This is a genomic window from Hymenobacter properus (assembly GCF_015694735.1).
GTDB lineage: Bacteria > Bacteroidota > Bacteroidia > Cytophagales > Hymenobacteraceae > Hymenobacter > Hymenobacter properus.
In genome coordinates this window covers 56,846-114,516 of record NZ_JADQDP010000006.1, presented here as the reverse complement: position 1 = coordinate 114,516, position 57,671 = coordinate 56,846, and the positions used below count along the sequence as shown (strand labels likewise).

Sequence of the window (57,671 nt, the reverse complement as noted above, 5' to 3'; positions counted from 1 at the left end):
GGGCGTAGCGGACGGTGATAGTGCCCCGCTCGGCAAACAGGGCGTAGCCATACGTCCACGTGGCGCCGGCCGGGCACCACATTGCGGGGTTGGCTGATTGGGCCCGAAGCGCCAGTGGAAGCGCCAGAAGCAGCGAGAGTAGCAGGTGTTTCATGGGGCTCGATTGGTGCCTTGTTGCCAGCAAGTTATTAAAACTTACATACCTCGCAACAAAATGCAGAAGCCCCATTGGCGAGAACCAAAGGGGCTTCATTACCAATAATCTGGCAGTGTAACTACAGGTAGCCTACGCCTCGGCGGGCACCTCCGTCTCGCCGTTGATAACGCGGGCTTTGCCGGGCAGCGTTTTGTAACGCTCCTTGCCCAGCGCGGCGCTGGGCTCGGGTACCCAGTGGTGGCGCCCCCCGGCCTTTTCGTCCTCAAACTTGGTGGGAATGTCACCGGCTTCGGTGCGCTCCTTCCAGGTAAGGTGCTGGGTGCCGGAGTCGGTTTGTTCCATCGTGATGCACTGCTCCACGGGGCACACCAGCGAGCACAGGTTGCAGCCCACGCAATTTTCCTCAATGATTTCGGGCACGCGAGTGCCGGCGTTGAGCTTGATGGCCTGGTGGGCGCCGTCTTCGCAGGCCGTGTAGCAGAGCTGGCAGCCGATGCACTTGTCCTCGTTGATGTTGGCCGTCACCTTGTACTTCATGTTCAGGTCTTCCCAGTGCAGCACGTTGGGCAGGGCCTTGCCCACGAAGTCGTAAATGGTGTTGAAGCCTTTCTCCACCATGTACTGTTCCAGGCCCGCCGTCATCTCCCGGATGATGCCGAAGCCGAAGTGCATGGCCGCCGTGCACACTTGCACCGAGCTGGCTCCCAGCAGGATGTGCTCCACCGCGTCGCGCCAGTTTTCGATGCCCCCAATGCCCGAAATGGGCAATTGGATATCGGGATGCTGGGCGCAGTTTTTCACCATGTTCAGGGCAATGGGTTTCACGGCCGGGCCGCAATAGCCGCCGTTGGTGCCCTTGCCGTCTACAATTGGATACGGGGCGTACTTATCAAGGTCGACACCAACAATGCTTTGAATGGTGTTGATGAGCGAGATGGCATCGGCACCGCCGCGCCGGGCGGCCAAGGCCGGTTCAGTAATGTCGGAGATGTTGGGCGTGAGCTTCACAATGACCGGCTTCTGGGCCACTTCCATCACCCATTCCACTATCATTTGCAGCACCTTGGGCTCCTGCCCTACCGCCGAGCCCATGCCCCGCTCGCACATGCCGTGCGGGCAGCCAAAGTTCAGCTCGAAGCCGTCGGCGCCGGCGTCCTGCGAGGCGCGCACGATGTCGTGCCACTCCTGCCGGCTCTGCACCATGAGCGAGGCAATGACGGCGTGGTTGGGGAAGCGCTTCTTCACTTCCTCAATCTCGCGCAGGTTGTGCGAAAGCGGCCGGTCCGAAATCAGCTCGATGTTGTTGAATCCCACCAGTCGTTTGTCGCGGTAGTTAACGCCACCGTAGCGGCTCGACACGTTCACGACGGGCACGCCCAGGGTCTTCCACACCGCGCCGCCCCAGCCGGCGTCGAAGGCTTTCATTACCTGGTAGCCGGAATTGGTGGGCGGCGCCGAAGCCAGCCAGAACGGGTTCGGCGCTTTGATGCCGGCGAAATTTATTGAGAGGTCGGGCATGGGATTTTATATCTCAGAACGTCATGCTGAGCGCAGCCGAAGCATCTCGCTCGCATCGTTAAATGAATTATTTACTACCACACGCGAGATGCTTCGACTACGCTCAGCATGACGTGCTTTCTGTTCGCGAACGTGAATTACTTGGTTAGATAAGCGTGAATGCCGCGCGCTGTGAGCTTGGCCTCGGCCGCGGCATTCACCACTTCCGCCCCGCCGTTCCAAGCATCGCCGGAAGCGAAATATTTCGGGTTCGATGTTTGTCCGGTGTGAGCATCAGCAATGATGCGGCCCTTGCTATCCAGCTTCAGACCTGGAATCAAACTCAGAAATTCCATCTGCTTGGCTTGTCCCGTGGCTTTAATTACCATGTCGCAAGGTTCCACAAACTCAGAACCGGCAATTTCCTGCACGCGGCCGTCTTTTACTTCGGTGCGAATGAATTTCACGCCCGCCACGTAGCCGTTACCGGTGATTTCAATCGGCGCCACGTTGAACAAGCCCTTCACTCCTACCCCTTTGGCCAGGTCGTATTCGAACTCGTAAGCGCCCATTTCCTCCTTGGCACGGCGATAAGCAAGAATCACATGCTCAGCCCCGAGCCGCGACGATTCCGAAGCCGCATCCATGGCCGTGTTGCCGCCGCCAAGCACAATCACCTTACGGCCCACCGCAACTTTATGCTGATGTTCGCGCAGTTCAGCAATGAATTCTACCGCACCGGTGCAATTAATTTTATCCTCACCCGGCAATCCCAGTTCATTGGTTTTGCCAAGGCCAATTCCGAGGAAAATAGCGTCGTATTTATTTTCCAATTTTTCTAATTCCGCACGCGAAGAAATAGCGGAATTAAAATGCACATTGTAGCCGAATTGCGCTTGCAAATAGGCCATTTCAGCCAGCGTTTCTTCGTTGGTGATTTTGTACGGTGCAACGCCGTACACCGTCAGGCCCGATGGCTGGGCTTTGGCTTCAAAAACATCTACCGCATACCCCAGCGCCCGCAGCTCGCAAGCCGCCGAAATACCGGCTGGTCCGGCGCCAATTACGGCTATGTTCTTCCCGTTATCCTCACCAGGCCCGAATAGCTTTTTCCCGCTCTTGATGGCTTTGGTGGTGGCATAACTTTGAAGACGCCCTATTTCAATCGGCTTCACGTCCTGCAAGTTGTACACACAGGCGCCTTCGCATAGCACCTCCGTGGGGCACACTTTGCCGCAGGCATTGCCGAAATAATTAGCCTCGTAAATAGTGCGCGCCGCGCCGGTGTCGTTGCCCGAATTTATCTGGCGAATAAACTGCGGAATATCAATCCCCGACGGGCACGCTTTTATACACGGCGCATCGAAGCAGAAGAGGCAGCGGGAGCTCTCGTACAGCGCCTCGGTGCGGTTCATCACCGGCTTCAATTGCGCGAAGTTCTCCGCGAATTGTTGCTCGGTGGTGGGTGTAGAAAATTCGGCCATATTTTGGCAATGTTGAGTTTTGAGTTTTGAATGTTGAGTGAAGAATATTGAGTGCTGAATTGAAACCGGATTCTATCGGGCGCTCAATTCAACACTCAACATTCAGCACTCAAAACTTCTAGAGCTCCACCAGTTTCTCGTAGGTTTCGGGACGGCGGTCGCGGAAGAACTGCCAAGTGTTACGCACCTCGTCAATCATGTCGAGGTCGAATTCGGCCACCAGTAATTCATCCTTGTATTCGTCGGCTTCGGCGATGATTTGGCCACGCGGGTCCACGAAGTAGCTGGTGCCGTAGAAGCGGCCCAGGTTCCAGGGCTTCTCTTCGCCCACGCGGTTGATGCAGCCCATGAAGTAGCCGTTGGCTGCCGCGTGCGCGGGCTGCTCCAGCTTCCAGAGGTACTGCGAGAGGCCGGCCACGGTGGCCGAGGGGTTGTATACAATTTCAGCGCCGTTCAAACCCAGGATGCGGGCGCCGTCGGGGAAGTGGCGGTCGTAGCAAATGTAGACGCCCACCTTGGCGTACTTAGTCTGGAACACGGGGTAGCCCATGTTGCCGGGCTTGAAGAAGAACTTCTCCCAGAAGCCAGTGGTGTGGGGGATGTGGTTTTTACGGTACTTGCCGAGGTAGGTTCCGTCGGCGTCAATCACGGCGGCTGTGTTGTAGAGGAAGCCGGCCGACTCGCGCTCGTACACGGGCACAATCATCACCATGTTGTATTTCTTGGCGTACTCGGCCATGCGCTCGGTGGTGGGGCCAGGCACCGGCTCGGCCGAGGCGTACCAGGCTTTGTCTTGGCCGGGGCAGAAATACGGGGTGTTGAAGATTTCCTGCAAACAGAGAATTTGCACGCCTTGGCGGCCGGCTTCTTCAATGAGCGGAATGTGCTTTTGCACCATGGCTTCTTTGATTTCCTCGATGGAGCCTTCACCTTCGGTCATCGGCAAGCTCATCTGGATGAGGCCGGATTTGATAATTCTGGGCATTTTAATTTTTGGTGGGGTGAGCGTTTCTTTTTGTCATTGCGAGCATTCCGCGCATGAAGCGGCGACGAAACAATTCGTCCTGTACTCAGCGATGAATTTCGTTTTGTGATGAGTTTATTTCAGCATGACAAGCTCAATTAATTCAGCCTATCACATTATTAGGTTAGTCGCTTGTGAGAGGACGGATTGCCACGGGCTGCGCCCTCGCAATGACAGAATGAAAACAGACGGGGCTAAATATTCGTTTTGCCGCGCTTGATGAACTGTCCGTAGCCTTTCGAAACCCTCGTTTCTCCTGCTTCGACAGCTACTTTACCGCGCAGCAAAACCGTGTCGATTTTGCCGGTCAGTTCCCAGCCTTCGTAGGCCGAGTAGTCGCAGTTCATGTGGTGGGTGCTGGCCGAAATGGTGTGCTTTTTCTGTGGGTCAAATATCACCAAATCCGCGTCGGCGCCGATGCTGATGGTGCCTTTGCGGGGGAACATGCCAAAGATTTTGGCGGGGTTAGTCGAGGTCACTTCCACGAATTTCTGTGGCGTGATTTTGCCGGTGCTCACCCCTTCCGAAAACAGCAATTCCATGCGGTGCTCGATGGCGGGATGGCCGTTCGGAATCTTGGAGAAGTCGTCCTTGCCCATCAGCTTCTGCTCCCACATGAAGGGGCAGTGGTCGGTGCCCACCACGTTCACGAGGCCCTGGTTGATGCCGGCCCAGAGCGTGGCCTGGTCCTTTTTCTCGCGCAGCGGGGGCGACATCACCCACTTCGCGCCGTTGGCCTCGTCCTCGTACAATGACGCGTCCAGCACCAGGTACTGAATGCAGGTTTCAACCAGTACGCGCTGGTTGCGCTCGGTGGCGCGGCGCACCTGGTTGAGGGCGCCCTCGCAGGTAAGGTGCACGATGTAGGCGTTTACGCCGGTGTAGTTGGCGATGTCGGCGAAGCGGCCCGAGGCTTCGGCTTCGGTCACTTCGGGCTGCGAGAGGTAGTGGTAGAGCGGCGTGAGCTTGCCCGCCGCCCGGTGCTGGGCGATGAGCGTGTCAATCATGTCGCCGTTGGTGGCGTGGGCCGTCACGAGGCCGCCGTGCTTTTTCACCTCCTGCATCAGGCCCACCATCTGCGCGTCATCAATCATGAGCGCGCCCTTGTAGGCCATGAAGGTTTTGAAGGATGTGATGCCTTCGGCCACCATGTCCTTGATTTCCTCCTTGGTGCTGGGGTTAAAATCCGTCACAGCCATGTGGAAGCTGTAGTCGCCCACGGCGTTGCCGCTGGCGCGCCCGCTCCACTCCTCGAAGGCCGAACGCAGCGAATTGCCCTGCTTTTGCAGGATGAAATCGATGACGGTGGTAGTGCCGCCGTGCAGCGCGGCGCGGGTGCCGGTTTCGTACGTATCGGAGCTGAAGGTACCCATAAAGGGCATTTCGAGGTGCACGTGCGGGTCGATGCCGCCAGGCATGACGAGCTTGCCGGTGCAATCAATCACCTCCGCCCCTTCGGCCGACAAGTTGCGGCCAATGGATACGATGGTTTCGCCTTCAATCAGAATATCGCAGACGGCGTCCGAGTCGGCGGTAATGACGCGGCCGTTTTTCAAGAGTAAAGCCATAAGGAAAAGTAGCGCGGACTTTTAGTCCGCGTCCCCACGCAATTAATACCGGTTCAATTTATGGTGTGTCGCGGACTAAAAGTCCGCGCTACTGCTTAGTATACGTACTTATCCGCAATGCTAATTGCCTCACTGATAATGGCCAAACCTTCATCAATTTCCTCCTTGTTAATGCTCAGCGGGGGGCAGATGAAGATGTAGTTCCAGCGCACGAAGGTGTACATGCCCAGCTCGCGGATTTTGGCGGCTACCTGGTTCATGATGTCCATTTGGGCGGGCGTGGCGTTCCAGGGGGCCATGGGCTCTTTGGTTTCGCGGTTCTTCACCAGCTCCAGGCAGCCGAAGAGGCCGGTATTGCGCCAGTCGCCGATGCTGGGGTGGTGGCGCATGAGCTGGGCCACTTGCTCGTCCATGTACTTGCCCATTTCCACGGTGTTTTCGAGCAGGTTGTCGCTCTCGTAGATGTCGAGCACGGCCACGGCGGCGGCGCAGCTCACCGGGTGAGCCGAGTACGTGAGGCCGAGCGGCAGCGGCTTGTCGTCGAAGGACTTGGCAATTTTCTCGTCCACCATCACGGCGCCCAGGGGCAGGTAGCCGGCGGTGATGCCCTTGGCCATGCACATAATGTCGATTTTGACGCCGTGATGGTCGGAGCCGAACCACTTGCCGGTACGGCCGAAACCCGACATCACTTCATCGGCAATGAGCAGGATGCCGTGCTTGTCGCAGATTTCGCGCACCCGCGTCCAGTAGCCGGGCGGGTACTTGATGCAGCCCGACGTGCCCGACTCCCCTTCCATGATAATGGCGGCCACGCTGCCGGGGTTCTCGTAGCCGATAATGCGCTCCATGGCGTCGGCGGCGCGCTGGGCGCACTGCTCGGGCGTTTCGGAGTGCCAGGGGCAGCGGTAGAAATAGGGATTTTCGACGTGTACCGTGCCGGGCATGGCCTGGCTATCCACGGCGAATTTGCGGGGGTCACCGCCTACACTCATCGCGCCGTAGCTGGCCCCGTGAAACGACTGATACAGCGACACAATCTTGTGGCGACCGGTGTACACGCGCGCCAGCTTGATGGCGTTTTCAATGGCCTCGGCCCCGCCCAGCGTGAAAAATGCCTTGGTGAGGTTGGGAGCCGTGATGTCGTTGAGCTTCTTACCAAGGTCGCCGCGGGCCTTGGTAATCATGCCGGGGTACACGTAGCTGAGCTCGCGCATCTGGGCGGCTACGGCTTCGGTCACGCGCTGGTCGCCGTGGCCGATGTTCACGTTCATGAGCTGGGCCGAAAAGTCGATGTAGCGCTTGCCGTCTCGGTCGTACACGTACACGCCCTCGGCGCGCTCGGCGTTGATGGGGTTCAGGCCCGTTTGCTTCGACCACGAGAAGAGGGTGTGGTCGAGGTTGTCGTGCAGGATTTGGTCTTTGTCGGTGGCGAAGGTGGTTTCCATGAATTGGGAGTGACGTTAATTCCGTCTGTCATCCTGAGCATAGCGAAGGACCTTATCACGACCACCTCGCTTGCTAATTAATTATTTACTGCAAACTGTTCGACTGTCCTTAGGTCCTTCGCAAGCTCAGGATGACAGTTCGGGCACTACGACATCCAGTTCACCCGCGACTCGGGGTTCCACTTGGTCGTGGTCTTCTTGAGTTGCGTCCAGAATTCAATCGAACTCTTACCCGTGATGTCGCAGGCGCCGAACTTCGACTCGTTCCAGCCGCCGAAGGAGAAGGGCTCGCGGGGCACGGGCACGCCGATGTTGACGCCAATCATGCCGGCGTTGGCGTGGTCCATCACGTAGCGGGCGCTGCTGCCGCTGCTGGTGAACACGGCGGCGGCGTTGCCGTAAGGGTTGGCGTTTTCGATGGCCAAGGCCTCATCTAGCGTGTTGGTGCGCATGATGGCGAGCACCGGACCGAACACTTCTTCCTGGGCAATGCGCATATCGGGTGTCACGTGGTCGATGACGGTGGCGCCCACATAGTAGCCGTCTTCGTGGCCCGGCACCACGGCATTGCGGCCGTCGAGCAGCACTTTGGCGCCAGCCGCTTCGGCTTCGCTGATGTGCTTCTCGATGCGCTCCTTGGCTTCCTTGCTGATGACGGAGCCGAGGTTTTGGCCGGCCACAATCTTCTTGGCTTCTTCCACGATTTTGGCCACGATGCCATCCACTGCGCCTACGCCCACCATGGTGGAGCCGGCCATGCAGCGCTGGCCCGCGCAGCCGCTCATGCTGGCGGCCACGTTGGAGGCCGTCATGTCGGGGTGGGCGTCGGGCAGCACCATGAGGTGGTTTTTGGCGCCGCCGAGGGCCACGCAGCGCTTGAGGTTGCTGGTGGCGCGGATGTACACCACTTTGGCAATTTTGGTGGAGCCCACGAAGCTCACGGCCTGAATTTCAGGATGGTCGCAGATGGCTTCCACGATTTCCTTATCGCCGTTCACCACGTTGAGCACGCCGTCGGGCAGGCCAGCTTCTTTCAGCAACTCGGCGATTTTCACGGCGCTCAGCGGCACTTGCTCCGAAGGCTTCAGAATCATGGTGTTGCCCAGCACAATGGCATTCGGAATGGTCCAGTGAGGCACCATGTTGGGGAAGTTGAACGGGGCAATGCTGGCCACCACGCCCAGCGGCTTGCGCTCGGCGCGGGCTTCCACGCCCTTGCTCACTTCCAGAAACTCGCCCTGAATAAGCTGGGGCATGGAGCAGGCAAACTCAGTCAGTTCGATGGCTTTTTCAACTTCGGCGCGGGCCTCGTCCATGGTTTTGCCGTTTTCCTCGCGTACCAGCTCGGCCAGGGCTTTCATGTCGCGCTCCAGCAGAGTCTTGTACCGGTAGAAAATCTGCACCCGCTCTTTGATGGGCGTGGCCGACCACGAAGGGAAGGCAGCTTTAGCGGCCCGCACGGCGGCGTCCAGCGCCTCGGCACCGCTCAGCGGCACGGTGGAAATCAACTCACCCGTGAGGGGGCTGAATACGTCCATTGCCGACGTAGAGGCGTTTTCAAGGGGTTTGCCGGCCACGAAGTTGCGGATGGCAGGATACTTCAAAGTCTGGACTTCCATATTACCTTAATGTTAAGCGGGGTGCAAGCTAAGGGTTTTGTTGGAGACCACACAAGGGCACAAACGTTTCCGGAGAAAATATTTCACCTCTTCGTACTTAACACTTCGTCCGAAGCCAGCTTGCGCAAAGTAATAAGCTAGTTATGCATAACCAGCTAAAAAGCCTAATTTCCCGCTTTTCGGCGGTAAAACATAACACAGCACACCCGGGCTGCCCGACCGGCCGGAAGGCAGTTATTTTATTTCCTCGCCGCGCTTATTAATCAAAAAAGTGTGGCCATTTTGGGTCACGCGAGCCTGGCCGTTGGCAAAGTCATCGGCGTGCTGGTAGCGGCCAAAGGGCGCGGTGCCCTCGCTGGGGTCGTCGAGGTAGTCGGAGGTGATGTAGGTGAACCCGTCGGCTAGCCGCACCCGGGCCAGGCCGTCGACGAAAGAGTAAGCTTCCTTGAAAATCACGGGGTTTGCCGGCTCCTCAGGGCCGCTGATGTAGTGCCAGCCGCGGTGGTCGAGCACGGCGGCGTGGCCTTCGGCAAAGTCGAGAGCGTTGAAATAATAGGAGTCAAATTCCTCTCCTTGTTCGTTAATGAAGGTGTAGGCATCGCCCACTCGGGCCCGGGCGTAGCCATCGGCGTAAGGGTTCAGGGCGTCATATGCGGGAGCCACAGCCTCCTCCCCATCTTCATTCACGAAGCCGTAGGCGCCAGCTTTAGCCACCACGGCCCGACCATTTTGAAACGGCTTGGCCGCTGAAAACTGGGCTGGTATCACCAACTGGCCTTTGGCATCGGCAAAGCCCCAACGGCCCTTCTCCTGAAAAGGCACCGGCGCACTGCCACCCAGGTGCCCCAAGCCCCAGCCCCCCAACCCTAAGAGGGCCACCACTCCCGCCACCAAGCCCAACCGGGGCAGCCGCCGGCTCCACACCCGCAGCTGCCGAAACCGCGGCCCGGCCTGGTTTCCCAGCTTTGCCCCTACCCCGCCGGCCAAATGCCTGGCCGAAGCAGCGGCGGACGCAAAAGCGGCACTTGGGGCCCGGCGGGTGCCGTTGGGTGCGGCGGTACTGGTGGTTGGCTCTGCAGGGCTAGTGGCTGAGTGGTCGGCCGGCGCCGCAGCCGGTTGGGGCTGGGCGTTGAGCCGCTCGATGAGCTGGCTGAGCTGCTGGATTTTGGCATCCAGCTCGCGGTTGCGGGCGGCCGACTCGGCTCGGGAGGCTTCCATTTGCGCTTCGAGGGCGGCTTTCTCGCGGGTTTCGGCGCCGATGCGTGAGACCAGGGCGGTAGCATCGGCCGCCACGGGCGGGGCTTGGGCCAGTTGGGCTTTAAGTTGGGCAATGCTGCGTTCGCGCTCGGCTTCGCGGGCTTCCAGGGCCTGGAGCTGGGCGGCTACGTCTGCCTGCATTTGCTGGCGCAGGCGTTCGAGGCGCTGCTTTTCTTCGCGGCGGGCAGCGGCGGGGTCAGTGCCGTAGGGTGGGTCGTCGGGCACGTCGGCGGCACCCAACCAGTTCCAGAACGCGCGGGCTTTTTGGGCGAGCACACCGCCAGCCGGCACTGCAGCCGACGGTTTCGGCGGGCCGCTTGGAGCGGTGGGGGCAGCGGGCTTGGCGGCAAATGCGGCCCATTCGGCAGCCCATTCCGCAATGTCGCCCGAGCCGAGGTTGATATCAGCAGAGGCCAGGGTCTGGAGGACGCGCGGCAGCTCGGCCGGGCTGCTCAACAGCGCAAACCCGGTGGGAGCATCGTTGAGCGCGGGGGCCACATCGGGGGCAAAGTCTAGCGGCGCAGCAAACAGCACAATACCCGAAATGGCTGCCAGATTAGCTTGCGCGGGGCCGAAACGGGGCTGCAGCCACTCGGCCACAGCCTTTTTTTGCTGCACAAACTGTTCATAAGGATTATCAAACGCTTCGGCCACCGACAGCGCGTTGCCGGCCAGCTGCCAAAGCCCGTAACCTAGCGCCGGAACGCTCAGCCGGCCCCCGGCGGGCACCAGCACGAGCAGCGTGAGGCTGTGGGGCCGCACCACCAGCGCATCGATGGGCTCGGCGCCATCTTCCAGCACCAGGTTGCCCAGCAGCAGGGTATCAAGGCTGGAATCGGCTTGCAGGGCGGCGCGCACGGCCGCAAACTGGTTGGCGCGGGCCGCGTCATCAAAAGGGGAAGCTAGAAAATGGTGAACCATGGCATGAAAACAAACGCGGGGAAAGCAAGCGCTACGACCAAACGACTAGTCGTCCTCTCCTTTCCACCGGCCATGGCCCTTGCCTTTGCCGTGCTTCTTTTTGGCTTTCTTATTTTTAAAATGTCCCCAGCCTTTGCCCGCGCCGGCGCTGCCCACAAAGGTTTCGAGCAGGCTGCGGGGGGGGGCCGGCGGGCGCACGGCGGGCTGGGCTGAACGGCCAGGTCCGGCCAGTGCCAACCGGCCGTCGGCAGTGGTGCGCACGGCTACGGGGCGGCCGCGCAGGTCGCACCCCTGGCCTTCGGCCAGCTCGGTGCGATGGCCCTCGGGGCCGACGATGAATCCATCTTTGGTGACAGTGGCGCCGGTGGGCAGGCGGGCATCGTGGGTCATGGGACGGGGCTGGCCGTTGCGCACCACCTCCATCTGGCCGTTGTAACGGCGAAAGCCGTCGTTGTTGGCCGTTGGTTGGGCCTGGGCCGACCAATCCGGCGCCAGCCACAACAGGCTGGCCACGCTGCAAAGCCGAAGTGTCCGCATGGGCATAGAAAAAGCACGCTCACGGCGCGCGGCCGGGGCATTGGTACGGCCCAGGGCGACGGTATACGTCAAATTCGGCGCCAGGCTGCCTTCTTACCGCCAATGGGGGCTAATACGAAGCCCGGGCTGCGGCGCCGCGAGCGGCCGCTGGAGAAACGGCAGCCGCAGCAAACGACACACGCAGGATGTGGCGGGTGCCGGCTTCGCCCAATTGATATTCTAGCCCAAACCCGTAATATTCACAGATTTGCTGCACGATGCTCAGCCCCAGCCCCGGCGACTCTGAGGCGGCGTTGTGCTTGCGAAAACGCTCGAAGAATCGCGCGGGGTCACCATCCACGGCTGGGCCGGTGTTGCTTATTTTTAGCTCAGCAGCCGAAAGGTACAGCGTGACTTCGCCGCCGCGCACGTTGTGCTTCACGGCGTTTTGCAGGAGGTTTTGCAGCAAGGAATCGGCCAAGCCGGGGTGCATGCGCACGGCCACCGGCCCGCCGTTCATGTTGAGCCCGTAGCGCAGCTCACGGGCCTCGAACAGGGGCTCGAACTGGGTTACTTTTTCGGCCAGGAGCTGGTCGAGGCGCACGGGCTGGGCGTCGGGGAATTGACGGTTCTCGATTTTACTAAGCAAACTCAGGGCCTGGTGCAGGCGCGAGAGGCGCAGTGTGGCCCCGTAGAGGTCGGCCACGAGCGGGGCCGCGGCCGGGTCTTCGGCCAAGGCGGGTACTTGCAGCAGCTGCTCCAGCTGGGCCTGCATGATGGCCAGGGGCGTCTGGGTTTCGTGGGCAGCATTGGCCGTGAACTCGCGCAGCTGCTCGTAGTCGCCCACCAGGCGTTGACTGAGGGTGTTGAGGGCCTGGTTGAGTTCGGCAAACTCGGCCACGGCGGGCGTGGGCAACGCCAGCGGCCGGTGCTGCTGCAAGTCGTAGCGCCGCAGGGCCGCCAATGTGTGCCGAAAAGGCGCCCACAGCCGGCCGGCCAGCCAGCGGTTCAGCGCCACCATGCCGGCCAGCAACAGGGCCAGCACGCCCAACATCACCGAGAGTACCACGCCCAGCAGGTCATCGGCCTCGACCAGCGACTTACGCAGCGACACCCACACGGGGCCCTCGCCGCGCACCACCATGGGGAAAGTGAGCTGCCGGTGTGGCACCCACTCGTTTTCGATGCGGTCGAGCAAAATGGTGTCGCGGAAGCCCAGCGGGCGGGGCGTGCGGCTGATGTCGAGCAGGGTGGCCAGCTGGCTCACGGGGGCCAGCTCGTTGGCCTGGGCTTTGGCCAGCAGCTCGCGCCGGCGGTCGGCCAGCTGCTCACTCACCTCCGTGCGCAGCGCCCAGTTGATGCCGTGATAGAGGCCCACGCTGCCCACCGCAAACAGCAGCAAGGCCAGAAAAAGGTAGTAGCGGGTGGTGGCGTTAAGCAGGTTCATAAAGAGCAAGCAAGATACTGAATCAGAGCGCGGAGGCCCCCGACTTGTGCCTCGTCGCACGCGCTGTTCGGGGGCTATTCCGCCGTCATCGTTCCACCACGCGACGCAAGATGTTGCGTCTCTGCTTGCCGACTGGCTTACTCGTGGCTGAGCTTATAGCCTACGCCATACATGGTGCGGATATAATTTTCGACGCCCTTTTCCTGCAGCTTTTTGCGTAGGTTTTTGAGGTGGGTGTAGATGAAGTCGAAAGAGTCGGCGGCATCCACGGCGTCGCCGATGAGGTGTTCGGCAATGGCTTCCTTGGTGAGGATGCGGCCGGGGTTGGCCAGGAAATACAGCAGCAGGTCGTATTCCTTTTTGGTGAGGGACAACAGCTCGCCGCGCACGTGCACCTCGGCCAGGTTGGGCAGCACCAGCAGCTCGCGGAAGGGAATCTGCTGCTGCCCGTTGAACTGCCGGCGGCGAATGATGGCCCGCACGCGGGCGTTGAGCTCGGAGAGGTGGAAGGGCTTGATGAGGTAGTCGTCGGCGCCCAGGTCGAAGCCCGTGATTTTGTCCTGCAGCGCGTCGCGGGCCGTGATGATGAGCACGCCGGCGGCCGAGCGGTTGGCTTTGAGGGCGCGCAGCAAATCGAGGCCCGCGCCGTCGGGCAGCGTAAGGTCGAGCAGCACGCAGTCGTATTGGTGGAGCGCGATTTTTTCGTGGGCCTCGGCGAAACGGGCCACTTCCTCGACCACGTAGCCGGCCTGCCGCAGCGAACCCGCCAGGGCGCCGCGCAGAGCGGCTTCGTCTTCAACAAGCAGAATTTTCATTTTCGGAAAGAGGCCGCGCGGGGTGCAGCCAAAACGCGAAGGACGGGCAAAATGCGGAAAATGTACCTCTCTGCGCGCGTGGCGGCAGCGCGGGCCCGCAATGCAGGCCACCTGGCTTGCGGCCGTTCACCCAGCCGGCGCCGCTACTCGCCGCCTTCCTTTCCAGAAGCCCGGGAATCAACAGATTCTGAACAGAATCTCAACACTTCGCGCCTTGTACGGGCATTTTTTTATTGCAGCAAAATATTGTCGCTCAAGCGACTAAAAATTGCTTTTGCGTGGTATGTTACGTTTATATGACGTCGTCCGTAGAGGGGAATTCGTACCCATTTACCCTGCTATGCGCACCTTTCTAATCACCCGTTTTACCGCCGTAATGCTATTATGCGGCGCCCTGCAGCCGGCCCTGGCGCAGGTCAATCCAACACCTACCGACACCACCAAAAAATACGCCAACCCCGGTGGCGTTTCGGCGCCAGGCAACAAGCCGTTCTTTAAAAGCAAGCTGTTTAAGGCCGTGGCCATTCCGGCCGTACTCATCACCTATGGCGCCATCACGGCGCAGGGCGACGCGGGCATCAACCATCGGGAGCGCGAATTTGTGCAGAAGCAATTCCGGCCGGTGAGCACCACGCTCGACAACACCTTCATTTTCCTACCCTACGTGGAACTGGGCGCGGTGGCGCTGGCGGGGGTGGAGTCGCGCAACGACCGCATCAACACCTTGCTCATCATTGCCAAGGGCGAAGCCATTATGCTGGCCAGCACCTTCGCCGTGAAATACCTGGCCAACGAAACCCGGCCCAACGGCTCTGATAATCTGTCGTTTCCCTCAGGGCACACGGCGCAGGCGTTTCTGGCTGCCAGCATTGTGCACACCGAGTTTCGGGACAAGAGCCAGTGGTACGGCGTGGGCGCTTACACCATTGCCACCAGCGTGGCCGCCCTGCGCATGATTAACGACAAACACTGGCAGTCCGACGTGGTGGCCGGCGCAGGTTTCGGCATCCTCTCCGCTCACTTGGCCTACCTCAGCCACCGCAACCGCTGGGGCCGCAAAAGCATCGGCCGCGACGTGAGCATGACGCCGGCGTATTTAGGCACCGGCGCTTCGGGCGTGAGCCTTTCCTGGCGGCCGACGAAGTAGGTATTTCTGCTAAAGAACGAAAGCCCCGGGCCTGAAAAGGTCTGGGGCTTTTCGCGTTTGGTAATGCAGCAGTTGAGCACAGCCAGAGCCGCCGGATTGCTAAAGAGGGGCCAAACCGACTTTTTTACAAAAGAACGCAACGCAAACCGCCACTAGCTGTCTTTTTGATTAAGATTTGTACCCATCTTTACGAATCTGCTGCTTCTATTCTCTAAACAACTACGCTGCTTTGAAACGACGCGACTTTGTAGGACTGTCCGGCCTCGCGGCCGGGGCCCTGTTCCTACCTCATTTCCCCAGCTTGGGCGGCACGCCCGTGGATGCTGCCCGTCTGCTGGAACCGGGCCTCGACGCGGCCCAGAAAAAACGCCTGGCCGACGCAGCCCTGAACGCCGCCAAGAGTGCCGGCGCCAGCTACGCCGACGTGCGCATTGGCCGCTACCTCAACCAAAGCGTTTTCACCCGCGAAAAGCAGGTGCAGAACATTGCTAGCGGCGAGAGCTTCGGCGCGGGGGTGCGCGTACTGGCTAATGGTACCTGGGGCTTTGCCGCCACTAATGTGGTGACGGAAGCGAGCCTTGCCAAGGCCGCCCAACTGGCCGTGTCCATCGCCAAGGCCAACGCCAAGGTGCAGAAGGAGAAAGTGCAGCTGGCCCCGCAAAAGGGCTATGGCGAAGTGAGCTGGCGCACGCCCATCAAGCAAAACGCCTTTGAGGTGCCGGTGGCGCAGAAGGTAGAATTGCTGCTGGCGGCCAATGCGAAGGCCCTTGACAATGGCGCCAGCTTCGTGAACTCCTCCCTGTTTCAGATTAACGAGCAGAAGTATTTCGCCAGCACCGATGGCTCCTACATCGACCAGGACGTGCACCGCATCTGGCCCACGTTTTCGGTCACGGGCATCGACCGCAGCAGCGGCAAGTTCCGCTCGCGCGATGCCTTGAGCGCCCCCATGGGACTGGGCTACGAGTACCTCACGCCCCAGGCGGCCGACAAGATTCTGGGCGCCGCCGGCACGGGCCTCATCGGCTACCGCAACTCCTACGACATGCTGGAAGACGCCGCCCTGGCCGCGAAGCAGGTGAAGGAAAAACTCACGGCCAAGTCGGTAGCGGCTGGTAAGTACGACCTCGTGCTCGACCCCAACCACCTGGGCCTGACCATTCACGAAAGCGTGGGCCACCCCTTGGAGCTGGACCGCGTGTTGGGCTACGAGGCCAACTACGCCGGCACCTCCTTTGCCACATTAGAATGGAAGGAAAAGAAAATTCCTTATGGCTCGAAGCTGGTGAACATTGTGGCCGACAAGCTGCAGCCGGGTTCGCTGGGCGCGGTGGGCTACGACGACGAGGGCGTGAAAACCAAGCGCTGGGACCTCATCAAGGACGGCATGCTGGTGAACTATGAGAAAATCAGGGACCAAGCCCACATCGTGGGCCAGAGCGAATCGGACGGCTGCTGCTACGCCGATTCGTGGAATTCGGTGCAGTTCCAGCGCATGCCCAACGTGAGCCTGCAGCCCGGTAAGGCCAAAATGAGCGTCGACGACTTGATAAAGGGCGTGGACAAAGGCATTTACATCGCCGGCCGCGGCTCTTACTCCATCGACCAGCAGCGCTACAACTTCCAGTTCGGCGGGCAGGTGTTTTACGCCATCGAGAAAGGCCAGATTGCGGGCATGCTTGAGGACGTGGCCTACCAGGCTAATACCCAGGAATTCTGGAACAGCTGCGCCGCCATTTGCGACGAGTCGGATTACCGTTTGTTCGGCTCTTTCTTCGACGGCAAAGGGCAGCCCAGCCAGGTTTCGGCGGTGAGCCACGGCTCGGCCACCACGCGCTTTAATGGCGTGAACGTGATAAACACGGCGCGCAAGATTGGCTGATTGAACGGCTTTGAAAGAACGTCATGCAGAGGGCAGCGAAGCATCTCGCGTGCTGAAGTAATTATTTACTACCCCATGCGAGATGCTTCGCTGCGCTCTGCATGACGTTTCGAAATCATTAAGCACTCTCCACATTAGATAAATCATGGCCATTCTCTCCAAAGACGAAGCCCAGACAATACTGAAAAAGGTCCTCAGCTTCAGCACTGCTGATGAGTGCGAGGCCACCCTCACTGGCAGCACGGGCGGCAACGTGCGCTCGGCCCGCAACACCATTAGCACCGCCGGGGCGGTTGAGAATATGTCATTGGCGGTGCAGGCGCGCTTTGGCAAGCGCAGCGGCACGGCCACCTGCAACGAGTTCGACGACGCCAGCCTCAAGCGCTGCGTGCAGCGGGCCGAGGAAATTGCCCGCCTTGCCCCCGAAAGCCCGGAGTACGTGCCCTTGCTCGGCCCCCAGAGCTACCTGGCCTCGCCTTCCTCGTTTGCGGCACGTACGGCCGCCATCACGCCCGACTACCGGGCCGAGCAAATCGGGGCCAGCATGGCGCTGTGCGAGCAAAAGAAGCTCAGTTCCGCCGGCTTCTTCAACGACTCGGCGGGGTTTGTGGCCAAGCGTAATTCCAAGGGGCTGGAAGCATACCAGCAGGTGAGCAACCTTGATTTTTCCATCACCGTGCGCACGGCCGACGGCACCGGCTCGGGCTACGCCATTGCCAACTATACCGATTTGGCGAAGTTCGATGCAGCGCGGCTCACGCGCGTGGCAGCGGATAAGGCCACGTCCTCGGTGGGCGCGAAGGCCATTGAGCCGGGCAAGTACACCGTGATTCTGGAGCCGGCCGCGGCCATCGATTTGCTCAACAACATGATGGGCGCCATGGACGTGCGCAACGCCGACGAAGGCCGCAGCTTCCTGAGCAAGAAGGGCGGCGGTAATAAGAAGGGCGAGAAGGTGTTCGACGAGCGGGTGACCATCTACTCCGACCCCACCAACCCCGACGTGCCCGACCTGACATTTGCCGCCGACGGCCGCCCCCAGCAAAAAGTGACCTGGGTGGAAAAGGGCGTAGTGAAAAACCTCTACACCTCGCGCTACTGGGCCCAGAAATCGGGCGCGCCCGACATCCCGCCCCCCGGCGGCTGGATAATGCAGGGCGGCACCCAAAGCACCGCCGACCTCATCAAGGGCACGGCCAAGGGTATTTTGGTGACGCGCCTCTACTACATTCGGGCCGTCGACCCGCAAACGCTGCTTTACACGGGGCTGACGCGCGACGGGACGTTCTACATCGAAAACGGCCAAATCAAGTTTCCGGTGAAGAACTTCCGCTTCAACGAAAGCCCGGTGATTATGCTCAACAACCTGGAGGCGCTGGGCAAGCCCGTGCGCCTGAACGGCAGCTTGGTGCCGCCGCTCAAAATCCGGGACTTCACCTTCACCAGCCTCTCCGACGCGGTGTAACAGAACGTCATGCAGCGCGCAGCGAAGCATCTCGCTTGCCACCACTATTCACTGGTCTGCAACAATTGAATTACCCCTGCACGCGAGATGCTTCGCTGCGCGCTGCATGACGTTCTTTTAACAGTTCAAACTGACCTTCTGATTTCATGAAAAGACGCGACTTTGTGGGCCTCACTGGCCTGGCCACCGGGGCCCTGTTCCTTCCCAGCTTCCCCAGCCTCGGCAGTGCCGTCGACCCATTGCGCCTGCTGGAGCCCGGCCTCGACGTGGCCCAGAAAAAACGCCTGGCCGACGTGGGCCTGAACGCCGCCAAAAGCGCTGGCGCCAGCTACGCCGACGTGCGCATCGGCCGCTACCTAAATCAGAGCATCTTCACCCGCGAAAAGCAGGTGCAGGGCATCAGCAGCACCGAGAGCTTCGGCTTCGGCATCCGCGTGATTGCCAACGGCACCTGGGGCTTCGCCAGCACCAACAACGTGACCGATGCAGGCATTGCCAAGGCCGCCCAGCTGGCCGTGCAGATTGCCAAGGCCAACTCTAAAGTGCAGAAGGAAAAGGTGCAGCTGGCCCCGCAAAAGGGCTATGGCGAGGTGAGCTGGAAGGCTCCGATTCAGCAAAACGCCTTTGAGGTGCCCATCAAAGACAAGGTGGATTTGCTGCTGGGCGTGAACGCCAAGGCGCTGGATTTGGGCGTGTCGTTTGTGAATTCCATCCTCTCGCAGGTAAATGAGCAGAAGTACTTCGCCAGCACCGACGGCTCCTACATCGACCAGGACATTCACCGGATTTATCCCTCGTTTGGCGTCACGGCCATCGACCGGGCCAGCGGCAAGTTCCGCTCGCGGCAGGCGCTGAGCGCGCCGGTGGGCATGGGCTACGAGTACCTCACGCCCAAGGCGGCCGACAAGGTGGCCGGCCCGACCGGCTCCGACATCATCGGCTACAAAAACAGCTACGACATGCTGGAAGACGTGGCCGCCGCCGCCAAGCAGGTGAAGCAGAAACTGACGGCCAAATCGGTGGTGCCCGGCAAGTACGACCTGGTGCTCGACCCGCACCACCTGGGCCTGACCATTCACGAAAGCGTGGGCCACCCCTTGGAACTGGACCGCGTGCTGGGCTACGAGGCTAACTACGCCGGCACCTCCTTCGCCACGCTGGAGTGGAAAGCCAAGGGTATTCCCTACGGCTCAAAAGTGGTGAATATTGTGGCCGACAAGGTGACTCCCGGCACGCTGGGCGCGGTGGGCTACGACGACGAGGGCGTGAAAACCAAGCGCTGGGACCTTATCAAAGAAGGCCGCCTGGTGGACTATGAGAAAATCCGCGACCAGGCGCACGTGGTGGGCCAGAAGGAATCGGACGGCTGCTGCTACTCGCAGAGCTGGCAGGACGTGCAGTTCCAGCGCATGCCCAACGTGAGCCTGCAGCCCGGCAAGACACCTTTGAGCGTGGATGAGTTGGTACGCGGGGTGGACAAGGGCATTTACATCGCCGGCAATGGCTCGTTCAGCATTGACCAGCAGCGCTACAACTTCCAGTTTGGCGGGCAGGTGTTCTACGCCATCGAAAAGGGCAAAATCACCGAGATGCTGGAAGACGTGGCCTACCAGGCCAACACCCAGGAATTCTGGAACGCCTGCGCCGCCACCTGCGACGAGCGCGACTTCCGCTTCTTCGGCGCCTTCAACGACGGCAAGGGCCAACCCTCGCAAAGCTCGGCCGTGAGCCACGGCAGCAGCACCACGCGGTTTAACGGCGTGAACGTGATTAATACGGCGCGGAAAATTGGCTAATTGAACGGCTTAGTATGAACGTCATGCCGAGCGTAGCCGAGGCATCTTGTGTGCGGCAATAATCAAGACGATGGCAACGAAGCGAGCGAGATGCCTCGGCTACGCTCGGTATGACGTTTCTGAATCATTCAGCCCTCAACAATCAAAATTCAACCCTTCCTCATGGCCATTCTCTCCAAAGACGAAGCCCAAACCATACTCAAGAAAGTTCTCAGCTTTAGCACGGCTGACGAGTGCGAGGCCAACCTCAGCGGCAGCACCGGCGGCAACGTGCGCTCGGCCCGCAATTCCATCAGCACCGCCGGGGCCAACGACAACACCTCGCTGGCCGTGGAAAGCCGCTTCGGCCGCCGCGCCGGCACTGCTACCTGCAACGAGTTCGACGATGCCACCCTCCGCCGCTGCGTGCAGCGGGCCGAAGAAATTGCCCGCCTCGCGCCCGAAAGCCCGGAGTACATGCCGCTGCTCGGGCCCCAGCAGTACCTCGACGGCAGCCGCTCCTACGTGGCGGCCACGGCCGGCATCACGCCCGATTACCGGGCCAACCAAATCGGGGCCAGCATGGCACTGTGCGACCAACGCAAGCTCAGCTCGGCGGCCTTCCTGGATGATTCGCATGGCTTCATCGCCAAGCGCAACTCCAAGGGGTTGGAAGCCTACCAGCAGGTCAGCAACATTACGTTTTCAATTACGGTGCGCACGCCCGACGGTACGGGCTCGGGCTACGCCTCGGGCGACTACGTGGACGCCAGCAAGTTCGACGCGGCCCGCTTCACCAAAATTGCGGCCGACAAAGCCGCGTCGTCGGTGAAAGCGCGGGCCATTGAGCCAGGCAAATACACCGTGATTCTGGAGCCCAACGCGCTGCTTTCCAACGTGGACACCTCGCTGCTGGGCGCGCTTATGGGCTCGCTCGATGCCCGCAACGCCGACGAAGGCCGCAGCTTCCTGAGCAAGAAAGGCGGTGGCAACCGCAAGGGCGAAAAGCTGTTCGATGAGCGGGTTACCATCTACTCCGACCCGCTAAACCCAGAAATTGCCGACGTCACGTTCAGCGGCGACGGCCGGCCGCAGCAGCGCACCACCTGGATTGAAAAGGGGGTAGTGAAGAACCTTTATTCCAGCCGCTTCTGGGCCCAAAAGGCCGGCATTCCCGACCTGCCCCGCCCCAATGGCTGGATAATGGAAGGCGGCACCCAAACCACGGCCGACCTTATCAAGGGTACAGCCAAAGGCATTCTGGTAACACGCCTGTGGTACATCCGCCCCGTCGACCCACAAACGCTGCTCTTCACCGGCCTCACGCGGGACGGGACTTTTTACATCGAAAACGGGCAAATCAAGTTTCCGGTGAAAAACTTCCGCTTCAACGAAAGCCCGGTCATCATGCTTAACAACCTGGAAGCCATCGGCAAGCCCGTGCGCCTGAACGGCAACCTGGTGCCGCCGCTCAAAATCCGGGACTTCACTTTCACCAGCCTCTCCGACGCGGTGTAATCCCATTTCAGACTGAAGGAAAACGGAACGTCATGCTGAACGCAGTCGAAGCATCTCTACCGCAATACTAAATGTTATTAGTTACGCGGTAGAGATGCTTCGACTGCGCTCAGCATGACGTTCTTTTATTCCTACATTTAATTATTCCAACACCTTTTACCCTTCTGCAACCTTATGAAAAGACGTGACTTTGTGGGCCTCACCGGCCTGGCCACCGGGGCCCTGTTTTTGCCGAGCCTGCCGGGCTTCGGCCACACCCCCGTCGACCCTGCCCGCCTGCTGGAACCGGGCGCCGACGTCATCGTGAAAAAGCGCCTGGCCGATGCGGCCCTGAACGCCGCCAAGGCCGCCGGCGCCAGCTACGCCGACGTGCGCATTGGCCGCTCGCTCAACCAGTACGTGTTCACGCGCGAGAAGCAGGTGGAGAACATTGTGAGCACCGAGAGCTACGGCGTGGGCATCAGGGTGCTCGTGAATGGGTGCTGGGGTTTTGCCTCTACCAGCGTGGTGACGGAAGCCAGCCTGGCCGCTACAGCCCGCGAGGCCGCCAACATTGCCAAAGCCAACAAGCTGGTGCTGAAGGAGCCCGTGCAGCTGGCCGCCCAGCAGGGCTACGGCGAAGTGAGCTGGAAAACGCCCATCCAGCAGAGTGCTTTCGAGGTGCCCATCAAGCAGAAGGTAGAGTTGCTGCTGGCCGCTAACGCCGCCGCGCTCGATGCCGGGGCCAATTACATCAACTCGGGCTTGTTCCAGGTGAATGAGCAGAAGTACTTTGCCAGCACCGACGGCTCTTACATCGACCAGGACATTCACCGGCTCTGGCCCACCTTCAACGCCACGGCGGTGGACACCAAGAGCGGCAAGTTCCGCTCGCGCGAGTCGCTGAGCGCGCCGGTGGGCATGGGCTACGAGTACCTCACGCCCAGCGCGGCCGAGCAGGTGCGCGGCCCGCAGGGTACCGACACCGTGGGCTACAAGCTGCGCTATGACCTGCTGGCCGATGCCGCGCTGGCCGGCAAGCAGGCCAAAGCCAAGCTCAGCATGAAATCCGTCACGCCCGGCAAGTACGACCTCGTGCTCGACCCCGGCCATCTGGGCCTGACAATCCACGAGAGCGTGGGCCACCCCACCGAGCTCGACCGCGTGCTGGGCTACGAGGCCAACTTTGCCGGCACCAGCTTTGCTACCCTGGAATGGAAGGCGAAGAACCTGCCCTACGGCTCGAAGGCGGTGAACATCGTGGCCGATAAGCTACAGCCCGGTGCGGTGGGCACGGTGGGCTACGACGACGAGGGCGTGAAAACCCGCGAGTGGGATATTATCAAGGAAGGCAAGCTGGTGAACTACCAGAAAATCAGGGACCAGGCGCACATCGTGGGCCAAAAGGAATCGGACGGCTGCGCCTACGCGCAAAGCTGGGAGGACGTGCAGTTCCAGCGCATGCCCAACGTGAGTTTGCGCCCCGGCACCGCCAAAATGAGCCCCGACGAGATGGTGAAAGGCGTGGACAAGGGCATTTACATAGCCGGCGCCGGCTCGTTCAGCATCGACCAGCAGCGCTACAACTTCCAGTTTGGCGGCCAGCTGTTTTTCGCCATCGAGAAAGGCAAAATCACCGAGCCGCTGGAAGACGTGGCGTATCAGTCGAACACCCAGGAATTCTGGGGGGCCTGCGCGGGCTCATGCGACGCGTCGGACTACCGCTTGTTCGGCACCTTCTTCGACGGCAAAGGCCAGCCCATGCAGTCGTCGTCGGTCAGCCACGGCTCGGCCACCACGCGCTTCAACGGCGTGAACGTCATCAATACGGCGCGCAAAGTTTAGCCTCCCTCACCCCTACTTCTGCAAATTCATCATGGCCATTCTCTCTAAAGAAGACGCTCAGGCCCTTCTAAAAAAGGTACTCACCTACAGCACCGCCGACGAGTGCGAAGCCTCCCTGCGCGGGCGCACCACCGGCAACATTCGCTACGCTCGCAACAGCGTGAGCACGGCCGGCGCCCAAGATTCCGTGTCGCTGGCCGTGGAAAGCCGCTTCGGAAAGCGCAGCGGCATTGCCACTTGCAACGAGTTTGACGACGCCACTCTGAAGCGTTGCGTCCAGCGGGCCGAAGAAATTGCCCGCCTCGCGCCCGAAAGCCCCGAGTATGTGCCCATGCTTGGGCCGCAAACCTATTTGAACCCGCCCTCAACGGCCACCACGCAGCTCACGGCCGCCACCCGCGCCCAGGCCGCGGCCGACAGCATGAACCTGTGCGCCGCCAAAAACCTCACCGCCGCTGGCTTCCTCGATGGTGGTACCAGCTTCGTGGCCAAGCGCAACTCCAAAGGCCTGGAAGCCTACCAGCAGTCCACCAACACTGACTTTTCGGTGACGGTGCGCACGGCCGACGGGCGCGGCTCGGGCTACGCCATTGCCGACGCGACGGACCCCGCCAAGCTCAACGCCAAGGGCCTCACCCAGCGCGCCGTCGACAAAGCCCTGAGTTCGGTCAACGCCCGAGCCATCGAACCCGGCAAATACACCGTGATTCTGGAGCCCGCCGCCCTGATGGCGGGCGACGACCTGTCCTTGCTGGGCGGGCTGGTATTTGGCATGGGGGCCCGCGAGGCCGACGAGGGCCGCAGCTTCCTGAGCAAGAAAGGCGGCGGCAATCGCAAGGGCGAAAAGCTGTTTGATGAGCGCATCACCATCTACTCCGACCCCATGAACCCGGAGGTGCCGGGCAATGCTTTCGACGGCGACGGCCTGCCCACCAAGCGCCAGACCTGGGTAGAGAAAGGCGTGGTGAAGAACTTGTTTTACAGCCGCTTCTGGGCCGAGAAAAACAAGGTGCCGGCCACGGCTTACCCCAACGGCTTCATCATGGCCGGCGGCACGCAAAGCACCGCCGAACTCATCAAGGGCACAGCCAAAGGCATTCTGGTCACGCGCCTGTGGTACATCCGCGAAGTCGACCCGCAGACGCTGCTCTTCACCGGCCTCACGCGGGACGGGACGTTCTACATCGAGAACGGGCAGATTAAGTTTCCCATCAAAAACCTGCGCTTCAACGAAAGCCCCATCATCATGCTCAACAACATCGAGGCCATTGGCCGGCCCCAGCGCCTGGCCGGCTGCCTGATTCCGCCGCTGAAAATCCGGGACTTCACGTTCACCAGCCTATCGGATGCGATTTAAAGTCGAAAGCAGAAGAACGTCATGCTGAGCGCAGCCGAAGCATCTCTACTGCAATAGTAAATAAATTACTTGCGCGGTAGAGATGCTTCGGCTGCGCTCAGCATGACGTTCAATGATTGTTTTAGGCCCTACTCCTTGCCTCCAAACTGTAGCGCCGCGTACACCTGAAACACCCGATTTTGCAGCCGCGGGTCGTTGATGCCGCTCAGGTTCTTGGCGTCGTTGATGTCGTTGAGGCCAGCCACCAGGCGGCCGCCGAGCGAGAAGCTGCTGCCCAGCTTGAGGCCCACGCCGCCCACCACGCTGAAGTCGCCACGCTTGAACTCGCTGGTGGCCGGGCGCGACTGGTTGCCGTAGGCAGGCTGGCCATCGGGCGTGAAGCCTACCTGCAGGTTGCCTTTCTGGTTGGCGCTGAGCAGCACACCGAACTGCGGGCCGGCCTCCACGAACACCGGCCCCACGGTGAGCTTGGCCAAGATGGGCACGGTGAGGTAGTGCAGCTGGCTGTCGTAGTCGGTATAAGCCGATTTCAGGTTGCCGCCTTGCAGCGAGTACTGCACCTCCGGCTGAATGGACAGCGGCCCCAGTAGGTTGGCCTGGTAGAAAATGCCAACGTGGTAGAAGGGCTTATAAGAAGATGTTTCCCCGTCGCGGCCCGTCAGCTCGGCCACGTTCAGGCCGCCTTTGATGCCGAATTGGGCATGTGCCAGCGGCAGTAAAAACAAACTCAGGAGAGTAATAAGCAGCAGCTTTTTCATAGCAAACAAATAGGAATAGGGTGATGGAAATAGATTAAAAACTTTTGCAGCTTCGGCCGTAGCTTCGGCAGCAAGCCGCTGTGTTGGTTTGGTTTGCATACCGCGGGCATTCGGCAAAAGGTTGTGGATTCGGGCGCTGTATTTGACCACCTTTTTCACCGCTAAACCAACGCCGAAAGCAACGCCATTATTTTCAGTGCGACTATTGCCCGGACGCCTGGTTTATTTTCTTCGTTTTTTACGTCCCTCTCCTTCCCTATCGTGCCCGCTGCCCCTTTCACCTTCGTGCGCCTGAAATACCACTCCGGCGACTGGGACGCGGTGGACGAGCGCATGCCCGCCAACCTGCTGCATTCGCTGGTGCAATACACCAAAGTGCCCGTCGACCCCAAAGAAAAAGTAGTGGCGCTGGATAGCCCGGAGCTGTTCAACTACCCTTTCTGTTACCTCAGTGGGCACCGGCTGGTGCAGTTCTCCAGCGCTGAGAAGCAGAATTTTACCCAGTACGTGCGCAACGGCGGCTTCGTGTTTGTCGACGACTGCAACCACGACATCGATGGCCTGTTTGCCCGCTCATTCGAAGAGCAGATGCGCCAGTGCTTCGGCACCGGGGCGCTGAAGAAAATCCCCAAAACCCACCCCATCTACTCCCAATTTTTCACCTTCAAAGACGGCCCGCCCAACACCGGCTTCGAACTCAACGGCTGGGGCGACGACTTGGTGCACGACTACTTGAAAGCCATTGAAATCAAAGGCCGCATCGGGGTGCTGTATTCCAACAAAGACTACGGCTGCGAGTGGGACTACGACTTCCGCAACAAGCGCTTCCTGGCCGAAGACAACACCAAGTTTGGGGTGAATATTCTGCTGTATGCTTTGACTTAATTGGTTTTTGGTTGCTGGTTTTTGGTTTTTGGCCCAATCCCAGATGGACGAAAGCACTTAGGCCAAAAACTAAAAACCAGCAACCAAAAACCGAAGATGAACGAACAAGAAGTAAAAACCCTCCTCGCCAAGCTGCCGGTCCTCAAGGCCGAAATTGCCAAGGTCATTGTGGGCCAGGCGGAGGTGTTGGATGAAGTACTGGTGGCCCTGCTAGCCGGCGGGCACGCCCTGCTCGAGGGCGTGCCCGGCCTGGCCAAGACGCTGCTGGTGCGCACGCTGGCCGCCGCTACCGACTTGCCTTTCCGCCGCATCCAGTTCACGCCCGATTTGATGCCGACCGACATTCTCGGCACCGAGGTGCTGGAGGAAGAACATGGTACCGGCCGCCGCTCCTTCACCTTCAAGCCGGGGCCCATTTTCGCCAGCTTGGTGCTGGCCGACGAAATCAACCGCACGCCGCCCAAAACCCAGGCCGCCCTGCTGGAGGCCATGCAGGAGGGCCACGTCACCTACGCCGGGCAGGAGCATGCGCTGCCCCGCCCTTTCTTCCTGCTGGCCACTCAAAACCCGATTGAGCAGAGTGGCACCTATCCCCTGCCCGAGGCGCAGCTCGACCGGTTTTTGCTATACGTGCGCATCGGCTACCCCACAGCCGAGGAGGAGCTGGCGGTGCTGCGCGGCACCACCGGTGCGGCTGGGCAAACGGTGCGCCCGGTGCTGGGCGGAGCCGATATCCGGGAGCTGCAGGCGCTGGTGCGGCAAGTGAGCCTCAGCCCTGAGCTACTGGACTTTGTGAACCGGCTGGTGCGGGCCACCCGGCCGGCCACATCGGAAGTGAAGTTTATCAAGGACTACGGCCGCTGGGGTGCGGGGCCGCGGGCCGGGCAGGCGCTCATCCTGTGCGCCAAAGCCCGGGCCCTGCTGCACGGCCGTTTCGCCGCCACACTGGAAGACATTCGCACGCTGGCGCCACCAGTGCTGCGCCACCGGGTGCTACTGAATTTCAACGCCGAAGCCGAGAACCTGACGCCGGACGACGCGGTGGCCGAGCTGTTGAAAGCGGTAACGGTTTGATTCGTGTCATAACAGGAGGTCATGCTGAGCGCAGTCGAAGCAACTCTACTGCGAGAGTGATTCATTTACTGCTGCGGTAGAGATGCTTCGGCTGCGCTCAGCATGACGTTTCTTACTTTTTGAAACCATCCCCAAAATGCTTTCCCCCGAACTCCTGCACGGCCTGCGCAACCTGCCCCTGGCCGCTCGGCAAGCGGCCGAGGGCTTTCTCAACGGCGCGCACGCCAGCCGGCGGCACGGCGCGGGCATGGAGTTCAGCCAATACCGCCCCTACCAGCCCGGCGACGACTTGCGCCGCCTCGACTGGCGCCTGGCCGCCCGGTCCGACCGCTACTACCTGCGCGAGTCAGAGGTGGACACCAGCCTGACCGTGCACCTGCTGCTCGACGCCAGCGCCAGCATGAACCACCGCGACGACAACGGGCTGCGCAAGCTCGACTACGCCCGGCTGCTGCTGGCCGCGCTGGCCTACCTGGCAACCCAACAGGGCGACGCCGTGGGTCTCAGCATTCTCAGCCCGGCCGGCCTGCGCCACCTCGCGCCCCGCGCCGATGCCCGCCAGCTGCCCCGCCTCTACCACGCCCTGGAAACGGCGGAGGCCCAGGGCAGCTTTCCGACGCCCGAAACGCTGGCCCCGCTTACGGCTCGGCGGCAGCGCGCCCTCGCGGTGTGCGTAAGCGACTTGTATGAGAAAGCAGGCGAAATCGATGCGCTGCTCACCCGCCTGCGCGCCACCAGCGGCGAGGTGCTTCTGCTGCACCTGATGGCGCACAACGAGCTGACATTTAGCTACCGGAGCGCCGTTACATTCAAAGACCTAGAAACCGGCCAAACCCTACAGCTTGATGCTGACCAGCAGCGGCCGGCTTACCTGCAACAGCTGCAGCAGTGGCTGCGCGAAACCGCCCAGCAGGCCCGTCGCCAGGGCTTCGATTACCATTTGCTCGACACCGCGCAGCCGCTCGATGCCGCGATGCGGGAGTTTCTGCGCCGGCGCCAGCTTGCCGGTTAATTCTCAAAGCCACCTTTGCCGCGGTTTCCCCGTCTGTTACCACGTTTCTGATTTCGTAATTCATTGTTCGCGCTGCTCAACCCTGCCGCCCTGCTGGCCCTCACGGGGCTGCTGGTGCCGGTGGCCATTCATCTCTGGAACCGCCGGCCCGGCCGCGAGGTGGCCGTGGGCAGCCTGCGCTGGCTGACCGCGGGCGCCAACCGCCGCCTGCGCAACCTGAAGCTGGAGCAGCTTTGGCTGCTGCTGTTGCGGGCCGCGCTGCTGGCGGTGCTGGCCGTGGCGGTGGCTGGCCCGGTTTGGCAGCAGCCCCAGCTCAGCAGCCGGGGCGTGGTGCTGCTGAGCCCAGAGGTGCAAGGGCTGCCCGCACTGGCGGCCCTGAAACCCACCATCGATTCGTTGCGACGCCGGGGCTACGGGCTGCGCTGGCTGGCGGCGGGCTTCCCGCGGCTGTCGGGCAGCCGGTGGCGGGCGGCAGGGCAGCCGGGCGCCGCCGATTCGGCCGGGGCTAATTTGAACGCAACATTCACTTGGGCGCGTGTACAGCAGGCTGTGGCGGTATTTCCCGGCCAGCCGCTGCTTGTGGTAACAAGTGCCCGGCTGCGCAATCTGTCCGGCAGCCACGCGCCATTGCCGCCGGGCATACGCTGGCAGGCGCTGCCCGACACTAGCTCCGCTTCCTGGCTGGCAGCTGCCCACAGCTTCGGCGACAGCTTGCAGTTGCTGGTGGGCCACAGCCGCGAAGCCGGCACCACCTACCGACGGGAAAAAGTGCGGGAACAGCACCATGGGCAACTCATTCGGGTGCCCGGCCTGGCTCCCGTGCGCTTTCTCTCCGATAAAGAAGGGCGTGACTACTTCGTGCTGGCTCCGACGGGTGCGCAAAGGTCCGATTACCAGGTTGATGTGGGTATTCCGCCGCTGGTTATCGATGTCTATGCCACGCCGGAATTTGCGGCCGATGCCCGCTACCTGGAGGCCGCCTTGCGGGCCGTCGCCCTTGGAATGCCCATTCCGCCTCAGTTGCGCCGGGTATCGGCCCCGCCCCGGCATCTTACGGGCTGGACGTTCTGGCTTTCGGCCGAACCCCTGCCTGCGGGGCTGCGTGAGGACCTAAAAACATTTGGCAGCCACCTCTGGCAAGAAGCCGCAGACGTGGGGGTGGCCGATACTTCGACTTTGGTAACTGAGTCGCCGTCGGCTTCGGTTCGGATATTTCGGCGGGGGACCGGGCGCGTAGCTGTGGGGCAAGAAACGCTGTGGGCCGATGGCTTGGGCCGCCCGGTGCTCTCGCGACAGGCACTGGGGCGAGGCGGTATCTACCAGCTACATACCCGCCTTTCGCCTGCCTGGAGCCAGCTGGCCGACGACCCCGAGCTCCCGGCCCGGCTGCTGGCCCTGCTGCAACCCGAAGCCACCGATGCAACGGCTCCGATATTGTATCGCCCTCGCAACCTTGCTTTAGAGCAGCGCTTGCAGCATTTCGACCGGCGCGTCCTCGACCCCTCCCAGCTAACTGCCGGCCCCCGTTTGCTGCCAACCAACGCCCCGGTTCAGCCGATGAGGCAGCGCATCACCGAACTGCGGCCGTGGCTGGTGCTGGTGGCCGGGCTTTTGTTTTTGTTAGAACGCCTGCTGGCTCGCCGTCGCGAAAATCGAATTTTGCACCCCACGCTATGAGTCAGACCACCAGCTCGCAAACTGCTGCCGATGTTGCCGCGGCGCGGCGGCTGCTCCGCGCTGCCGGGCTAAGCTATGTAGCTCGCTGGGCAGTAGCAGTGCTGCTGCCGGCGCTGGCCGCCTGCCTGCTACTGGGGCTGCTGGCAGGGCGGTGGCCGGCAGCCGGATGGGCATTGTCAGGGGCCGTAGCGCTGGTTCTGCTGCTGACGGGGTGGCGGCTGTGGCCGCTTCGGCAGCTCCGCGCGGCCACGATGGCGGCCCAACTCGACCGGCAGTACCCGGCGCTGGAAGACAGCTCCGGCTTGCTGGGGCGCGAGGCCAGCGACTTGAATTTGCTGGAACAGCTCCAGCAGCGCCGCGTGGCCCAGCGGCTGCAGGAGCTGCACGACGCCGGGCACCTCCGACTGCCGGTTTCGTTTGGCCTCTCGCTTGGGCTGACGTTGCCGTTGCTGCTGGCCAGCGCGGCCGCCTGGTGGTGGCCCGGGCGCCCCGCCCCTGCTTCGCCGCCACCGGTGGCCGTTCATTTCAATAACAATCCGGCCGCCGCTACGGGCCCAGCCGTAGCGCGCATTAGCGAAACCCAGCTGCTGGTGACTCCGCCCGCCTATACCCGGCAGCCGGCTTTTGCCCCGGCGCAGGCGTCGTTTCTGTGCCCGGAAAGCTCGCGCGTGCGCTGGCAGGTGCGGGTAAGCGGCACCAAGCAGTCGGCCGGCCCCGTACTGGAGCTGGGCCGGCGCGTGGTGCCCCTCAAGCCCGTGCCCGGCCAGACCGGCCTGTTCTTCACTGAGCAAGTACTAACTGCTTCTGCCCTTTATCGGCTGCGTTATGCGGGCACGGTTTCAGACGACTACGCCATCGACGTGCGGCCCGACCAGGCGCCCGTCCTGCGCATCAGCACCCCGAAGCCCTACACGCTGGTAGCCGCCATGGGCCAGCGCCCCGAGGTGCCCATCCGGGCCACCCTGCGCGACGACTATGGCCTGAGCCGAGCCGAGTTGGTCATCACCGTGGCGCAGGGCCAGGGCGAAGCGGTGAAGTTCCGGGAGGTGCGGCGCGACCTAAGCGACGGCCTCGGCGGTACGCAGGCCAGCCTGGGCAGCCTGCTCAATCTGCCCAGGCTGGGCCTCACCTACGGCGACGAACTGTATTTCTACTTCTCTGCCCGCGACAACGCTGGCCACACCGCCCGCACTGATTCTTACCTGGTGCAATGGCAGGACACGGCCGTGGCCGACAGCGCCCCCGACTTGGGCATGGGCGTGAAGGTGGCGCCCGCCTATTTCCGCAGCCAGCGCCAGATTATCATCGATACGGAAAAACTCATTGCCGAAAAGGCGAAGCTGGACGCCGCCACCGTGGCCAGCCGGGCCAACGCCCTGGGCTTCGACCAACAGACGTTGCGCCTGCGCTACGGCAAGTTTCTGGGCGAAGAGTCGGAGGCCGGCATTGGAGCGCCGGCCCCGCGTGCGCCAATTGCCGAAGACGAAGACGCACCCGCAGCCCCCACGGCCGATGCACCAGAGCACGACGAACACGGCCACGACGAGCACGACCACGCCGCCCCGTCGGTGTCGCCCGCCAAGGCCTCGCCCACGGCCGCAACCGACGCTCTGATGGACCCCTACATTCACAAGCACGACGACGCCGAAACCGCCGATTTCCTGGAGCCGGCCATCAAGACCAAGCTCCACGCCGTGCTCGACCAGATGTGGGCCGCCGAGCTGCGCCTGCGCACCGGCCAGCTCCAGGCGGCCCGCCCCTACGAGTACCGCGCCCTGCGCCTGCTGAAGGAGGTGCAGCAGCAAACCCGTGTGTTCGTTAAAAAGGCCGGCTTCACGCCCCCACCCCTGCCTGAAGCCACGGTGCGCCTCACCGGCGAGCTGGCCGGGGCGGCCGTGCCCCACCGGCAGGAACAGATAACGGCCCCGGTTGCCCAGCCCGCCGTGCGGGCGGGCCTGCGGTGGCTTTCAACCCAAGCGACAAATTCTCAAACCAACCCGGCCGATGCGCGCCTGCTCGACCAGGCCGGCACCGTGCTGGCTGGGGCGGCTTTGACGCGGCCGGGCGTGTATCTGCCTGCCCTTAAGGCCTTGCGGCAGTTGGCCGCCGACGTTCGGGCCGGGCGGCCGGCCTGCCCCGAGTGCCGCCCCGTGGTGGAGCGCGCCCTCACCGACCTGCTGCCCGCGCCCGCGCCCACACCGGTTTCGGCCGCTGGCCCCGACCGGTTGGGGCGCCGTTACTTCCAAGAGCTCAGCCGCTAGCATGCCCGCTATTTTGCACCCGACTTCTTATTTCGTTTTGCTGGCTTTTTGCGTGCTGCTGGGGCTGGGCTTGGTAGCGCTGGCCTGGCGAGGCCGGCGGCGCCGGGTGCCTCGGGCCCTTGCGGGCGCGGCGGCAGCCGCAGGCTTGTGGTTCAGTGCGTTTCCACCGCTGCGTCAGGTGCCCTCGGCGCGCGGCCAGGCCATTTTACTAACCGAGAATTATTCGCCCGATACCCTGCGGCAGCTGCTGCGCCGGCTGGGGCCGGGCACGCCGGTGTGGGCATATGGTGGTACGCCTGCGGCGGGCGCCCGGCCATTGGGCTCTTTGCTGGCCCTGGCCGAACAGCGGCCGGCACTGCAGGGCCTGCACCTGCTGGGACAGGGCTTGCCTGCGGCGGAACTGCCACTGCTCGGCACGGTACCCATCAAATGGCATCAGCCGGTAGCAAGGGCAATGCTGAACACCGCTTTTTGGAACGCCCAGCTAACGCTAGGTGAACCCCTTCGAGTAGAGTGTTCCGCTTTTCTGCCAAAAGGGGCGGCTCCGGCCTGGGTGTGCCTGCGGGCAGCCGGTACGGTGCGGGATTCGGTGCGGGTGCCGGCGGGCGGAGGCGCATTTCGCTTGCGCTACCAGCCCAAAACCACCGGATTGGCCGTCTACGAACTGCTGCTTCGCCAGGCGGGCCGGGTGTTGGCTACCGAATCGGTGCCGGTGGAAATTACCGTTCCGCAGCTGCCGTCTGTGCTGCTGCTCGCGGCCACTCCCTCCTTCGAGTTCAAGTACCTCAAAAACTACTTAGCCGAAGCCCATTACCCGGTGGCCCTGCGCACCAGCGTGAGCCGCGGCCTGGTGCAGACGGATTTTGTAAACCAGCCCTCGGCCCCGCTCGACCGCCTCACCCCTGCCCTGCTGGCGCGCTACACTATGGTGGTAGCCGATGCCGCTACAATGGCCGCCCTTACCCCCGCAGAAGCCGGCACGCTGCAAGCCGCCATCCGCGGGGGCCGGCTGGGGCTGGTGGTGCTGGCCGATGCCGCGCCGCTGCCCCGTGCCGTGCCCGGCCGCGCCGACTTTGCCGCGCAGCCCCGCGCCGCGGCCCAGTCCAGTGCACAGCTTCTCCGCTGGCCCGATGCGCCTGCCGAGGCCCGGGCCCCGCTGCCCACGCAGCTGCGTACGGCACCTGAACTCAACTCTTTGGTCACCGGGCCTAAACAGGTAGTGGCCGCCGCCCGCCGCCGTGTGGGGCTGGGCTTCGTGGTAGTATCGGCAGTGCCCGAGACTTTTCAGTGGGGCTTGCAGGGGCGCGGGCAGGTTTACAGCTCGTTCTGGAACCGGTTGCTGACGGCCGCTCAGCCGCCCGCCGTGCCCCAGGCAGCCTGGCGCGCCGGCACGCGGTGGCCACGCCCGGGCCAGCCGCTTACGCTGCACCTAACAGCAGCTTTTCCCGAAACCCAACCTACGGTTCGGGCGCTGGCCGGCGGCCCCCCGGTGCGCCTGGCCTTGAGCCAGGATACCCGGCTGCCCGAGTGGAGCACGGGCCAGTTCTGGCCACAGGCGGCGGGTTGGCACCAGGTGGACGGGCCGGGCCGCACCACGCACCGCTTCTACGTGTACCCCGCCGGGGCCTGGGCCGGGCCCGAGCAACAGGAGCGACAAGCGGCGCTGGCGCAACGGGCATCCGTTGCTTCGGGCACCAGCCCCGCCACCACGGTGGCCCAGCCGTGGCCGGCGGGGTGGTTTTTCGCGCTATTTCTGCTGGCGGCGGGGTACTTGTGGCTGGAGGAAAAGCTTTGATACTGCCTACCTGGCACCTATTCGCTTCTGCCAGGCCGGGTATTCTTTCTCCAGCAATTCGGCGGGCCAGGTGCTGGCATATACATAGCCGGCCCGGCGCTCGTTTTCAATCTCGCTAAGCTGGTAATGCACCTGGCTGTCGCGCCCCACATAAATGGGCCGGTTGGTGCCCAGCTCGTAAAAACGAGCCCAAAGCGTGGCACCCGGCTGAGGCACAATCACCCGGTCGCGGTGGCTTTTCTCCTGCGGGGCGGCTATTTCCTTGAGCGCATAGCCGGTCATTTTCACCTGCTCAAACCAAGCCACGGCCCCCTCGATGGCGGCCTTCACGGCCGGTGTGGCCGGCTCTTCCATCAAAAAGCGTACAATACCCACCGACTCGGCCCCGCTGAGCGAAGGCAGCTCGAAGGCGCGGGCCTTGGCCGGCTGCAGGCTCACCTCGTCGTATTGGGCGCACCAGGCGGTGGGCCGGCCGTTTTGCACCACTTGGGTTTTTAGGATGCAGTCGACGCCGCGGGCCACAGCAGCTTGCGCCAGCGGCACCAGCGCAGGGTCTACGGCGGCGTACCGCTCCTCTTTCCGGGCCACGCGGCGCAGCACAGTCAGGGCCTTCACCATGGCGTCGTCGTTGAAGGTAATTTCGCGGCGGTAGCCGCTCAGGTCGGGGTAAAACTGTGGAAAGCCGCCGTTGGCGTACTGCATTTTCAGCAAATAGCGAATTCCGTTTTCGGCCCCTAGGCGGTAGGCCGGGTTGTGGGTTTGCTGGTAGGCTTTGAGCAGGTAGTGGATTTCGCGGGTGGTGGCGTCGTTATCGATAGTGGCGTCGTTCTGGTTTTTGCTGTCGAGCAGGCCCGCGCGGGCGCCCGCGCTCAGGCGGGCCGCGTAGCTGACTTTCACCTCGCCCAGCGCTTTGGGCCAGCCGCCCACGGCCCGCTGGTAAAGCAGCATTTTTTCGGCAACGGTATCGACCTGCACGACCTCCTTTGCCGCGGCAAGCACTTCAGCTACCGCTCCCGTCAGCGGGTTCCAGCGCCCGCCGAAGGTCCAGGCCGGCGTCAGTTCTTTGGGCTTGGGCGCACCCTCGGCAGTGCTTAGGTTGTCTTTCATCCAGGCATAGTCGCCGCCCTGGCGGTGGCAGCCAGCGTAGTACACGCGGCGACCCCATTGCTTGGGGCCGGGGCCCGAAGCGGCATGGTAGATGTCGGCATCGGCCATGTTCTTGGCAAACTGGCAATCAACCAAATAAAACTGCGCCTCCCGGTGAAAGCGCCCCAGCTTGAAGCCGTCGTCGCCCGAGAAGGTGCAGCGGCGCAGCACGGTTTTCGAGTCGCGGCTGCCGGAGCCGTCGTGCCAGATGGCCGCCTCCTGACTATGGCAGATAAAGCGGCAATCTTCGGCGTAGGCCCAGCCGCGCGGGCAGTAGAAGTCCACCCCACCTTCCATGGTGCAGTCCTTGAAGTAATAGGCGCCGGCCTCCGTGTCCCAAGGGCTCACCGTGTCGCCGCCCAGGGCCCTGAAGGTGCAGTGCCGTGCGATGAGGCGCGTGGCGCCGGGCAGCGCCCGCAGGGCCATTTGGTGGCCGGTTTTGCGCACGACTTTATGGCCGTCGGGGGCCGAGGGGCAATCGATGGTTACGTCGCCCGCGGCGTCGAAGCCGTAGCTGTTGACGACGCTCAGGTTTTCAAGGGTGATGTCGGGGCTGTTGCGCAGGTTGAGGGTGGCCACGCCCCAGTCGCCGGCCCGGGCGTCGGGGCCGCACAGCCACTGGTCGCGGGCCTGCGCGAAGGTCAGCACCACGCCCTTCTCGCTCTGGCCCTTGAGCACTAGGTTGGCTTTGCCATCGATGTACACCTTCTCGCGGTAGGTGCCGTTTTTGACGAACACCGTGCGCGGCCGGGCCGCCGTGGCCGGCAGGCTATTGAGGGCTTCCTGAATGGTACGGAAGTTACCGGAGCCGTCCGCGGCCACTGTCACGGTTTGGGCCAGGGCCGGGCGCAGGCATAGGCCCAGCAGCAAAAGAATCAGCAGCCCCAGCAGGCGCAGCGCGGTTTTTTTCATCAGCAAAATGGAGAGAGGGCCTAAGCCAGAAAGTCGTCGCGGCGCGGGGTGAATGCGTCGACCAGCACGCCGGCCTCGAGGCACTCCACGCCGTGCCAGGCCAGCGGCGGCACATAGCAGCTGTCGCCCGTGCGCAGCGTCTGCGTTTCCTCACCGATGGTGTAGGCAAAGGCGCCGCTTTCCACGTAGCTCAGCTGGGCATGTGGGTGGTTGTGCCGGGCGCCCACGCCACCGGTTTCGAAGGCCACGCGCGTGAGCATCAGGTCGGGGCCGTGGGCCAGTACCTTGCGCCGCACACCGTGGCCAGTGGTTTCCCACTCGGCCTGGCCGTCGGTCACGAAGGCATGAGGCACAGTTGATTCGGAGGCGACGGTCGTCATGGCGGGGCGGGTTGGGGGTAAAAAGGGACGCTAAAAATCCGACAGGTTTATGCCTTGGCCAAGGTATTGGCCGCATTTACTTGCGCAATCGTTCCCGATAACGTTGCCACATCCTGCCTTCATTTTCAAAAAACAGCTGCGCTCTTCCCAACAAAAAAAGCCCCCGCAAATGCGGGGGCTTTTTCACAGCTTGCTTCGGGCAGCGCCCAAAAGCAGCAATTAGTTTTTCACGATGCGGCGCACGGCAAAGACCTCGCCCTGGCGCACTTCGAGCACGTACACCCCGGCGGCCAGGCCAGCCGGCAGCAGTACTTGCTTATCGGCACCCAGCGTAGTGGGTGCCAGCACAAGGCGGCCAGCCAGGTCGCGCAGGGCTACCGTGGCAGCGCCCGTAGCGGGCAGGGTCAGGGTCACGCGGTCGGTGGCGGGGTTCGGGAAGGCCGTGAGGCCGGGCATGGCCTGGCTAGCTGCCACCGCCGATACCAGGTTGAACGTGCCCGTGCTCGTAACCGTGCCGCCCGGCGTCGTCACCGAGATGCGGCCGTTCACGCTGCCGGTGCCACCGGGCACCACGAAGGTGATGGTCGTGGCGTTCACCACCGTGAAGTTGGTCACGGTGAAGCCACCGATGGTCACTGCAGTGGCACCGGTGAAATTGGTACCGGTCACCGTCACGGTCGTGGCGGGGCCGCCCGTGGTAGGCGTGAAGCTCGTGATGGTGGGAGCGGCGGGCGCCGTGTAGTTCGAAATCGAGATGTCGTCGATGTTGATGCGCTGAGTGGTAGCGGTAGCCGTGCTGGTGATGCGGAAGCGCACGTTGCCGGCCTGGTTCACCGTGAAGGTGTAGGGCGTGATGGTATTGGTGAGCGTGGCCGGGGCACCGGGTACGGTGGTGAAGGTGGTGCCGCCGTCGGTCGATTTCTCCAGGATGAAGGTGGCGCCCGTGTCGGTGCCGAAGGTGCCGGCGTTCACGATAACCGTACCAGCGCCGTTAGGCTTGTCGAAGTCCATGCGGATGAAGCCCACGCGGATGCGCGCCGACTTCAGGCCGTTGGCGCGGTCGTTGAAGGCGTTGCCAATCAGGGCATCCGAGAAGGTCCAGGTGCCGCTGGTCAGCGTCACGGTGCCGGCGGCGTAGCCCGTTTTGGTACCGCTCTCGAAATCTTCGAAGGCACCGGCCGTGCTCGGGTTGTTCACCGTGAGGGTGAAGGCGTTGGAAGTACCCGCCGAGTTCGTCACCGTTACGGGGAAAGAACCAGCCGTGGTGAAGGCGCTGGTCGGAATCACAGCTTCAATGGTGGTGGCCGTGCTGGTGGTTTGGGCGTACGACACGCCGTTGAAGTTCACGGTCGAGGTGGGCGTGAAGCCCGTGCCCGTAACCGTCACGGTGAGGGGAGCGCCGCCCACTACCTGCACACCAGGCGAGAGCTGCGTAATGGTGGGCGTAACGGCAGCGGGCGTCACCGTGAAGGTGCCGGTGCTGGTGGCCGTACCGCCGGGAGTAGTCACGGCGATGGTGCCACTGGTAGCGCCGGTAGCCGGCACGGTGAAGGTGATGGTGGTAGCATTCACTACCGTGAAGCCCGTGATGGCCACGCCGTTCAGCGTGACAGCCGTAGCGCCGGTGAAGTTGGTGCCCGTAATCGTGACGGTAGCACCGGCCGCGCCGCTGGTGGGCGTGAAGCTCGTGATGGTAGGTGCAGCTACGGCCGCGGTCACCGTGAAGGTGCTGGCTGCCGAAGTGCCACCGCTGGCGGCCGGGTTCACCACCGTCACGTTATAAGTACCCGCCGTGGCAATGGCGCTGGCCGGCACGGCGGCCGTGAGCGAAGTAGCCGAAACGAACGTGGTGGTCAGGGCCGTGCTGCCGAAGTTCACCACCGAGCCCGACACGAAGCCGGTACCGGTCACGGTGAGGGTGAAGGCGGCGCCGCCGGCCGTGGCCGTAGCCGGGCTCAGGCTGGTGATGGTGGGCGCGGCCACGGGAGCCGATACCGTGAAGGTGCCGGTGCTAGTCGCGGTGCCGCCGGGCGTGGTCACGGCAATGGTGCCGGAAGTAGCGCCGGTGGGCACGGTGAAGGTGATGGTGGTGCCATTCACCACGGTGAAGCCCGTGATGGCTACGCCATTCAGGGTCACAGCGGTGGCGCCGGTCAGGTTGGTACCGGTGATGGTAACGGTGGCGCCGGTAGCGCCGCTGGTGGGCGTGAAGCTCGTGATGGTGGGCGCGGCAGTAGCGGCCACGGGCGCGAAAGCCACACCGCGGAACACGGCATTAGAGCCCGGGGCGGGCACAACGGCGGTAAGGGGAGTGGTGGGGGGCGCCACGTTGTAGCCGGTGTTATCGGTCACGAAGTAGATGCCGCCGTTGCCGCTGGCTACCAGCGAAACGCCGGTGCTGGTGGTGTTGCCGTCGAGGCCGCGGATGGCCACCGCGGGCGAAGCCGCCATAGAGCCGTTGAACGCCCAGGTGCCGCCCACCAGGCTCCACTTCTGGATGCCGCCGTCGGTGGCGGTGCGGTCATCGGCTATGTAAATTACGTCGATGCCGGGCACCGTGGTGCTCAGGTCGGCCGCGTAGAAACCGTAGGGGCTGGGGCCCGTGGCCGTGGGGAAGCCCGGCAGGGCCGTAATGGTTTGGCCGCTGGTGGTGGGCAGGCCCGTGCCTACCTGCGCAATGCCCTGGAAGGCACCGGAAGCGGCACTCACGTACAGGTTGCCGCCGAAGATGTTCACCCCGCGGATGTTGGTAGGCGCGCTGGTAGAAATGGCCGTGGTAGCGGCCGTGGCGCTGTTGCCAAACGGCACCAAGCGCACGCCGGTGTTGGAACCCACAGCATAGAAAGAAGTGCCGTCCTGGGTGGCAGCCGACCGGATGTTGGCGGTGCTCGACGAAGTGCCGCTGAACGCGTCGCTGATGCGGGTGCTGGTATCGAACGTGCCATCGGGCGCAATGCGGGCGATAACGCGGTTGTTGGCCGTCGAAGCCGTGTTGGTGAGGCCCGTGGTGCCCACGGCCGCGTCGTAGCCGGTGAGCACGAGGTAGGCGCCGTTGGCCGAGCGGGTCATCAGCGCGTCGGAGCTCGACGAAGCCGTGTTGGTCAGGATGCTGTTGGTGCCAGCGGCCGCCGTGGGCAGGGCGATGGTTTGCACCAGTACCCCGGCCGGCGTATACTCCAACAGAAAAGTAGCGGCGGCAGCCCCCGAAGCGGTTACCGTGGTGCCGTCGCCCACGCGCACCACCACGATATTACCGGGGGTGAACGGCGCGGCCGAGCCCACCAGGGGCCACAGGCACGCCAAAAACATCAGGCACTTGAGCAGCCTGGCAGCGAAGAATTGCTTCATACAGAAGGAGTAAAAGTGAACAGAAATAAAAAATGAAGAAGTGATGAATAACCCAGTTGTTAGCGGCAAAGGTAAGCCGCAGCGGCAACTGGTGAGTTACGTAATAATGACCTCGCAACGGGGCCAATGGTTGCCCGCTTCTACTCCCACAATGGGTAATGCTCCAGGTGCACTTCCTGCTCAAAGAAGATGCGCGTGCTTTCTTCAAACGAGCGGGTGAAATCGGATACGTAGAAGTGGTGCGCCGGGGGCGTGGCCGTCGCGGGCGCCAGCAGTCCCTGGGCTGCCAGATACTTTTCCGCTTCGGCGGCCACCACGTCGGAAGCGTCCAGCACATCGACGCGGCCGGCATAGTATGCCGCAATCTGCTCTTTGATGAGGGGGTAGTGCGTGCAGGCCAGCACCAGGGCGTCGATGTCGGCCAGAGCGGCGTGGCCGAGGTAGGTGCCAATGATGTCGTTGGAGATGGAGTTCTTGAAAAAGCCCTCCTCAATCATGGGCACCAGCAGCGGGGTAGCCAGCGAATGCAGGTCCACGCCCGCGTCAAGGTCGTCGACCTTTTTCTTGTACACGTTGGAATTCACCGTCTGCTTCGTGCCAATAAGGCCTACCCGGCGGCCGGCGTAGGCGCGGCCCAGGTGCGCCACAATGGGGTCAATCACGCTCAGCACTTTGGCCTTGCTGCCCACGTACTCGCGCACCAGCTCATAGGCGGCGGCCGAGGCCGAGTTGCAGGCAATGACAATGAGCTTGCAGTTTTGACGCAGCAGCAAATCGCAGATTTTCACCGAATACGCCTGAATAGCGGCAGCGCTTTTGTCGCCGTAGGGCAGGTGGGCCGTGTCGCCGAAGTACACGATGCGCTCGTGGGGCAGGCGCCGGGCCACCGCCCGTGCCACCGTGAGGCCGCCAATGCCGGAATCGAACATACCAATGGGCCGGGTGGCCAGCGCCGCCGAAGCAGCAGACGCGGGAGCAACAGTAGTCATGGCGCAAAGGTAGTCCGCGGCATGGGCTGGCCCGGGCAGTGGGGCATGCGCGTTAGCGGCAGCTTCGTCGCGGAATTTTAATACTTATTTGAAAAGCTTGCTATATTTCCGCTCCCATCACGCTCAATTTTTTTGTCATGAGCACCATTTTGGCCGAAATCGACCACGCCTTGGCGGCCCACGACGCCCGCCTGGGTCGCCCCGTGGCCATTTACCTCGGCGAGCGCAAGCTCACCCAACTGACCCTCGACGCGGCCCGCGAAACCCTCCCCGAACTCAGCACCGACGCCGGCCGCCCCCGCACCTACCGCCACCTCGAGCTGCTGCGCGACGAAGTGAACCTGGACGGCGTGCGAGTGATATAAGGGGAAGGTGGGAAAGTGTGGAGAGGGGGAGTGTGCTACTCGCACGGCACAACTTGCTCCTTATTAGACACCAAACACCCCCTCTCCCACTTTCTCACCTTACCTCTGCAGCACCGGCTGCAGCACCGACCACACCGTGCGGGCCACGATGCGGTGGCCGGCCGGCGTGGGATGAATGCCGTCGGCCTGGTTCAGGTTACGGTCGCCGCCCACGCCTTCGAGCAGGAAGGGAATGAGGACGAGCTTGTTTTTGGCGGCGATTTCCTGGTAGATGGCTTTGAAGTCGTTGGCGTAGGTCTGGCCCATGTTTGGGGGAATCTGCATGCCGGCCAGCACTATTTGGGCGCCGGGGCTGCGGCGGCGCACCGTGTCGATAATGCCCTGCAGGTTTTCGCGGGTGGCGGTGAGGGGCAGGCCGCGCAGGCCGTCGTTGCCACCCAGCTCCAGCACAAACACGTCGACGGGCTGGCGCAGAATCCAGCCCACGCGGCTGCGGCCGCCGGCGGTGGTTTCGCCGCTCAGGCCGGCGTTTATTACTTCGTAGTTGAGTTTGAGCGAGTCGATTTTGTCGCCAATCAAAGCCGGGAAGGCTTCGTCGGGCTCCACACCGTAGCCGGCGGTGAGGCTGTTGCCGAAGAAGAGCAGCCGCTTCTTGCCGGTGGCGGCACTAGGTTTGGCGCCGGGTGCAGGGGCTGCTGAAGTGGCGGTTGGGGCCTTTGCCGTTTCGGAAGCAGAGTTAGAGTTGCAGGCAGTGAATGCCAGGGCCAGCAGGCTGGCAAGTGAGAGGCGAACGAGGCGCATGGAAGAAGTTTTGGGCACGAAAGCGGAAAGCCGGAAAACATCGGGAAGGTTTTCGCGTCTTTGGTAACGCACGGCAGGCAGGCTGGTTGTGAGGGTCGCATTGGCGCACTCAGGTCGTGATGCCGAGCGCAGCCGAGGCATCTCGCGTGCCAAAGTAAACCAATCGATAGAGTTGCATTACGCAAGCGAGGTGCCTCGGCTTCGCTCGGCATGACGTTCTCTTCCCTTCCTACCCTTCTTCCCCCCTTCCCTCCTGCCCGAACAACCGCATGTCCATCCTCCGCGTCGACAATCTCACTAAAACCTACCCCAGCGGCGGACAGCCGCTCACGGTGCTGCACGCCGTCAGCTTCGACCTGCAGGCCGGCGATACCTTCGCCATTGTGGGCCCCTCGGGCTCGGGCAAAACCACGCTGCTGGGCCTCTGCGCCGGCCTCGACCGCGCCACCTCGGGCAGCGTGTGGCTCAACGGCATTCAGCTCGACAACCTGAGTGAAGACCAGCGCGCCGCCGTGCGCAACGAGCACGTGGGCTTCATCTTCCAGAATTTCCAGCTGCTGCCCACCCTCACGGCCCTCGAAAACGTGCTGGTGCCGCTCGAGCTGCGCGGCCAGCGCGGCGCCGCCCAAACGGCCCTGGAGCTGCTCGACCGCGTGGGCCTGGCCGGGCGCGCGGGCCACTACCCGGCCCAGTTATCGGGCGGCGAGCAACAGCGCGTGAGCCTGGCCCGCGCCTTCGCCAACCGCCCCGCCCTGCTCTTCGCCGACGAGCCCACCGGCAACCTCGACCCCGACACCAGCGAACGGGTGGTAAACCTGTTGTTTGACCTCAACCGCGAAGCCGGCACCACGCTGGTGCTGGTGACGCACGACCTGGAGCTGGCCGCCAAGACGCAGCGGACGCTGCGGCTGCGCGGCGGCAAGGTGGTGGAGGATATATCATCAAATAATCAAATAGTCATCTGACCGTCATGCTGAGCTTGTCGGAGCCTCTCTACCGCTTCGTTGACCTTACAACTGCAACGAAGCGGTAGAAAGGCTCCGACAAGCTCAGCATGACCGTTCTCAATCATCTGGAACACTATTCCCAAATGACGAATACCTCCTGGCTTTTCCGCATGGCCTGGCGCGACAGCCGCCGCAGCCGGGCGCGGCTGCTGCTGTTTATGGCCAGCATTGTGCTGGGCATTGCGGCCCTGGTGGGCATCAATTCCTTTGGCGACAACCTGGCTCGCAGCATCAACGAGCAGGCCCGGGAGTTGCTGGGCGCCGACTTGGTGCTGAGCGCCAACCAGCCCTTCCCAGCCAAGCTGGAACCGACCCTCGGCGCGTTGGGCACGGCTCAGGTGCGGGAAGTTTCATTTGCCTCGCTGGTGCAGTTCCGGCCGGGGCGGGGCACGCGGCTGGCGCAGGTGCGGGCCCGCTCGGGCGGATTCTTTTATGGCGATTGGGAAACGCAGCCACAAGCAGCGGCCGGGCAGTTTGCGCGGTCCGGAAATCAAGCTGGGGCGCTGGTCGATGACGCGCTGCTGGTGCAGTTTGGCGCGAAGGTGGGCGACTCGGTGCAGGTGGGCCAGCTCACGCTGCCCATCGTGGGGCGGGTGCTTAAGACGCCGGGGCAGTCGGGCATTAGCACGGCGGTGGCGCCCACGGTGTTCATCCCTGAAGCGCTGGTGGCCGGCACCGGCCTGGTGCAGCGCGGCAGCCGGGTGCGCTACACCCGCGCCTACCAGTTTGCGCCGGGCACTGATGTGGCGGCCGTGCTCAAGCCCCTGCAAGCCCGCCTCGACGCGGCCGATGTAGACACTGATACAGTGGCCGAGCGGCAGAAAAACACCGGCCGCGCCTTCGCCGACCTCACCCGCTACCTGAGCCTGGTGGCCTTCGTGGCACTGCTGCTGGGCTGCGTGGGCGTGGCCAGCGCCGTGAACCTGTACGTGCGCGAAAAGCTGGCCGCCGTGGCCGTGCTGCGCTGCCTGGGCGCCAGCGGCCGGCAAGCGCTGCTCATTTATTTGATTCAAACCGCCGGCCTGGGGCTGGTGGGCGCAATGCTGGGCGCGGCGCTAGGGGCAGCCGTGCAAACGCTGCTGCCCCGGGTGCTGGGCGACTTTCTACCGGTGGCCATCACCGTGAGCGTGTCGTGGCCGGCCGTACTCACGGGCCTCATTACGGGCCTGCTGATGGCGGTGCTGTTTGCGCTGCTGCCGCTGCTGAGCATCCGCCGGGTATCGCCGCTGCGGGTATTGCGCACGGCCTTCGAGGACGACACCTCCACGCCCGACCCACTGCGGGGGTTGGTCATCAGCGTTATTGGCTTGTTCATTCTGGCCTTTGCTTACGGCCAAACCCGCGACTGGAAGCTCACGCTGGGCTTCGGGGCAGGGCTGCTGGCGGCCTTTGCGGCACTGGCCGGCCTGGGCCGCCTGTTGATGGCGGCGGTGCGGCGCTTCTTCCCCGGCGGCTGGGGCTACGTGTGGCGGCAGGGCCTAGCCAACCTTTTCCGCCCCCAAAACCAGACGCTTACGCTGGTCACGTCCATCGGCCTTGGCACCTTCCTGCTGGCCACGCTTTTCCTCACCCAGGCGCTGCTGCTGGGCCGCGTGCAGGTGGCGGGCCAGAAGTCGACGGCCAACTTGGTGCTATTCGACATTCAGCCCGAGCAGCGCGCCGGCGTAGAGGCCCTGCTGAAGTCGCAAAAGCTGCCGGTGCTGCAGCGCGTGCCCATCGTGACCATGCGCCTGACGGCCATCAACGGCACGTCGGTTTCGGTTATTAAGAAGGATACGGCGCGCGGTATCCCGGCCTGGGCCCTCACCCGCGAGTACCGCGTAACGTACCGCGACTCGCTAAACTCTTCCGAAAAGCTCACGGCTGGCACCCTGCCCACGCTGGGCCCCGACGGCCTGCCACGCATTTCCGTCGAGAAAGGCTACCTGGAGCGCGCCAAGCTCGGCCTGGGCGACACGCTGGATTTCAACGTGCAGGGCTCGCCCATGCGCACCATTATCGGCGGCACGCGCGAGATTGACCGCAGCCGGGTGCAGCCCAGCTTCCTCGTCGTTTTCCCGGCCGGGGTGCTGGAACAGGCCCCGCAGTTTCAGGTGGTGCTCACGCGCACGCCCAGCACCGCCGCCCTGGCCACGGTGCAGCAGAAGCTGGTGCAGCAATTCCCCAACGTGTCGGCCATCGACCTGGGTCTGATTCTGACCACCCTAAACGACATTGTGGGCAAAATCTCCTTCGTCATTCGCTTCATGGCGGGCTTCAGCATCCTCACCGGGCTGCTGGTGTTGAGCAGCGCGGTGGTCATCAGCCGCTACCAGCGCGTGCGCGAGAGCGTGCTGCTGCGCACGCTGGGCGCCAGTCGCGCCCAGATTCTGCGCATCACGCTGGTGGAATACGGCCTGCTGGGGCTGCTGGCGGCGCTGGCCGGCATCGGGCTGGCAGTGCTGGCGGCCTGGACCCTGGCGGTGTGGGTGTTCGAGGTGGGCTTTGCGGCGGCGGTGCTCCCCCTGCTGGGGCTGGCCGCGCTGGTCACGGCGCTCACGGCCGCCATCGGCCTGTTCAACAGCCGCGAGGTGCTGCGCCGCTCCCCGCTGGAAGTGCTGCGGGCCGAGGGGTAAGCAGGCGCCTCACGTCAGCAGCCGTGCATTGTGCGCCGCACTGATGAGGCCCGGCGCGTTCTTCAGCGTGGCCAGCACCACCTCTCGGGCGGCCTGCTTCAACTCGTCTTTGCTGAGGTCGTGAGCTTCTTCGCGCACCAGGTCGCCCAGGGTTTTGAAGGCGTGCAGCAAGGCTTTGTGGCGCGGCTTTTCGGCCAGCAGCTCGCCGTAGGCCCGTGTCATCTCTTCCTGAATTTTTACGCGCTTGGTGTGAAACACCGAGTCGTTGGTCACGAGTGGCTGCAGGGTATCGAGCAGCCGCAGCAGGGGCAGCAGCCTGGTGGCGGTGGCCACGGCCGCCTCGTTGAGGCGGGGGTGGCGGCGCGGAGGTGCTTCGGCAGTAGCGGGGGCAGTTACCGGCGCGGGGGCTGGCGCTGAAAAGTCGTCGAAGGGTTCGGAATGCATAAAAAGCCCGCGAATGGAATGAAGCTGTCCGAAGATACAACCCTGACGGGAGCCGGCACTCAGTATAATGCCCTGAATGCCCTCACAGGTTTGTTTCTACCGCCCGCTAGCAGCGACTCTACCGCGCCTGCGGGTCCACGGTTTTGGCGGCGGCGCGCTGCACGATGCGGCTGGCCAGTTCCAACTTGAGGGCACGGATGTCGGCCAGTACCAGCTGGGCCATCTTGCGGGCGCCCAGCTCGTTGAAGTGGGTGTTGTCTCCCTTGCCGGCGGGGTAGTTGGGGTGCTCGCCGGGTTGCAGCTGGTTGAACAGCAGCTTGGAGTTTTCCACGCCGTATTGCTGGAGCAGGGCCTGGCTTTCGCGGTCGAGGTCGATGAGCGGCACCTGCTGCTCGCGGGCCGTGGCGCGCACAATTTCGGAGTATACGTTGTGGGTGCCCTCCACCTGGCCGGCCGCGTCGAACTTGCGCCGGGCCACCGGTGTGATTAGCACCGGCATGGCCTTATGGGCACGGGTTTCGGCCACGTAGCGAAGCAGGTTGGCTTTGAATTCGGCCTCGGTGGTGTAGGTTTTCTTGGTGGGCACCTCGTCGTTGTGCCCGAACTGAATGAACACGTAGTCTCCCTCCTTGAGCGCGGTCGTCACCGGCTGCCAGCGGTTTTCGGTCAGGAAACTCTTGGTGCTGCGGCCGTTCTGGGCGCGGTTGTCCACGGTCACGCTTTCGTCGAAAAAGTACACGAAAGGCATGCCCCAGCCCGTTTCGGGGTAGTAGCGGGGCTCTTTTATCGACATGGTCGAGTCGCCAATCAAATACACCGTGATTTTGGCCGGCGGCGTGGCAAAGGCCGTGAGCCACAGCAGGGCCAGCCCAACGGCTATTTTCAGGAGGTGGGTACGCATGGAGGCGGAGAGGTTTGGCAGTGAGCTGCAAAGAAATCTTCCGCTCACCAACGCGCGCAACCTGCACTTACCTGTAGACCTAAAGGGCAAAAGACCAAGCAGCCTAAGCTGACAATGCATCTTCACCTCTGCTGAGGCATGTCGCGCGCCCCGGCAGGGGCGGTGAGAAGCCAGGTTTCTACAGTTCATCCTCCGGTAATGGCTGGCCTAAGAAGTCATTAAAAGCTGAAAATGCTCCCCTATCAAAACGGTTATCGGTGAGCACTCTCCCGCCATGTTGAGTAAGCAACACTTCGATTTCTGTCAATCCAAAATCTTGTGCTCTCCATTTAGGCGTGACACCGTCTCTGGAAAATACATTGGGGTTAGCTCCCGCTTTTAGAAGACATTCAACAATGTCATAGTAACCGCCAAAAACAGCCCAATGCAAAGGGGAATGGCCAAGCTCATCCAATTCGTTTAAGTCTGCACCTGCGGAAATCAGGCTATTGACTCCAGTAGTATCTGCTTCCAACACTTTCTCATGGAGCAAGTATTTTTTCATGAGTACTCCTGAATAATAAGCTAGAACCGTAAAGCCAACTACTTTGAAATTTCGTGCTACATACAGAATCAATCTATTTCCGCCCCAGGCGTACCTTCTGCAGCTTTTGATTCTTTCTAACTCCTGCGTAGGCTGCTGGCTATTTGCATCTGCCCCTGCGTCTCCGCCGCGACGGGGTGTGTCGGGGGCCGCGGGTGGGGCTAGGATACTGGTTCAGCAAAGAAATTATTAACCTAAGGCTATAATCTTAACTTTATTCCACGACTCGTTTCGCGGCTTCAATCTGAATTTTCAAACTAATAATTATAAGAATATCAGCAGTAATTGCCAAAGCAAATTGAGAAATAGCTGTGACGCCTTCCCAAAACCCATGAATATTTAAAATGGACATTGCCTTAATGTTGGAAGCAATACGAAAAGCCCAAATTAGAGATGAGCCGAGTTTTAACAGCTTGGCCCATAAGTACCCTCTTCTAACACAATATGCGTGTCCAAGCACAAGCAATATGCTCAATGGATAAAAGAACATGAATTGTGCTTTTGTGAAGGGTGGGTAACCCCAGGAGCCATCCTTGGTGATAAAGGCGCCCATCATTATATTGCCTATAACGCTAAAAGCTGATTGTAGGAATAAAGCGTTCGATGCAAGGATATCATACTTACGCTGTTGATTGGTTCTCATTATAAAGAAGGTAATGAAGAATCCAAAACTACTGCGCCAAGCATAAGCTGCCCTTCAAGCTGGCTCCAACCACCCAACCCCGCCCGCCCCGGCCGTACCTTTGCGGCCTATGAACCTGTTATCCGCCGAGAACATCTCGAAGAATTACGCCGACCGCTGGCTATTTAAAGACCTCAACTTCGGCCTCAATCAGGGCCAGCGCGTGGCCTTTGTGGGCATCAACGGTACCGGCAAAACCACCCTCATGAAGGTGCTGGCCGGCCTCGAAGCCCCCGACACCGGCGAGGTGAGCGTGCGCAAGGGCATCCGCGTCACCTACCTGGGCCAGAACCCCGTGTTCGACGAAAGCTTGAGCGTGGAGCAAACCATCTTCGCCAGCCAAAACGACACGCTCAAGGCCATCCAGGAGTACGAGCACGTCGTCAACGACCCCAACCACGACCCCGCCGACTTGCAGCGCGTGCTCGAACGCATGGACGCCCTCAACGCCTGGGACTACGAAGCCCAGGTGCAGCAGATTCTCGGCCGCCTCGGCATCCTCGGCGAGCTGCTCACGCGCCAGGTGAGCATGCTCTCGGGCGGGCAGCGCAAGCGCGTGGCCCTGGCCCGCGTGCTCATCGAAGAGCCCGACGTGCTGCTGCTCGACGAGCCCACCAACCACTTGGACCTGGCCACCATCGAGTGGCTCGAAAACCGCCTCTCCTCCCCCACCCTCACCTTGCTGATGGTGACCCACGACCGGTACTTCCTCGACAAGGTGGCCAACGAAATCGTGGAGCTCGACAAGGGCCAGGTATACCGCTACCAGGGCAACTACGCCTACTTCGTGGAGAAGAAAGCCAACCGCGAGATGCGCGAAGCCGTGGAAGTGGAGAAGGCCCGCCAGCTCTTCAAAAAGGAGCTGGAATGGATGCGCCGCATGCCCCAGGCCCGCGGCACCAAGCAAAAAGCCCGCATCGACGCCTTCTACGTGACCAAGGAAAAGGCCAGCACCAACCTCAGCAAGCAGCAGGTGGAGCTGAGCGTGAAAACCACCCGCCAGGGCGGCAAAATCATTGAAGCCAGCCACCTCAACAAGCGCTTCGGCGACAACGTGGTACTCGACGATTTCAGCTACGTGTTCAAGAAGAAGGACCGCATCGGCCTGGTGGGCCCGAATGGCGCGGGCAAGTCCACGCTGCTCAACATGCTCACCGGCAAGCTGCAGCCCGACTCCGGCACCATCGACGTGGGCCAAACCACCGTGTTTGGCTACTACACACAGACCGAGCTGGAATTCGACCCCTCGCAGCGCGTCATCGACATAGTGAAGGAAGTGGCCGAAGTGGTGGAACTGGCCAACGGCGACGTGCTCACGGCCAGCCAGTTCCTGAACCTATTCCTGTTTCCACCGGCCCAGCAATACACGCTGGTGAGCAAGCTGAGCGGGGGCGAGAAGCGCCGCCTGCAGCTGCTGCGCGTACTCATCAAGAACCCCAACTTCCTCATTCTTGACGAGCCCACCAACGACCTCGACCTGGGCACGCTCAACATTCTGGAAGACTTCCTGCTGCACTTCCAGGGCTGCCTGCTCATCGTGAGCCACGACCGGTACTTCCTCGACAACCTCGCCGAGCACCTCTTCGTGCTGGAGCCCGGCGGCGCCGTCCTCAACTTCCCCGGCAACTACACCGACTACCGCGAATACCTGCAAGAGCGCGAAGCCGAAGCCGCCCTCCTCGAAGCAGAAAAAGCCGCCAAGGCCGCCCGCGCCGCTGCCAAAGCGGCCATCACGCCCGCCCCGGTGAGTACGGCCGTGGCCCCCTCGCCCGCCAAGCGCCGCGCCACCTTCGCCGAGAAAAAGGAGTACGAGCAGCTCGAAAAAGCCATGGCGACTTTAGAAGCCGAGAAGCAGGACATTACCGCCAAACTGAACGGCGGCGCCGGCACCCCGCAGGACTTCGCCGCCTGGGGCGCCCGCCTCTCGGCCCTGAATGGTGAACTAGAGGAAAAGGAAATGCGCTGGCTGGAACTGGCCGAGTTGGGCTAAGTGGCGAATTAGTGGATTGGTGGCGCAAGCCGAACGTCATGCCTCGGCTGCGCTCGGCATGACGTTGTGGGATTTGCTTGCAGCACAAAAAAGAAAGGGAGCCAAACGCATGGTTTTGGCTCCCTTTCTTTTTCAATTAACTCAGCTATTTCTTGTGCAGCGGCACTGCAAACTGCTCGGCACCGCTGGTGTAACGCACCACGTAATAGCCTGGCGCAAGCGCACCAAGACTCACCGCCGTTTGCTGGGTGCCATTTCCGCAGGCCACTTGCACCACTTGCTGCCCCAGCAACGAATAAACTGCAATGCGTGCTTCGCGGGCAGCGACCGGGTGCAGCACCAGGCACTCGGCCGTGGCGGGGTTGGGGTAGAGTTGTAGCTGCTGGGCAGCGGCGCGGCGCGTGCTGCTCACCACGTTGGCCTCGCCCTTCACCTGCACGTTTTTCAGCGTGGCGAAACGGGTGGTAACGGTGCTGGAGCCGCAGCTGAAATACACCCGGAACGTGAGGCGCTGCCCGGCTGCCATTGTGAGGCCCGTGGCGCCAGCAAAAGCCAGCCGGTAAGTGCTGCTGACGTTGGTGGTGAGGATGGGCGTCGTGAACCCGCCGTTGGCCGAGCTGAGCAGGAGGCCGCCGGGGCCTATGCCGCCGGTCACATCGGCCGAATCGGTGGCGAAGCCGCTACGCGACCACACCACGGCCAGCTTGGTGTTACTCACCGAGCCCGTGACGTAGGCGTTGAACACCAGCGAATCGAGCCGTACAGCCGCGCTGCCGCTCGGGGCCACGGTGAACTGCTCGTAGTGCGTCCGGCTCAGATTGCCGCCGGGGCCGCCCAGGCCCGTGGTCCAGCCGCCGTCGGCCACCGGCGCGAAGGCCTGGCCGTAGGTGCGCGAATACGGCGGAATGGTGGCCGTGGCAGAGCCATTCGACACCACCAGCTTGCGCAGCGTGGGCGTGCTGGCTTGCAGCGCGGCCGGGCGCACGGAGGCGCTGTCCTGGTTGCTGCGGGCCATGGGCCACCACTGCAACACCACCGACTGCGGCAGGGCCGCGGCCTGCTTCTGGCCGGTCAGGGGAATGTTGACGGTGGCAGCGCCGGCGCTGGTCAGCGTCAGGTTGCTGGCATAGGGGCCCACGGGCCCGGCATTGAGGCGCACGCTGAGCGTGGTGCTGGCCACGCTGCCGGTGCTGCTTTGGGGCAGGGTGAGCGGCGCGCCGCTGCCCGACCAGGTGCTGCCGCCGTTGGCCGAAACTTCGTAGCCAGCCGGGGGCGTCACCATCAAGGCACCGGTCAGGTTTTCGGCGCGCACCTGCAGGTTTTGGATGGCCGAGGGCGTGGCGCCGCCCTGCAAAAAGGCCTGCATGGTGCCCGACGTGAAAATGGTGGGCGTGCTCGAAATTTCCAGCGTATCAGTAATGTGCGTGGCCGACCCGGCTTTCGAGGCCCGCACGTAGTAATAGTACGAGGTGCCCGGCGCCGGAATGGGGTCTGTGGTGCCAAAGTTGATGTTGCTGGCTACCGCCGACGTGGTGCTGTAGAGCTGGGTGTAGGTGCCGCGGCGCGAGCTGCTGCGGAACAGCTGGTACTGCACCCCGGCAATGAGCCAACTGCTGTTCCAGGTCAGGTTGGAGGGCGCCGTGGCCGAACCTTTCACGGCCCAGAAATTCGACACTGCAATGGCTGGGTCCTGGTGGCCGCAGAAGTTGGGCAGCACCACGCAGGGGTTCCAGTTACCGAGCACGGCGGCGCGGGTGTAGTTCACGGTGTCGGCATCGGCGAGTTGGATGGACCAGGGCACGCGCTGGCTGATGTTGACCAAGTTGCCGCTGAAGTCGCGGCTCTTGTACTCGGCGTACTGTATGACGCTGGTCACGGTGCCAGCGTCCCACACCTGCCAGCCCACGGGCTTGATGGAGTTGCCCATGGTGGTATTCAGCCACACCACTTTGGTGGCCGAGCGGTCGGTGGCCGTCGAGCCCAGGTCGTTTTGCCAGGGTCGGCCCAGGGTATAGGTGGTGGTACCCCGGTTTTCAGGAATGATGCAGTTGCGGAACACGAAGCCGTAGGGCTGCCCGGGCTGGGTGTTGGCCGCCGTGATGTAGCCGCCGTTGCCGCCGTCGCGCCGGGTGCGGGGGTAAATGATGCAGTTCTCAAACAGCCCCCGGCCGGCCCCGAAGATGAAATCCACCACGCCGTCGATGTAGCATTCCTTGAAATAGCTGCGGTTGCCGGCCTGCGAGTTGAGCTGCATGGTGTCCTGCCCGCCCAGGAAACGGCAGTTTTTGAACGCCACCCGGTCGCCGGTGATGTACATGGCTAGGCCCTGCGGCGCGTCGCCGTAGGTGTTTTCGAAGGTGATGTTCAGCGCGCTGATGTCGGAGGCGTTGATGATGAAGCTGGACGAATTGCCGGGAAATGACGGCGTGTTGGCGTCGTTCCAACTCAGGATGGTGTTGGCCACGCTCTCGCCGATGAACTGCAAAAACGGCTTGTTGCTAGGCACAGTGATTTTCTCCCGGTATTTGCCATTCTTGATGAAGATGACGAACGGCGCGGTGCGGCCCGTTGGCGCGGCGTTGATAGCTGCCTGCACGCTCCGGTAGGCACCTGAGCCGTTCAGGTCTACCACAAGGTCATAGGTTTGGGCTTGCGCGCTTTTTCCAAGCAGAAAAAGCAGCAGCGCCAGTAGCGCAAAGCGAAGCGTAAAAGATATTTTCATCGCAAATGGTTTGGTGGAAAACATGGACCAGCCCCGCCATAATTAGCCCAAGGCCCTGAGCAAATGTGAATGCCCCAAGCCGCCAAACCATACAAAACCAAGGAAATAATAGCGCCAACGTTCCCGGGAACGTTGCCAGCGCGAGATGCGCAAGCACAACTCCTTTTTAGCCTTCGGTAATGAGAGCGGGGTAGAGACGCAATGCATTGCGTCTCTACCCCGCTCTGCTAACCTTTCAATGAAAAGGCCCTCGCATTGCTACGAAGGCCGTTTCATTTAAAGCTTGACACACTTAAGCAGGACTACCACCGGCGCCGCACCTGGGCGAATTCCAGCGGCACCACGCGGGCTCCTACCGGGGCCTTCACGGTCAGCGCATCGGCCGCGTCGTAGCGGGGGAAGTAGAGATAGCCGCGCACCTGTTGGCCGGGCTCCAGCGTCACCTTACGCAAGGCATAGTCCTGAAGCATGGCCGCGCGCTGCCGCAGCACATCGGAGGCCACGGCGTGCTCTACTTTGCTGGCGGCGGACACCATATTGTAGGTTACGGCCACGTCGCGGATGGCCGACCGGCTCTGGTACTGGGCCACGGTTTCGCGCTTGCCGATAGCGGCTACGTCCGACACCAGGCTGGTGGCCGTCAGGGCCAGGCCCAGCCAATCGACGCGGGCGGCTTTGTTGGCTTCGCTCTCAGCTTTGTCGCGCAGGGCCGAGATTTCGGGCTCGGGGTCGAAGGCGTCAACAGCTTTGGGGGGCAGCGGCGGCAGGGGCACCGACTGGCTGGCCGCCGCCACGGCGGCCGTCACCTCGGCGCCCAGCAGCGGTTTGGGGCGCTTGGCTTTGGGGTCGAAGGCGGGCGCCGGCTGGCGGCTGGCTTCGTACTGGAAAGCGGCGGGGTCCACCACCAGCGCGCGGCGCGTGGGGTTGCGGTACTCAGCCTCGAATACCACCCGGTTGGCTTCGTAGCAAACAAAGCTCAGGCGTACTTCCACACTGTCGGCGGTGGCCAAGGCCTGCTCGCGGCCTTCCACAAACTGATTGGTGGATTGAGCGGGTTTCAGGCCCAATTGGTAGCTGGGGGCGCAGGCGGTGGCCAGCCCGGCCAGGGCCAGTATGCAGAGCGGACGTAGAGTAGAGAAGTCCATAAAACCAGCGGTTTTAGCGGTGGGGTTCTGAGCGGAAGATGCAGCTCGGCGCGCATCGGTTGCACGGCCACTCCGCTTTTTTTCAGCCCGAATTTACAACGCCGCCGGCAGCTGAAAATCACCCCGCTCATTTGCTCCAAATGGCCAGCTCCGGCGCACCGCCCCCAGCGGCACAGCCCCAAAAACGTGGGCGAAATGTTGCTGCCGGCTGGGCACCCACTCTCGTTCCACGCGCACACCGGCCGCGGCCAGCGCGTCCTCATCCCATTCCAGCAAAACCAAATCGGCCCGCCCGGCATAGTACCGGCGGGCCGTTTCGAGAATCTGGTGCTGCTCCGAGGAATGGATGAAACCTTCAGCCGTCAGGTCAGCGCTGGCAAAAAAGCCGGTTTGCTGGGCCTGCTGCCAGTCGGCAGATTCGGCAATGCGGTACAGCATGGGCAGTTGAAAGAGGATAAGTTTAAAAAGAACGTCATGCTGAGCGCAGCCGAAGCATCTCGCGTGCGGTAGTAATTATTTACTCCAACACGCGAGATGCTTCGGCTGCGCTCAGCATGACGTTCTGGATTTGTTCTTTTCAGTCAGCGCGTGCTCTTACGCCTTCCACAGCTCTTCCTGCACGGTTTTGCCCACCGTCAGCACGAGGCGCACGGGGTTGGGCACCAGCGTGAGGCGGGCTTCCTTGCCGGGGTATTTTTCGGAATCAATCCAGACGCCTTCTTTGGGGCTGGGGGCGGCGGTGGCGCTGGTGGGCAGGTAGGCGGTGGGCAGCAGCACGTCGGTGTCCGATTTCAGGTCGGTGTGCACCTTGTCGAGAGCGGTTTCGAGGAAGTCGCCGTATTCATCGTTGAAGTCGTCTTCGAGGTCGTGCAGGGCCTCTTCCACGTCGTCGTAGCGGGCGTCGTCATAGGTGAGCTTGTGCAGCTCGGCTTTCTTCTCAATCAGGGCCACGAGGGCGCGGTTCAGTTCTTCGGTCTTCATGGGGGGCACTAAGGCAGATGATTGGCTGCAAAAATGGGAAGGTTTTGGCAAACCTACGCGGCATGCCGCATAAGCAGATGCCGCCGCCAAACGATTTAGGCGCGATACCAATCAAAACCGTATTTTTACCTCCCGTAACCACCCACCCCTAAATCTCCTCCTTCGCCCATGCAAACCATGACCTCGCCCGACGTGCAAGCCGCCCAAGCCGTCGACTTCCTGCCCTTGAAAGGCACCGACTACGTGGAGTTCTACGTCGGCAACGCCAAGCAGTCGGCCTATTACTACCAAGCCGCCTTCGGCTACGAGCTGGTGGCCTACGCCGGCCCCGAAACCGGCCTGCGCGACCGCGCCAGCTACGTGCTGCAGCAGGGCAAAATCCGGCTGGTGCTCACCACCTCCCTCCTGCCCGAGTCGGAAATCACCCAGCACGTGGCCAAGCACGGCGACGGCGTAAAGGTGATGGCCCTGTGGGTGGATGACGCCCGCTCGGCCTGGGAAGAAACCACCAAGCGCGGCGCTAAGTCGGCCTTTGAGCCCTACACCCTGCAAGATGAGCACGGCTCGGTAACCCTCTCGGGCATTTATACTTACGGCGAAACCATCCACACCTTCGTGGAGCGCACCAACTACAGCGGTCCGTTCATGCCCGGCTTCGTGGCCAAGAGCAGCAACGTGCCGCAGGGCGCGCCGGTGGGCCTCATCCACGTCGACCACTGCGTGGGCAACGTGGGCTGGGGCGAAATGAACCAGTGGGTGAAGTTCTACGAGGACGTAATGGGCTTCAAGCTCCTGCTCACCTTCGACGACGAAGACATCTCGACCGAGTATTCGGCCCTGATGAGCAAGGTGATGAGCAACGGCAACGGCTACGTTAAGTTCCCCATCAACGAGCCCGCCGAAGGCAAGAAAAAGTCGCAGATTGAAGAGTACCTCGACTTCTACCACTCGCCCGGCGTGCAGCACATCGCCATCGCCACCAAAGACATCCGCAGCACCGTGACCGAGCTGCGCCGCCGCGGCGTGGAGTTCCTGAGCGTGCCGGCCTCCTACTACGAAGACCTGGCCGAGCGCGTGGGTGCCATCGACGAGGACATCGAGTCGCTGAAAGCCCTGAACTTGCTCGTAGACCGCGACGACGAGGGCTACCTGCTCCAGATTTTCACCAAACCCGTGGAAGACCGGCCCACCGTGTTCTACGAAATCATCCAGCGCAAAGGCGCCAAGAGCTTCGGCAAAGGCAACTTCAAGGCCCTGTTTGAGAGCATCGAGCGCGAGCAGGCCCTGCGCGGCAACCTGTAATATTTAGGTCGAAGCCAATACTGAAAAGGCCGGTTCTGCCAATAGCGGGGCCGGCCTTCTTGATTCTATAAATGTGTCTCCAGCCCGTCATGCTGAGCGCAGTCGAAGCATCTCTACCGCGCAAGTAATCCCTTTTGATTGAATTGCTACTATGGTAGAGATGCTTCGGCTGCGCTCAGCATGACGTTCGGACAAGGCGCTGGAACGTTTTTTTTAGCCAATAGCCTTTCCATTTAAAAATCACCCCAGCGTGGGCAGACGGCGCAGCAGCTCGGCGTAAAAGGTTTCGCTGACGGGCAGCAGCTGCTCGCCCACTTGCAGCACGCTGCGCACCGGGTCGAGCCGCCGGATGTGGTCGAGGTTAACGTAGTAGCTGCGCTGAATTTGCACGAACCGGTCGGCGGGCAGGTGGTGCACCAGCTCGCGCAAAGCCATGCGAACCTGCACCGTGCGGTCGGGCAGCACCAAGCGGCAGAGCTTGTCGTGCGCTTCTACGCTGCGGACTTCGCCCAGGCAGATTTTTTCGAGCAGGCCATTTTCCTTCACAAACAGCGCGTCGGACGCGCGCCGGGAGGCGGCCGGCGGTTCGGGCGAAGCTTCGGCTGGGGCAGGCGGCGCCGCGAAGTGGTCGATGGCCAGCGCCAGGGCGCGCTGCAGGGCGTCGGCTGCCACGGGCTTGGTGAGGTAGGCGGCCGGACCCAGCGGCCGGGCGCGAGCAAAGGTGGCCTCGTCGGCCAGCGACGTCAGAAACAGCAGCGGCACGGGCCGCAGCGCCCGCAGCTCAGCAGCCAGTTCAATACCGTCCATTGCCCCGCGCAGCTGCACGTCGAGCAGTACTAAATCAACAGGCTCGGCGCGGAACAGGGCCAGAGCGGTGCGGGCGTTGGTGGCAGGGCCCACCGGTTCATATCCCAGCTTGTGCAGGTGCAACTCCAACTGGTCGGCATACAGGGGCTCGTCTTCTACAATAAGTACGCGCAAGGGTAAAGCGTCGGCCATGGGGCGGGAAGTGGGGCAGATGGCGCAGCAAGAAACCAAACCGGCCAGGAAGTGCGCGCCCGCAAACTACCGCCGAAAATACGCAACTGCCCCGAAACACCAGCTTGCCGACCCATCAGGTCACCGCAACGTCCGCGACCCGGCCCACTACCACCGGCTCTGCGGGCGGGGCCGGG

Annotated in this window: 45 protein-coding genes (2 of these 45 running past the window's edge); 18 read left to right on the top strand and 27 right to left on the bottom strand. The window is 62.4% G+C overall.

Annotation, left to right across the window (positions count from 1 at the left end):
- The 11 genes from I2I01_RS21070 to I2I01_RS21020 form a co-directional block, all read right to left on the bottom strand.
- Window positions 1-154, bottom strand: the 5' portion of a protein-coding gene (locus I2I01_RS21070; RefSeq protein WP_196288500.1) for a T9SS type A sorting domain-containing protein. It extends 791 nt beyond the left edge of the window; 154 of the gene's 945 nt are visible here — the first part of the coding sequence; it begins with the start codon at window positions 152-154; its stop codon lies off the left edge, out of view.
- A 132-nt stretch (window positions 155-286) separates the two neighbouring features.
- Window positions 287-1,675 carry an NAD-dependent dihydropyrimidine dehydrogenase subunit PreA gene (gene preA / locus I2I01_RS21065; RefSeq protein ID WP_196288499.1) on the bottom strand — a complete coding sequence of 463 codons (1,389 nt, stop codon included), beginning with the start codon at window positions 1,673-1,675 and terminating at the stop codon, window positions 287-289.
- A 137-nt stretch (window positions 1,676-1,812) separates the two neighbouring features.
- A complete protein-coding gene (locus I2I01_RS21060) occupies window positions 1,813-3,138 on the bottom strand; it encodes an FAD-dependent oxidoreductase (RefSeq protein WP_196288498.1) in 1,326 nt (441 codons plus the stop codon).
- A 118-nt stretch (window positions 3,139-3,256) separates the two neighbouring features.
- Window positions 3,257-4,123: a nitrilase-related carbon-nitrogen hydrolase gene (locus I2I01_RS21055; protein WP_196288497.1), complete on the bottom strand. Its 867-nt coding sequence runs from the start codon at window positions 4,121-4,123 to the stop codon at window positions 3,257-3,259.
- A gap of 233 nt (window positions 4,124-4,356) precedes the next feature.
- Complete coding sequence (hydA, locus tag I2I01_RS21050; protein ID WP_196288496.1) at window positions 4,357-5,730, bottom strand: dihydropyrimidinase; 1,374 nt, start codon at window positions 5,728-5,730, stop codon at window positions 4,357-4,359.
- Window positions 5,731-5,825: 95 nt separating this feature from the next.
- The gene (locus tag I2I01_RS21045; protein ID WP_196288495.1) at window positions 5,826-7,178 is read right to left on the bottom strand and encodes an aminotransferase class III-fold pyridoxal phosphate-dependent enzyme; all 1,353 of its coding nucleotides are present in this window, start codon (window positions 7,176-7,178) and stop codon (window positions 5,826-5,828) included.
- A 146-nt stretch (window positions 7,179-7,324) separates the two neighbouring features.
- Entirely contained in the window at window positions 7,325-8,797 is a 1,473-nt protein-coding gene (locus I2I01_RS21040) for a CoA-acylating methylmalonate-semialdehyde dehydrogenase (protein WP_211538081.1), read from the bottom strand.
- 234 nt (window positions 8,798-9,031) lie between these two features.
- A complete protein-coding gene (locus I2I01_RS21035) occupies window positions 9,032-10,975 on the bottom strand; it encodes a WG repeat-containing protein (protein WP_196288494.1) in 1,944 nt (647 codons plus the stop codon).
- A gap of 45 nt (window positions 10,976-11,020) precedes the next feature.
- A complete protein-coding gene (locus I2I01_RS21030) occupies window positions 11,021-11,512 on the bottom strand; it encodes a DUF6799 domain-containing protein (protein WP_196288493.1) in 492 nt (163 codons plus the stop codon).
- A gap of 109 nt (window positions 11,513-11,621) precedes the next feature.
- Window positions 11,622-12,938 (bottom strand): sensor histidine kinase, encoded by a 1,317-nt coding sequence (locus tag I2I01_RS21025; protein ID WP_196288492.1) that lies wholly within the window; start codon window positions 12,936-12,938, stop codon window positions 11,622-11,624.
- A 137-nt stretch (window positions 12,939-13,075) separates the two neighbouring features.
- A complete protein-coding gene (locus I2I01_RS21020) occupies window positions 13,076-13,753 on the bottom strand; it encodes a response regulator transcription factor (protein WP_196288491.1) in 678 nt (225 codons plus the stop codon).
- Between the two features lie 340 nt (window positions 13,754-14,093).
- Here I2I01_RS21020 and I2I01_RS21015 point away from each other — a divergent pair, with 340 nt between their 5' ends.
- The 7 genes from I2I01_RS21015 to I2I01_RS20985 all read left to right on the top strand — a co-directional run bounded on the left by I2I01_RS21015 (window position 14,094) and on the right by I2I01_RS20985 (window position 24,721).
- Window positions 14,094-14,900, top strand: coding sequence for a phosphatase PAP2 family protein (locus tag I2I01_RS21015; RefSeq protein ID WP_196288490.1), 807 nt, complete (start codon window positions 14,094-14,096; stop codon window positions 14,898-14,900).
- A gap of 229 nt (window positions 14,901-15,129) precedes the next feature.
- A complete protein-coding gene (locus tag I2I01_RS21010) occupies window positions 15,130-16,782 on the top strand; it encodes a TldD/PmbA family protein (RefSeq protein WP_196288489.1) in 1,653 nt (550 codons plus the stop codon).
- Between the two features lie 145 nt (window positions 16,783-16,927).
- The gene (locus I2I01_RS21005) at window positions 16,928-18,247 is read left to right on the top strand and encodes a TldD/PmbA family protein (protein ID WP_196288488.1); all 1,320 of its coding nucleotides are present in this window, start codon (window positions 16,928-16,930) and stop codon (window positions 18,245-18,247) included.
- A gap of 146 nt (window positions 18,248-18,393) precedes the next feature.
- Window positions 18,394-20,043 carry a TldD/PmbA family protein gene (locus I2I01_RS21000; protein WP_196288487.1) on the top strand — a complete coding sequence of 550 codons (1,650 nt, stop codon included), beginning with the start codon at window positions 18,394-18,396 and terminating at the stop codon, window positions 20,041-20,043.
- Between the two features lie 162 nt (window positions 20,044-20,205).
- Window positions 20,206-21,540 carry a TldD/PmbA family protein gene (locus I2I01_RS20995; RefSeq protein WP_196288486.1) on the top strand — a complete coding sequence of 445 codons (1,335 nt, stop codon included), beginning with the start codon at window positions 20,206-20,208 and terminating at the stop codon, window positions 21,538-21,540.
- A gap of 174 nt (window positions 21,541-21,714) precedes the next feature.
- Entirely contained in the window at window positions 21,715-23,364 is a 1,650-nt protein-coding gene (locus I2I01_RS20990; RefSeq protein WP_196288485.1) for a TldD/PmbA family protein, read from the top strand.
- A 31-nt stretch (window positions 23,365-23,395) separates the two neighbouring features.
- Complete coding sequence (locus tag I2I01_RS20985) at window positions 23,396-24,721, top strand: TldD/PmbA family protein (protein ID WP_196288484.1); 1,326 nt, start codon at window positions 23,396-23,398, stop codon at window positions 24,719-24,721.
- Window positions 24,722-24,849: 128 nt separating this feature from the next.
- Here I2I01_RS20985 and I2I01_RS20980 read toward each other — a convergent pair whose 3' ends face one another.
- Window positions 24,850-25,479, bottom strand: coding sequence for a porin family protein (locus I2I01_RS20980; protein WP_196288483.1), 630 nt, complete (start codon window positions 25,477-25,479; stop codon window positions 24,850-24,852).
- Between the two features lie 261 nt (window positions 25,480-25,740).
- Between I2I01_RS20980 and I2I01_RS20975 the strand changes: the two genes are divergently transcribed.
- The 6 genes from I2I01_RS20975 to I2I01_RS20950 all read left to right on the top strand — a co-directional run bounded on the left by I2I01_RS20975 (window position 25,741) and on the right by I2I01_RS20950 (window position 34,183).
- A complete protein-coding gene (locus I2I01_RS20975) occupies window positions 25,741-26,364 on the top strand; it encodes a DUF4159 domain-containing protein (protein ID WP_196288482.1) in 624 nt (207 codons plus the stop codon).
- 96 nt (window positions 26,365-26,460) lie between these two features.
- The gene (locus I2I01_RS20970) at window positions 26,461-27,438 is read left to right on the top strand and encodes an AAA family ATPase (protein ID WP_196288481.1); all 978 of its coding nucleotides are present in this window, start codon (window positions 26,461-26,463) and stop codon (window positions 27,436-27,438) included.
- 136 nt (window positions 27,439-27,574) lie between these two features.
- On the top strand, window positions 27,575-28,450 hold the full coding sequence (locus I2I01_RS20965; protein ID WP_196288480.1) for a DUF58 domain-containing protein: 876 nt from the start codon (window positions 27,575-27,577) through the stop codon (window positions 28,448-28,450).
- A 63-nt stretch (window positions 28,451-28,513) separates the two neighbouring features.
- A complete protein-coding gene (locus I2I01_RS20960; protein ID WP_196288479.1) occupies window positions 28,514-30,127 on the top strand; it encodes a BatA domain-containing protein in 1,614 nt (537 codons plus the stop codon).
- Window positions 30,124-32,388 carry a DUF4175 family protein gene (locus I2I01_RS20955; protein WP_196288478.1) on the top strand — a complete coding sequence of 755 codons (2,265 nt, stop codon included), beginning with the start codon at window positions 30,124-30,126 and terminating at the stop codon, window positions 32,386-32,388. Before I2I01_RS20960 ends, I2I01_RS20955 begins: the two co-directional genes overlap by 4 nt.
- Window position 32,389: 1 nt before the next feature.
- Window positions 32,390-34,183, top strand: a complete 1,794-nt coding sequence (locus I2I01_RS20950) for a hypothetical protein (protein ID WP_196288477.1) — start codon at window positions 32,390-32,392, stop codon at window positions 34,181-34,183.
- 6 nt (window positions 34,184-34,189) lie between these two features.
- Here the strand turns inward: I2I01_RS20950 and pelA are convergent, their stop codons facing one another.
- The 4 genes from pelA to murI form a co-directional block, all read right to left on the bottom strand.
- Window positions 34,190-36,241 (bottom strand): pectate lyase, encoded by a 2,052-nt coding sequence (gene pelA / locus I2I01_RS23330; RefSeq protein ID WP_211538080.1) that lies wholly within the window; start codon window positions 36,239-36,241, stop codon window positions 34,190-34,192.
- Between the two features lie 20 nt (window positions 36,242-36,261).
- On the bottom strand, window positions 36,262-36,621 hold the full coding sequence (locus I2I01_RS20935) for a cupin domain-containing protein (RefSeq protein WP_196288476.1): 360 nt from the start codon (window positions 36,619-36,621) through the stop codon (window positions 36,262-36,264).
- Window positions 36,622-36,840: 219 nt separating this feature from the next.
- Entirely contained in the window at window positions 36,841-39,969 is a 3,129-nt protein-coding gene (locus I2I01_RS20930; protein ID WP_196288475.1) for an IPT/TIG domain-containing protein, read from the bottom strand.
- A gap of 140 nt (window positions 39,970-40,109) precedes the next feature.
- Complete coding sequence (gene murI / locus I2I01_RS20925; protein WP_196288474.1) at window positions 40,110-40,958, bottom strand: glutamate racemase; 849 nt, start codon at window positions 40,956-40,958, stop codon at window positions 40,110-40,112.
- 137 nt (window positions 40,959-41,095) lie between these two features.
- On the opposite strand from murI, the gene I2I01_RS20920 reads away from it, so the two are divergent.
- Window positions 41,096-41,323: a hypothetical protein gene (locus tag I2I01_RS20920; protein WP_196288473.1), complete on the top strand. Its 228-nt coding sequence runs from the start codon at window positions 41,096-41,098 to the stop codon at window positions 41,321-41,323.
- Window positions 41,324-41,422: 99 nt separating this feature from the next.
- On the opposite strand, the gene I2I01_RS20915 is transcribed toward I2I01_RS20920, so the two are convergent.
- Window positions 41,423-42,124 carry an arylesterase gene (locus I2I01_RS20915; protein WP_196288472.1) on the bottom strand — a complete coding sequence of 234 codons (702 nt, stop codon included), beginning with the start codon at window positions 42,122-42,124 and terminating at the stop codon, window positions 41,423-41,425.
- Between the two features lie 269 nt (window positions 42,125-42,393).
- Here I2I01_RS20915 and I2I01_RS20910 point away from each other — a divergent pair, with 269 nt between their 5' ends.
- Both I2I01_RS20910 and I2I01_RS20905 read left to right on the top strand, forming a co-directional pair.
- On the top strand, window positions 42,394-43,089 hold the full coding sequence (locus I2I01_RS20910; protein WP_196288471.1) for an ABC transporter ATP-binding protein: 696 nt from the start codon (window positions 42,394-42,396) through the stop codon (window positions 43,087-43,089).
- A 125-nt stretch (window positions 43,090-43,214) separates the two neighbouring features.
- On the top strand, window positions 43,215-45,746 hold the full coding sequence (locus I2I01_RS20905; RefSeq protein WP_211538079.1) for an ABC transporter permease: 2,532 nt from the start codon (window positions 43,215-43,217) through the stop codon (window positions 45,744-45,746).
- 9 nt (window positions 45,747-45,755) lie between these two features.
- On the opposite strand, the gene I2I01_RS20900 is transcribed toward I2I01_RS20905, so the two are convergent.
- From I2I01_RS20900 to I2I01_RS20885, 4 genes are all read right to left on the bottom strand, one after another.
- Entirely contained in the window at window positions 45,756-46,190 is a 435-nt protein-coding gene (locus I2I01_RS20900; RefSeq protein WP_196288470.1) for a hypothetical protein, read from the bottom strand.
- Window positions 46,191-46,308: 118 nt separating this feature from the next.
- Window positions 46,309-47,091, bottom strand: coding sequence for a rhamnogalacturonan acetylesterase (locus tag I2I01_RS20895; RefSeq protein WP_196288469.1), 783 nt, complete (start codon window positions 47,089-47,091; stop codon window positions 46,309-46,311).
- A 178-nt stretch (window positions 47,092-47,269) separates the two neighbouring features.
- The gene (locus I2I01_RS20890) at window positions 47,270-47,635 is read right to left on the bottom strand and encodes an ankyrin repeat domain-containing protein (RefSeq protein WP_196288468.1); all 366 of its coding nucleotides are present in this window, start codon (window positions 47,633-47,635) and stop codon (window positions 47,270-47,272) included.
- Window positions 47,636-47,888: 253 nt separating this feature from the next.
- The gene (locus I2I01_RS20885; RefSeq protein ID WP_196288467.1) at window positions 47,889-48,317 is read right to left on the bottom strand and encodes a hypothetical protein; all 429 of its coding nucleotides are present in this window, start codon (window positions 48,315-48,317) and stop codon (window positions 47,889-47,891) included.
- Window positions 48,318-48,426: 109 nt separating this feature from the next.
- Here I2I01_RS20885 and I2I01_RS20880 point away from each other — a divergent pair, with 109 nt between their 5' ends.
- Window positions 48,427-50,346, top strand: coding sequence for an ABC-F family ATP-binding cassette domain-containing protein (locus tag I2I01_RS20880; protein WP_196288466.1), 1,920 nt, complete (start codon window positions 48,427-48,429; stop codon window positions 50,344-50,346).
- 145 nt (window positions 50,347-50,491) lie between these two features.
- Here the strand turns inward: I2I01_RS20880 and I2I01_RS20875 are convergent, their stop codons facing one another.
- The 4 genes from I2I01_RS20875 to I2I01_RS20860 all read right to left on the bottom strand — a co-directional run bounded on the left by I2I01_RS20875 (window position 50,492) and on the right by I2I01_RS20860 (window position 55,194).
- Window positions 50,492-53,068, bottom strand: a complete 2,577-nt coding sequence (locus tag I2I01_RS20875; RefSeq protein ID WP_196288465.1) for a pectinesterase family protein — start codon at window positions 53,066-53,068, stop codon at window positions 50,492-50,494.
- 302 nt (window positions 53,069-53,370) lie between these two features.
- Window positions 53,371-54,213: a hypothetical protein gene (locus I2I01_RS20870; protein WP_196288464.1), complete on the bottom strand. Its 843-nt coding sequence runs from the start codon at window positions 54,211-54,213 to the stop codon at window positions 53,371-53,373.
- A gap of 93 nt (window positions 54,214-54,306) precedes the next feature.
- On the bottom strand, window positions 54,307-54,651 hold the full coding sequence (locus tag I2I01_RS20865; RefSeq protein WP_196288463.1) for a DUF952 domain-containing protein: 345 nt from the start codon (window positions 54,649-54,651) through the stop codon (window positions 54,307-54,309).
- 156 nt (window positions 54,652-54,807) lie between these two features.
- Window positions 54,808-55,194, bottom strand: coding sequence for a hypothetical protein (locus I2I01_RS20860; protein WP_196288462.1), 387 nt, complete (start codon window positions 55,192-55,194; stop codon window positions 54,808-54,810).
- 168 nt (window positions 55,195-55,362) lie between these two features.
- Here I2I01_RS20860 and hppD point away from each other — a divergent pair, with 168 nt between their 5' ends.
- Entirely contained in the window at window positions 55,363-56,496 is a 1,134-nt protein-coding gene (gene hppD, locus I2I01_RS20855) for a 4-hydroxyphenylpyruvate dioxygenase (RefSeq protein WP_196288461.1), read from the top strand.
- 240 nt (window positions 56,497-56,736) lie between these two features.
- Here hppD and I2I01_RS20850 read toward each other — a convergent pair whose 3' ends face one another.
- Both I2I01_RS20850 and I2I01_RS20845 read right to left on the bottom strand, forming a co-directional pair.
- Window positions 56,737-57,495, bottom strand: coding sequence for a LytR/AlgR family response regulator transcription factor (locus I2I01_RS20850; protein ID WP_196288460.1), 759 nt, complete (start codon window positions 57,493-57,495; stop codon window positions 56,737-56,739).
- Window positions 57,496-57,610: 115 nt separating this feature from the next.
- Window positions 57,611-57,671 carry the 3' end of a sensor histidine kinase gene (locus I2I01_RS20845; RefSeq protein ID WP_196288459.1) on the bottom strand. The gene runs 1,889 nt beyond the window's last position, so only the last 61 of its 1,950 coding nucleotides appear in the window; its start codon lies off the right edge, out of view — the gene reads right to left on this strand; it ends in the stop codon at window positions 57,611-57,613.

Coding starts and splice junctions, on each gene's coding strand:
- I2I01_RS21055 (WP_196288497.1), bottom strand. CDS start 4,123: ATGCCCAGAATTATCAAATCCGGCCTCATCCAGATGAGCTTGCCGATG.
- I2I01_RS20870 (WP_196288464.1), bottom strand. CDS start 54,213: ATGGACTTCTCTACTCTACGTCCGCTCTGCATACTGGCCCTGGCCGGG.
- I2I01_RS20990 (WP_196288485.1), top strand. CDS start 21,715: ATGAAAAGACGTGACTTTGTGGGCCTCACCGGCCTGGCCACCGGGGCC.
- I2I01_RS20865 (WP_196288463.1), bottom strand. CDS start 54,651: ATGCTGTACCGCATTGCCGAATCTGCCGACTGGCAGCAGGCCCAGCAA.
- hppD (WP_196288461.1), top strand. CDS start 55,363: ATGCAAACCATGACCTCGCCCGACGTGCAAGCCGCCCAAGCCGTCGAC.
- I2I01_RS20970 (WP_196288481.1), top strand. CDS start 26,461: ATGAACGAACAAGAAGTAAAAACCCTCCTCGCCAAGCTGCCGGTCCTC.
- I2I01_RS20980 (WP_196288483.1), bottom strand. CDS start 25,479: ATGAAAAAGCTGCTGCTTATTACTCTCCTGAGTTTGTTTTTACTGCCG.
- I2I01_RS20880 (WP_196288466.1), top strand. CDS start 48,427: ATGAACCTGTTATCCGCCGAGAACATCTCGAAGAATTACGCCGACCGC.
- I2I01_RS20850 (WP_196288460.1), bottom strand. CDS start 57,495: ATGGCCGACGCTTTACCCTTGCGCGTACTTATTGTAGAAGACGAGCCC.
- I2I01_RS20995 (WP_196288486.1), top strand. CDS start 20,206: ATGGCCATTCTCTCCAAAGACGAAGCCCAAACCATACTCAAGAAAGTT.
- I2I01_RS20885 (WP_196288467.1), bottom strand. CDS start 48,317: ATGAGAACCAATCAACAGCGTAAGTATGATATCCTTGCATCGAACGCT.
- I2I01_RS20905 (WP_211538079.1), top strand. CDS start 43,215: ATGACGAATACCTCCTGGCTTTTCCGCATGGCCTGGCGCGACAGCCGC.
- I2I01_RS20910 (WP_196288471.1), top strand. CDS start 42,394: ATGTCCATCCTCCGCGTCGACAATCTCACTAAAACCTACCCCAGCGGC.
- I2I01_RS21025 (WP_196288492.1), bottom strand. CDS start 12,938: ATGAACCTGCTTAACGCCACCACCCGCTACTACCTTTTTCTGGCCTTG.
- murI (WP_196288474.1), bottom strand. CDS start 40,958: ATGACTACTGTTGCTCCCGCGTCTGCTGCTTCGGCGGCGCTGGCCACC.
- I2I01_RS21015 (WP_196288490.1), top strand. CDS start 14,094: ATGCGCACCTTTCTAATCACCCGTTTTACCGCCGTAATGCTATTATGC.
- I2I01_RS20950 (WP_196288477.1), top strand. CDS start 32,390: ATGCCCGCTATTTTGCACCCGACTTCTTATTTCGTTTTGCTGGCTTTT.
- I2I01_RS21040 (WP_211538081.1), bottom strand. CDS start 8,797: ATGGAAGTCCAGACTTTGAAGTATCCTGCCATCCGCAACTTCGTGGCC.
- I2I01_RS21030 (WP_196288493.1), bottom strand. CDS start 11,512: ATGCGGACACTTCGGCTTTGCAGCGTGGCCAGCCTGTTGTGGCTGGCG.
- hydA (WP_196288496.1), bottom strand. CDS start 5,730: ATGGCTTTACTCTTGAAAAACGGCCGCGTCATTACCGCCGACTCGGAC.
- I2I01_RS20900 (WP_196288470.1), bottom strand. CDS start 46,190: ATGCATTCCGAACCCTTCGACGACTTTTCAGCGCCAGCCCCCGCGCCG.
- I2I01_RS20890 (WP_196288468.1), bottom strand. CDS start 47,635: ATGAAAAAATACTTGCTCCATGAGAAAGTGTTGGAAGCAGATACTACT.
- I2I01_RS20930 (WP_196288475.1), bottom strand. CDS start 39,969: ATGAAGCAATTCTTCGCTGCCAGGCTGCTCAAGTGCCTGATGTTTTTG.
- I2I01_RS20955 (WP_196288478.1), top strand. CDS start 30,124: ATGAGTCAGACCACCAGCTCGCAAACTGCTGCCGATGTTGCCGCGGCG.
- I2I01_RS20965 (WP_196288480.1), top strand. CDS start 27,575: ATGCTTTCCCCCGAACTCCTGCACGGCCTGCGCAACCTGCCCCTGGCC.
- preA (WP_196288499.1), bottom strand. CDS start 1,675: ATGCCCGACCTCTCAATAAATTTCGCCGGCATCAAAGCGCCGAACCCG.
- I2I01_RS20860 (WP_196288462.1), bottom strand. CDS start 55,194: ATGAAGACCGAAGAACTGAACCGCGCCCTCGTGGCCCTGATTGAGAAG.
- I2I01_RS20985 (WP_196288484.1), top strand. CDS start 23,396: ATGGCCATTCTCTCTAAAGAAGACGCTCAGGCCCTTCTAAAAAAGGTA.
- I2I01_RS21020 (WP_196288491.1), bottom strand. CDS start 13,753: ATGAAAATTCTGCTTGTTGAAGACGAAGCCGCTCTGCGCGGCGCCCTG.
- I2I01_RS20875 (WP_196288465.1), bottom strand. CDS start 53,068: ATGAAAATATCTTTTACGCTTCGCTTTGCGCTACTGGCGCTGCTGCTT.
- I2I01_RS20895 (WP_196288469.1), bottom strand. CDS start 47,091: ATGCGTACCCACCTCCTGAAAATAGCCGTTGGGCTGGCCCTGCTGTGG.
- I2I01_RS21045 (WP_196288495.1), bottom strand. CDS start 7,178: ATGGAAACCACCTTCGCCACCGACAAAGACCAAATCCTGCACGACAAC.
- pelA (WP_211538080.1), bottom strand. CDS start 36,241: ATGAAAAAAACCGCGCTGCGCCTGCTGGGGCTGCTGATTCTTTTGCTG.
- I2I01_RS20920 (WP_196288473.1), top strand. CDS start 41,096: ATGAGCACCATTTTGGCCGAAATCGACCACGCCTTGGCGGCCCACGAC.
- I2I01_RS21035 (WP_196288494.1), bottom strand. CDS start 10,975: ATGGTTCACCATTTTCTAGCTTCCCCTTTTGATGACGCGGCCCGCGCC.
- I2I01_RS20915 (WP_196288472.1), bottom strand. CDS start 42,124: ATGCGCCTCGTTCGCCTCTCACTTGCCAGCCTGCTGGCCCTGGCATTC.
- I2I01_RS21060 (WP_196288498.1), bottom strand. CDS start 3,138: ATGGCCGAATTTTCTACACCCACCACCGAGCAACAATTCGCGGAGAAC.
- I2I01_RS20935 (WP_196288476.1), bottom strand. CDS start 36,621: ATGACGACCGTCGCCTCCGAATCAACTGTGCCTCATGCCTTCGTGACC.
- I2I01_RS21000 (WP_196288487.1), top strand. CDS start 18,394: ATGAAAAGACGCGACTTTGTGGGCCTCACTGGCCTGGCCACCGGGGCC.
- I2I01_RS21005 (WP_196288488.1), top strand. CDS start 16,928: ATGGCCATTCTCTCCAAAGACGAAGCCCAGACAATACTGAAAAAGGTC.